This window comes from uncultured Modestobacter sp., from assembly GCF_947486615.1.
GTDB lineage: Bacteria > Actinomycetota > Actinomycetes > Mycobacteriales > Geodermatophilaceae > Modestobacter.
This window is the reverse complement of record NZ_CANKUD010000001.1, coordinates 619,740-676,677: the sequence shown is the minus strand read 5'-3', so window position 1 is coordinate 676,677 and position 56,938 is coordinate 619,740. Positions and strand designations below refer to the sequence as shown.

51 protein-coding genes and 1 pseudogene (1 of these 52 running past the window's edge) are annotated in these 56,938 nt (G+C 72.3%); 36 read left to right on the top strand and 16 right to left on the bottom strand.

What is annotated here, in order from left to right:
- Positions 1-185, bottom strand: partial view of a heme A synthase gene (locus tag Q1A09_RS03255; RefSeq protein WP_299952003.1) — the beginning only. Its footprint begins 751 nt before the window's first position; 185 of the gene's 936 nt are visible here — the first part of the coding sequence; it begins with the start codon at positions 183-185; its stop codon lies off the left edge, out of view.
- Positions 186-366: 181 nt separating this feature from the next.
- Here Q1A09_RS03255 and Q1A09_RS03250 point away from each other — a divergent pair, with 181 nt between their 5' ends.
- The 10 genes from Q1A09_RS03250 (at position 367) to Q1A09_RS03205 (ending at position 10,695) form a co-directional block, all read left to right on the top strand.
- Positions 367-2,919 (top strand): ATP-dependent Clp protease ATP-binding subunit, encoded by a 2,553-nt coding sequence (locus Q1A09_RS03250; protein WP_299952001.1) that lies wholly within the window; start codon positions 367-369, stop codon positions 2,917-2,919.
- Positions 2,920-3,002: 83 nt separating this feature from the next.
- Positions 3,003-3,863 carry a metalloregulator ArsR/SmtB family transcription factor gene (locus tag Q1A09_RS03245; RefSeq protein WP_299951999.1) on the top strand — a complete coding sequence of 287 codons (861 nt, stop codon included), beginning with the start codon at positions 3,003-3,005 and terminating at the stop codon, positions 3,861-3,863.
- The gene (gene sufB, locus Q1A09_RS03240) at positions 3,860-5,299 is read left to right on the top strand and encodes a Fe-S cluster assembly protein SufB (protein WP_299951997.1); all 1,440 of its coding nucleotides are present in this window, start codon (positions 3,860-3,862) and stop codon (positions 5,297-5,299) included. Before Q1A09_RS03245 ends, sufB begins: the two co-directional genes overlap by 4 nt.
- Positions 5,299-6,627, top strand: a complete 1,329-nt coding sequence (gene sufD / locus Q1A09_RS03235) for a Fe-S cluster assembly protein SufD (RefSeq protein ID WP_299951995.1) — start codon at positions 5,299-5,301, stop codon at positions 6,625-6,627. Before sufB ends, sufD begins: the two co-directional genes overlap by 1 nt.
- A complete protein-coding gene (locus tag Q1A09_RS03230; protein WP_299951993.1) occupies positions 6,627-6,971 on the top strand; it encodes a non-heme iron oxygenase ferredoxin subunit in 345 nt (114 codons plus the stop codon). Before sufD ends, Q1A09_RS03230 begins: the two co-directional genes overlap by 1 nt.
- 11 nt (positions 6,972-6,982) lie before the next feature.
- On the top strand, positions 6,983-7,816 hold the full coding sequence (gene sufC, locus Q1A09_RS03225) for a Fe-S cluster assembly ATPase SufC (RefSeq protein WP_299951991.1): 834 nt from the start codon (positions 6,983-6,985) through the stop codon (positions 7,814-7,816).
- Positions 7,813-9,144 carry a cysteine desulfurase gene (locus Q1A09_RS03220; protein WP_299951989.1) on the top strand — a complete coding sequence of 444 codons (1,332 nt, stop codon included), beginning with the start codon at positions 7,813-7,815 and terminating at the stop codon, positions 9,142-9,144. Before sufC ends, Q1A09_RS03220 begins: the two co-directional genes overlap by 4 nt.
- The gene (gene sufU / locus Q1A09_RS03215; protein WP_299951987.1) at positions 9,144-9,626 is read left to right on the top strand and encodes a Fe-S cluster assembly sulfur transfer protein SufU; all 483 of its coding nucleotides are present in this window, start codon (positions 9,144-9,146) and stop codon (positions 9,624-9,626) included. Before Q1A09_RS03220 ends, sufU begins: the two co-directional genes overlap by 1 nt.
- Entirely contained in the window at positions 9,623-10,006 is a 384-nt protein-coding gene (locus Q1A09_RS03210) for a metal-sulfur cluster assembly factor (RefSeq protein ID WP_299951985.1), read from the top strand. Before sufU ends, Q1A09_RS03210 begins: the two co-directional genes overlap by 4 nt.
- Positions 10,007-10,125: 119 nt before the next feature.
- Entirely contained in the window at positions 10,126-10,695 is a 570-nt protein-coding gene (locus Q1A09_RS03205; protein ID WP_299951983.1) for a hypothetical protein, read from the top strand.
- 7 nt (positions 10,696-10,702) lie between these two features.
- On the opposite strand, the gene Q1A09_RS03200 is transcribed toward Q1A09_RS03205, so the two are convergent.
- Positions 10,703-11,416 carry a FadR/GntR family transcriptional regulator gene (locus Q1A09_RS03200; RefSeq protein WP_299951981.1) on the bottom strand — a complete coding sequence of 238 codons (714 nt, stop codon included), beginning with the start codon at positions 11,414-11,416 and terminating at the stop codon, positions 10,703-10,705.
- 99 nt (positions 11,417-11,515) lie between these two features.
- Here Q1A09_RS03200 and Q1A09_RS03195 point away from each other — a divergent pair, with 99 nt between their 5' ends.
- From Q1A09_RS03195 to Q1A09_RS03170, 6 genes are all read left to right on the top strand, one after another.
- Complete coding sequence (locus Q1A09_RS03195) at positions 11,516-12,298, top strand: (Fe-S)-binding protein (RefSeq protein WP_299951979.1); 783 nt, start codon at positions 11,516-11,518, stop codon at positions 12,296-12,298.
- Positions 12,295-13,767, top strand: coding sequence for a lactate utilization protein B (locus Q1A09_RS03190; protein ID WP_299951977.1), 1,473 nt, complete (start codon positions 12,295-12,297; stop codon positions 13,765-13,767). The genes Q1A09_RS03195 and Q1A09_RS03190 overlap by 4 nt, the downstream gene beginning before the upstream one ends.
- Positions 13,764-14,384 (top strand): LUD domain-containing protein, encoded by a 621-nt coding sequence (locus tag Q1A09_RS03185; RefSeq protein WP_299951976.1) that lies wholly within the window; start codon positions 13,764-13,766, stop codon positions 14,382-14,384. Before Q1A09_RS03190 ends, Q1A09_RS03185 begins: the two co-directional genes overlap by 4 nt.
- A gap of 140 nt (positions 14,385-14,524) precedes the next feature.
- The gene (locus Q1A09_RS03180; RefSeq protein ID WP_299951974.1) at positions 14,525-15,976 is read left to right on the top strand and encodes a GntP family permease; all 1,452 of its coding nucleotides are present in this window, start codon (positions 14,525-14,527) and stop codon (positions 15,974-15,976) included.
- Positions 15,977-16,097: 121 nt separating this feature from the next.
- Entirely contained in the window at positions 16,098-17,273 is a 1,176-nt protein-coding gene (locus tag Q1A09_RS03175) for a CaiB/BaiF CoA-transferase family protein (RefSeq protein ID WP_299951972.1), read from the top strand.
- On the top strand, positions 17,270-18,037 hold the full coding sequence (locus Q1A09_RS03170) for an enoyl-CoA hydratase (protein WP_299951970.1): 768 nt from the start codon (positions 17,270-17,272) through the stop codon (positions 18,035-18,037). The genes Q1A09_RS03175 and Q1A09_RS03170 overlap by 4 nt, the downstream gene beginning before the upstream one ends.
- A 64-nt stretch (positions 18,038-18,101) precedes the next feature.
- On the opposite strand, the gene Q1A09_RS03165 is transcribed toward Q1A09_RS03170, so the two are convergent.
- Positions 18,102-19,931, bottom strand: coding sequence for an SCO7613 C-terminal domain-containing membrane protein (locus tag Q1A09_RS03165; protein WP_299951968.1), 1,830 nt, complete (start codon positions 19,929-19,931; stop codon positions 18,102-18,104).
- A 160-nt stretch (positions 19,932-20,091) separates the two neighbouring features.
- Between Q1A09_RS03165 and Q1A09_RS03160 the strand changes: the two genes are divergently transcribed.
- From Q1A09_RS03160 to Q1A09_RS03135, 6 genes are all read left to right on the top strand, one after another.
- On the top strand, positions 20,092-21,693 hold the full coding sequence (locus tag Q1A09_RS03160; RefSeq protein ID WP_299951966.1) for an ABC-F family ATP-binding cassette domain-containing protein: 1,602 nt from the start codon (positions 20,092-20,094) through the stop codon (positions 21,691-21,693).
- A 160-nt stretch (positions 21,694-21,853) separates the two neighbouring features.
- Positions 21,854-22,084: a helix-turn-helix domain-containing protein gene (locus tag Q1A09_RS03155; protein WP_299951964.1), complete on the top strand. Its 231-nt coding sequence runs from the start codon at positions 21,854-21,856 to the stop codon at positions 22,082-22,084.
- Complete coding sequence (locus Q1A09_RS03150; RefSeq protein ID WP_299951963.1) at positions 22,081-22,851, top strand: enoyl-CoA hydratase/isomerase family protein; 771 nt, start codon at positions 22,081-22,083, stop codon at positions 22,849-22,851. Before Q1A09_RS03155 ends, Q1A09_RS03150 begins: the two co-directional genes overlap by 4 nt.
- A gap of 69 nt (positions 22,852-22,920) precedes the next feature.
- On the top strand, positions 22,921-24,816 hold the full coding sequence (locus Q1A09_RS03145) for an ABC transporter ATP-binding protein (RefSeq protein WP_299951961.1): 1,896 nt from the start codon (positions 22,921-22,923) through the stop codon (positions 24,814-24,816).
- 85 nt (positions 24,817-24,901) lie between these two features.
- Complete coding sequence (locus Q1A09_RS03140; protein WP_299951959.1) at positions 24,902-25,354, top strand: SgcJ/EcaC family oxidoreductase; 453 nt, start codon at positions 24,902-24,904, stop codon at positions 25,352-25,354.
- On the top strand, positions 25,351-26,157 hold the full coding sequence (locus Q1A09_RS03135) for a sulfurtransferase (RefSeq protein WP_299951957.1): 807 nt from the start codon (positions 25,351-25,353) through the stop codon (positions 26,155-26,157). The genes Q1A09_RS03140 and Q1A09_RS03135 overlap by 4 nt, the downstream gene beginning before the upstream one ends.
- Before the next feature lie 67 nt (positions 26,158-26,224).
- Here Q1A09_RS03135 and Q1A09_RS03130 read toward each other — a convergent pair whose 3' ends face one another.
- The 5 genes from Q1A09_RS03130 to Q1A09_RS03110 form a co-directional block, all read right to left on the bottom strand.
- The gene (locus Q1A09_RS03130) at positions 26,225-26,731 is read right to left on the bottom strand and encodes an FBP domain-containing protein (protein ID WP_299951955.1); all 507 of its coding nucleotides are present in this window, start codon (positions 26,729-26,731) and stop codon (positions 26,225-26,227) included.
- 402 nt (positions 26,732-27,133) lie between these two features.
- Positions 27,134-27,298, bottom strand: a complete 165-nt coding sequence (locus Q1A09_RS03125) for a hypothetical protein (RefSeq protein WP_299951953.1) — start codon at positions 27,296-27,298, stop codon at positions 27,134-27,136.
- Between the two features lie 11 nt (positions 27,299-27,309).
- Positions 27,310-28,035, bottom strand: coding sequence for a sirohydrochlorin chelatase (locus Q1A09_RS03120; protein ID WP_299951952.1), 726 nt, complete (start codon positions 28,033-28,035; stop codon positions 27,310-27,312).
- Positions 28,036-28,087: 52 nt separating this feature from the next.
- The gene (locus tag Q1A09_RS03115; RefSeq protein WP_299951950.1) at positions 28,088-28,849 is read right to left on the bottom strand and encodes an SDR family oxidoreductase; all 762 of its coding nucleotides are present in this window, start codon (positions 28,847-28,849) and stop codon (positions 28,088-28,090) included.
- A complete protein-coding gene (locus tag Q1A09_RS03110; RefSeq protein WP_299951948.1) occupies positions 28,849-31,707 on the bottom strand; it encodes an aconitate hydratase in 2,859 nt (952 codons plus the stop codon). The genes Q1A09_RS03115 and Q1A09_RS03110 overlap by 1 nt, the downstream gene beginning before the upstream one ends.
- Before the next feature lie 253 nt (positions 31,708-31,960).
- On the opposite strand from Q1A09_RS03110, the gene Q1A09_RS03105 reads away from it, so the two are divergent.
- The 6 genes and pseudogenes from Q1A09_RS03105 to Q1A09_RS03080 all read left to right on the top strand — a co-directional run bounded on the left by Q1A09_RS03105 (position 31,961) and on the right by Q1A09_RS03080 (position 39,566).
- Positions 31,961-32,971 (top strand): phosphatase PAP2 family protein, encoded by a 1,011-nt coding sequence (locus Q1A09_RS03105; RefSeq protein ID WP_299951946.1) that lies wholly within the window; start codon positions 31,961-31,963, stop codon positions 32,969-32,971.
- Positions 32,972-33,034: 63 nt separating this feature from the next.
- Positions 33,035-34,573 carry an AMP-binding protein gene (locus tag Q1A09_RS03100; protein WP_299951944.1) on the top strand — a complete coding sequence of 513 codons (1,539 nt, stop codon included), beginning with the start codon at positions 33,035-33,037 and terminating at the stop codon, positions 34,571-34,573.
- Between the two features lie 293 nt (positions 34,574-34,866).
- Complete coding sequence (locus Q1A09_RS03095) at positions 34,867-36,216, top strand: C40 family peptidase (protein WP_299951942.1); 1,350 nt, start codon at positions 34,867-34,869, stop codon at positions 36,214-36,216.
- Between the two features lie 313 nt (positions 36,217-36,529).
- Positions 36,530-37,456, top strand: a pseudogene (locus Q1A09_RS03090) (MoxR family ATPase); the annotation flags it as partial.
- Positions 37,457-37,653: 197 nt separating this feature from the next.
- On the top strand, positions 37,654-38,613 hold the full coding sequence (locus tag Q1A09_RS03085) for a DUF58 domain-containing protein (protein WP_299951938.1): 960 nt from the start codon (positions 37,654-37,656) through the stop codon (positions 38,611-38,613).
- Complete coding sequence (locus tag Q1A09_RS03080; protein WP_299951936.1) at positions 38,610-39,566, top strand: VWA domain-containing protein; 957 nt, start codon at positions 38,610-38,612, stop codon at positions 39,564-39,566. Before Q1A09_RS03085 ends, Q1A09_RS03080 begins: the two co-directional genes overlap by 4 nt.
- Before the next feature lie 33 nt (positions 39,567-39,599).
- Here the strand turns inward: Q1A09_RS03080 and Q1A09_RS03075 are convergent, their stop codons facing one another.
- Entirely contained in the window at positions 39,600-40,571 is a 972-nt protein-coding gene (locus Q1A09_RS03075; protein ID WP_299951934.1) for an NADPH:quinone oxidoreductase family protein, read from the bottom strand.
- A 146-nt stretch (positions 40,572-40,717) separates the two neighbouring features.
- Here Q1A09_RS03075 and Q1A09_RS03070 point away from each other — a divergent pair, with 146 nt between their 5' ends.
- Positions 40,718-41,920, top strand: coding sequence for a hypothetical protein (locus Q1A09_RS03070; RefSeq protein WP_299951932.1), 1,203 nt, complete (start codon positions 40,718-40,720; stop codon positions 41,918-41,920).
- Positions 41,921-42,281: 361 nt separating this feature from the next.
- On the opposite strand, the gene Q1A09_RS03065 is transcribed toward Q1A09_RS03070, so the two are convergent.
- Together Q1A09_RS03065 and Q1A09_RS03060 are read right to left on the bottom strand one after the other, a co-directional pair.
- Positions 42,282-42,560 (bottom strand): hypothetical protein, encoded by a 279-nt coding sequence (locus Q1A09_RS03065; protein WP_299951931.1) that lies wholly within the window; start codon positions 42,558-42,560, stop codon positions 42,282-42,284.
- A gap of 230 nt (positions 42,561-42,790) precedes the next feature.
- The gene (locus tag Q1A09_RS03060) at positions 42,791-42,946 is read right to left on the bottom strand and encodes a Zn-dependent oxidoreductase (RefSeq protein ID WP_299951929.1); all 156 of its coding nucleotides are present in this window, start codon (positions 42,944-42,946) and stop codon (positions 42,791-42,793) included.
- A gap of 254 nt (positions 42,947-43,200) precedes the next feature.
- Here Q1A09_RS03060 and Q1A09_RS03055 point away from each other — a divergent pair, with 254 nt between their 5' ends.
- Both Q1A09_RS03055 and Q1A09_RS03050 read left to right on the top strand, forming a co-directional pair.
- Positions 43,201-44,130 (top strand): toll/interleukin-1 receptor domain-containing protein, encoded by a 930-nt coding sequence (locus Q1A09_RS03055; protein WP_299951927.1) that lies wholly within the window; start codon positions 43,201-43,203, stop codon positions 44,128-44,130.
- Positions 44,127-45,767 carry an LA2681 family HEPN domain-containing protein gene (locus Q1A09_RS03050; protein ID WP_299951925.1) on the top strand — a complete coding sequence of 547 codons (1,641 nt, stop codon included), beginning with the start codon at positions 44,127-44,129 and terminating at the stop codon, positions 45,765-45,767. Before Q1A09_RS03055 ends, Q1A09_RS03050 begins: the two co-directional genes overlap by 4 nt.
- Positions 45,768-46,264: 497 nt before the next feature.
- Here Q1A09_RS03050 and Q1A09_RS03045 read toward each other — a convergent pair whose 3' ends face one another.
- Entirely contained in the window at positions 46,265-47,083 is an 819-nt protein-coding gene (locus Q1A09_RS03045) for a hypothetical protein (RefSeq protein WP_299951923.1), read from the bottom strand.
- Positions 47,084-48,342: 1,259 nt separating this feature from the next.
- On the opposite strand from Q1A09_RS03045, the gene Q1A09_RS03040 reads away from it, so the two are divergent.
- Positions 48,343-48,858, top strand: coding sequence for a hypothetical protein (locus tag Q1A09_RS03040; protein ID WP_299951921.1), 516 nt, complete (start codon positions 48,343-48,345; stop codon positions 48,856-48,858).
- Positions 48,859-49,260: 402 nt separating this feature from the next.
- On the opposite strand, the gene Q1A09_RS03035 is transcribed toward Q1A09_RS03040, so the two are convergent.
- Positions 49,261-49,416 (bottom strand): Zn-dependent oxidoreductase, encoded by a 156-nt coding sequence (locus Q1A09_RS03035; protein WP_299951919.1) that lies wholly within the window; start codon positions 49,414-49,416, stop codon positions 49,261-49,263.
- Positions 49,417-49,712: 296 nt separating this feature from the next.
- Between Q1A09_RS03035 and Q1A09_RS03030 the strand changes: the two genes are divergently transcribed.
- Together Q1A09_RS03030 and Q1A09_RS03025 are read left to right on the top strand one after the other, a co-directional pair.
- Complete coding sequence (locus Q1A09_RS03030) at positions 49,713-50,420, top strand: helix-turn-helix domain-containing protein (RefSeq protein WP_299951917.1); 708 nt, start codon at positions 49,713-49,715, stop codon at positions 50,418-50,420.
- Positions 50,417-51,181: a hypothetical protein gene (locus tag Q1A09_RS03025; RefSeq protein WP_299951916.1), complete on the top strand. Its 765-nt coding sequence runs from the start codon at positions 50,417-50,419 to the stop codon at positions 51,179-51,181. Before Q1A09_RS03030 ends, Q1A09_RS03025 begins: the two co-directional genes overlap by 4 nt.
- Positions 51,182-51,267: 86 nt before the next feature.
- Here the strand turns inward: Q1A09_RS03025 and Q1A09_RS03020 are convergent, their stop codons facing one another.
- The 3 genes from Q1A09_RS03020 to Q1A09_RS03010 all read right to left on the bottom strand — a co-directional run bounded on the left by Q1A09_RS03020 (position 51,268) and on the right by Q1A09_RS03010 (position 55,268).
- Positions 51,268-53,823 (bottom strand): FtsX-like permease family protein, encoded by a 2,556-nt coding sequence (locus Q1A09_RS03020; protein WP_299951914.1) that lies wholly within the window; start codon positions 53,821-53,823, stop codon positions 51,268-51,270.
- A gap of 245 nt (positions 53,824-54,068) precedes the next feature.
- The gene (locus Q1A09_RS03015; protein WP_299951912.1) at positions 54,069-54,224 is read right to left on the bottom strand and encodes a Zn-dependent oxidoreductase; all 156 of its coding nucleotides are present in this window, start codon (positions 54,222-54,224) and stop codon (positions 54,069-54,071) included.
- Between the two features lie 138 nt (positions 54,225-54,362).
- Positions 54,363-55,268: a LysR family transcriptional regulator gene (locus Q1A09_RS03010; protein ID WP_299951910.1), complete on the bottom strand. Its 906-nt coding sequence runs from the start codon at positions 55,266-55,268 to the stop codon at positions 54,363-54,365.
- Between the two features lie 108 nt (positions 55,269-55,376).
- Between Q1A09_RS03010 and Q1A09_RS03005 the strand changes: the two genes are divergently transcribed.
- Both Q1A09_RS03005 and Q1A09_RS03000 read left to right on the top strand, forming a co-directional pair.
- Complete coding sequence (locus tag Q1A09_RS03005) at positions 55,377-56,192, top strand: inositol monophosphatase family protein (protein ID WP_299951908.1); 816 nt, start codon at positions 55,377-55,379, stop codon at positions 56,190-56,192.
- 35 nt (positions 56,193-56,227) lie between these two features.
- Entirely contained in the window at positions 56,228-56,842 is a 615-nt protein-coding gene (locus Q1A09_RS03000; RefSeq protein ID WP_299951906.1) for an NAD(P)-dependent oxidoreductase, read from the top strand.
- Positions 56,843-56,938 lie beyond the last annotated feature (96 nt).

The window sequence follows — 56,938 nt, the reverse complement described above, 5'->3', positions numbered from 1 at the left end:
GCCGTCGGGCGGATGCTGCCGTCGGTGCACTCCGGCCAGGTCGGGCAGCCCAGCCCCGAGCCGGTGAGCCGGACCGCGCCGCCGGTCACCACGATCACGCCGTTGGCGATGACGTTGGCCAGGGCGATCCGGGAGACCACGGACGGGTTCATCCGAGAGCGGAACGACGCGGGAAGAACCGACACCCCTCGGATGCTACTTACCGCGGCGCCCCCGCCCCCCGGTTCGAGCAGAGAGCCCGCTCACCCGGCCGGCGGCACCGCCCGACACGCGCAGCGCGACGGATCGACGACCCGTTCCGCGATGCATGGCGTCCGCGGTGGGTAGGTCAGCGCCGACCCGTTCCGACGAGAGGTCTTTGCAGACATGACCAGCGGATTCCCGGGCGCACCCTTCGGTGGCGGCCCGTTCGACGACTTCTTCCAGGCCTTCCTGGGCGGCCCCGGTGCCCGCCGGGGCATGCAGCGGGTGGACATCACCCAGCTGCTGAGCTCCCACTCCCGTGAGGTGGTGTCCGCGGCGGCGCGGCAGGCCGCCGAGTGGGGCAGCCCCGACCTGGACACCGAGCACCTGCTGTGGGCGCTGGCCGGGCACGAGCCCACCCGCACGCTGCTCACCCGCAGCGGCGTGGACGCCGAGCAGCTGCAGGCCGCACTGGCCAGCCAGCTCGGCCGCGGTGAGCCCACCGGCCAGGCGCCGGCCCTGACCCCGGCCGCGAAGCGGGCCCTGCTCGACGCCCACCAGGTCAGCCGGGCGAGCGGCTCGACCTACATCGGCCCCGAGCACCTGCTGTTCGCCCTGGCGCTGAACGGCGACTCCGGCGCCGGCCGGGTGCTGGGCGGGGCCCGGGTGACCCCCGAGGCGCTGCAGCAGGCCGCGGCCGGCGGACCGGTGACCGCCGGGGGCGGGGGCGGCGGCGAGCAGCCGCCGTCCAGCACCCCGACGCTGGACGAGTTCGGCCGTGACCTGACCGCGATGGCCCGGGACGGGAAGATCGACCCGGTCATCGGCCGCGCCCAGGAGATCGAGCAGACCATCGAGGTGCTGTCCCGGCGCAACAAGAACAACCCGGTGCTCATCGGCGAGGCCGGCGTCGGCAAGACGGCGATCGTGGAGGGCATCGCCCTGCAGATCGTGGACGGCGACGTCCCCGAGTCGCTGCGCGGCCGCCGGCTGGTGGAGCTGGACCTCACCGGCCTGGTCGCCGGCACCCGGTACCGCGGTGACTTCGAGGAGCGGCTCAAGAAGGTGATGGACGAGATCCGCGAGCACAGCGACGAGGTGATCGTCTTCATCGACGAGCTGCACACCGTCGTCACCGCGGGGGGCTCGGAGGGCTCGGCCGGGGCGGGCAACATGCTCAAGCCGGCACTGGCCCGCGGCGAACTGCACATCATCGGCGCCACCACGCTGGACGAGTACCGCCGCAACATCGAGAAGGACGCCGCCCTGGAGCGGCGGTTCCAGCCGGTCCTGGTGCCCGAGCCCAGCACGCTGGACACCATCGAGATCCTGCGCGGGCTGCGCGACCGCTACGAGGCGCACCACCAGGTTCGGTTCACCGACGAGGCGCTGGTCGCCGCCGCCGAGCTGTCGGAGCGGTACATCACCGACCGGCACCTGCCGGACAAGGCCATCGACCTGATCGACCAGGCCGGCGCGCGCACCCGGCTGCGGGTCAAGCGGCCGACCACCGACCTGCGGGCGCTGGAGCAGCGGGTGCAGGAGCTGCAGCGGGAGAAGGACCAGGCGGTCGCCGCCGAGCAGTACGAGCGCGCCTCCACGCTGCGCGACGAGTGCCAGGCGGCACAGGCCGAGCTGGACCGGGCGCGCTCCGGTGGCGAGCCCGGCATCCCGGAGGTCGGGGTGGCCGAGATCGCCGAGGTGGTCTCCCGGGCGACCGGTGTGCCGGTGGCCCAGCTGACCGAGGAGGAGCGCGACCGGCTGCTGCGGCTGGAGGACGTGCTGCACGAGCGGGTCGTCGGCCAGGACGAGGCCGTCGAGGTGGTCGCCGAGGCGATCCGCCGCTCGCGGGCGGGCCTGGGCGACCCGGACCGGCCGATCGGCAGCTTCCTGTTCCTCGGCCCGACCGGCGTCGGCAAGACCGAGCTGGCCCGGGCACTGGCCGAGGCGCTGTTCGGTGACTCCGACCGGATGGTCCGGCTGGACATGAGCGAGTTCCAGGAGCGGCACACGGTCAGCCGGCTGGTCGGCTCCCCTCCCGGCTACGTCGGCTACGAGGACGCCGGTCAGCTGACCGAGGCGGTGCGTCGCCGTCCGTACTCGGTGGTGCTGCTCGACGAGGTCGAGAAGGCTCACCCGGACGTGTTCAACACGCTGCTGCAGCTGCTGGACGACGGCCGGCTGACCGACTCCCAGGGCCGCACGGTCGACTTCACCAACACCGTGGTGATCATGACCAGCAACCTGGGCTCGGAGGCGATCGTCAACGCCGGCCGCGGGCCGCTGGGCTTCACCGCCAACGGCGACGCCGGCGATGACCTGCGCGACCAGGTGATGCGGCGACTGCGGGAGGCCTTCCGGCCGGAGTTCCTCAACCGGATCGACGAGATCGTGGTCTTCCGGCAGCTGGAGCCCGAGCAGCTGGCCCGGATCACCGACCTGCTGCTGGACGAGACCCGCCGCCGGCTGGCCGCGCAGGACATCGTGCTGGAGTTCAGCCCGGCTGCCGTCTCCTGGCTGGCCGAGCGGGGCTTCGAGCGGCAGTTCGGTGCCCGACCGCTGCGCCGGGCGATCCAGCGGGAGGTGGACAACCGGCTGTCCCGGCTGGTGCTCGGCGGCGACCTGCACGCCGGTCAGCGGGTGCGGGTCGACGTCGTGGACGGCGCCCTGGACCTCCAGGTGTCCGAGGTGGAGCCGAACACCGTCGCGGAGGCCGAGACGCCCGCCGCGGTGTGACGTCGCTCTCGGGAGTGCTCGGGGAGCCCGCAAGTAAGGTCCGCCTTGCTTGCGGGCTCCTCGATTAAGCACACAATCGTGTTGTGGAAACCGCCGCGGCCCGGGCCGCCGTCCCCGCCGGTGTGCCGGCCGAGGACGGTCGCACCCGGGTCCGGGTGAGCGCGCTGCTGCTGGAGCACGGCCCGCAGTCCGCCGCCGAGTTGGCGGCCCGGCTGGGCGTCTCGCCCGCTGCGGTGCGTCGCCACCTCGACGGACTGGTGGCCGCCGGGCGGGTCACCGAGCGCGAGGCCCCCGGTGGGCAGCGGGGGAGGGGCCGGCCCGCGCGCCGGTTCGCCCTCACCGACGCCGGCCGGTCGGCCTTTCCGCACGCCTACGACGACCTGGCGCTCACCGCGCTCCGCTTCGTGGCCGAGCACGGGGGCCCCGACGCCGTCCGGGCCGTGGCCGAGCGGCAGCTGTCCGGGCTGGAGGAGCGGTGCTCCAGCGCCGTGGCGCAGGCGCAGGCCGCGTCGCCGGAGCCCGTCGACCGCGCTCAGGTGGTCGCCGCCGCGCTGACCACCGAGGGCTACGCCGCGATGGCGATGTCGCTGGCCGGCCCGGGGAGCGGCAGCGGCGGTCAGCTCTGCCAGCACCACTGCCCGGTGGCCCACGTCGCCGCCGAGTTCCCGCAGCTGTGCGAGGCTGAGACGGCGGTGATCAGCCGGCTGGTCGGCACCCACGTGCAGCGACTGGCCACCATCGCCCACGGCGACGGGATCTGCACCACCCACATACCGGCCCAGCTCGTCCCGGCGCAGCGCGCACCGGGTCGGGTCTCGGCCCACGGCGGCGGGAACAAAGCCGACCTGCCACACCCTGTACCTGCTGATCGCGTCCCGGCTCCGGCCACCGACGCCAGCACTCGCAGCACCCCCTCGATCGACCGGGAGAGGACCCCCGCATGACCACCACGCAGCCGGTGCCCAGCGCGCCGATGACGCAGGACGAGACGATCGATGCGCTCGGCCGCTACAAGTACGGCTGGGCCGACGCCGACGTCGCCGGTGCCTCCGCCACCCGTGGCATCAACGAGGACGTCGTCCGAGACATCTCGCGCCGCAAGAACGAGCCCGAGTGGATGCTCGAGCGCCGGCTCAAGGCGCTGAAGATCTTCGGCAAGAAGCCGATGCCCGACTGGGGCTCGGACCTCTCCGGGATCGACTTCCAGAACATCAAGTACTTCGTCCGGTCCACCGAGGCCCAGGCCACCACCTGGGACGAGCTGCCCGACGACATCAAGAACACCTACGACAAGCTGGGCATCCCGGAGGCGGAGAAGCAGCGGCTGGTCTCCGGTGTCGCGGCCCAGTACGAGTCCGAGGTCGTCTACCACAAGATCCGTGAGGACCTCGAGGAGCAGGGCGTCCTGTTCCTGGACACCGACACGGCGCTGCGCGAGCACCCGGACCTGTTCCGCGAGTACTTCGGTTCGGTCATCCCCTCCGGTGACAACAAGTTCGCCGCGCTGAACACGGCCGTGTGGTCGGGTGGCTCGTTCATCTACGTGCCCAAGAACGTCCAGGTCGAGATCCCGCTGCAGGCCTACTTCCGGATCAACACCGAGAACATGGGCCAGTTCGAGCGGACCCTCATGATCATCGACGAGGGCGCCTACGTGCACTACGTCGAGGGCTGCACCGCGCCGATCTACAAGACCGACTCGCTGCACTCCGCGGTCGTCGAGATCATCGTGAAGAAGAACGCGCGTTGCCGGTACACGACCATCCAGAACTGGTCGAACAACGTCTACAACCTGGTCACCAAGCGGGCCGTGGCCCACGAGGGCGCGACCATGGAGTGGGTCGACGGCAACATCGGCTCCAAGGTGACGATGAAGTACCCGGCCGTGTGGATGACCGGTGAGCACGCCAAGGGCGAGGTCATGTCCATCGCCTTCGCCGGCGAGGGCCAGCACCAGGACGCCGGCGCCAAGATGGTGCACGCCGCGCCGCACACCTCCTCGACCATCGTGTCGAAGTCGGTGGCCCGGGGCGGTGGCCGCACCTCCTACCGCGGGCTGGTGCAGGTCGACGAGGGCGCCTACGGCTCCAAGTCGACGGTGAAGTGCGACGCGCTGCTGGTCGACACGATCAGCCGGTCGGACACCTACCCCTACGTCGACGTCCGCGAGGACGACGTCGCGATGGGCCACGAGGCCACCGTCTCCCGGGTCAGCGACGACCAGCTGTTCTACCTGATGAGCCGTGGGCTCTCCGAGGACGAGGCGATGGCGATGGTCGTGCGCGGCTTCGTCGAGCCGATCGCCCGGGAGCTGCCGATGGAGTACGCCCTCGAGCTCAACCGCCTGATCGAGCTGCAGATGGAAGGTGCCGTCGGCTGATGTCGGCTCCACAGAACACCGGTACTGACGACCAGACCACCCTGACCACGGAGTCGGCCACCCTCGCCGGGGAGCTCTTTGCCCCCGGCGTGGGCGCCCAGGCCGGGCCGCCGACCACCCCGGCGGCCGGCACCGGCACCGCCGGCGACGTCCCCCCGGGGTCGCACTCGCACGGCGGGCCGGCCCCGACCGGATCGCCGGCCGAGCGGTTCACCTCGGTCGACCCCGACGCCTTCCCCCGGCCCACCGGCCGGGAGGAGGAGTGGCGCTTCACCCCGATGCGCCGCGTGCGCGCGCTGCTGGACGGCGCCCCGTCGGAGGCGTCCCTGCAGTGGGACACAGACCTGCCCGAGGGCGTCGAGCTGTCCTCCGTGCCGGCCGACGACCCGCTGCTCAAGGGTCTGCCCGAGCCGGTCGACCGGCTCGCCGCGCTCACCCGCCAGCACAGCGGGAACGCCACCGTCGTCCGGATCGCCAAGGACGCCGTGCTGGACCGCCCGGTGCGGCTGGGCCTGTCCGGCACCGGCGGCGAGGACGTCGTCTGGGGTCAGCTCGTCATCGAGGTCGGGCAGTTCGCCCAGGCCACGGTCGTGCTGGACCACAGCGGACTGGCCAAGTACTCCGGCGGGGTCGCCTTCCTGCTCGGCGACGGCGCGCAGCTGACCGTCGTCTCGGTGCAGGAGTGGGCCCCCGGTGCGGTGCACGGCGGGCAGTTCGACGCCGTCGTCGGCCGGGACGCCACCCTCAAGCAGGTCGTGGTCACCCTGGGCGGCGACCTCGTCCGGCTGGTCAGCAACGTGCAGTACGCCGGCCCCGGCGGCTCGGTCGACCTGTACGGCCTGTACTTCGCCGACGAGACCCAGCACCAGGAGCACCGGCTCTGGGTCGACCACGGCACGCCCAACTGCCGCAGCAACGTCGTCTACAAGGGCGCGCTGCAGGGCGAGCAGGCACACAGCGTGTGGGTCGGCGACGTGCGGATCCGCCCGGCGGCCACCGGCACCGACACCTACGAGCTCAACCGCAACCTGGTCCTCACCGACGGGGCGCGGGCGGACTCGGTGCCCAACCTGGAGATCGAGACCGGCGAGATCGTCGGTGCCGGGCATGCCAGCGCCACCGGCCGGTTCGACGACGAGCAGCTGTTCTACCTCTGCTCGCGTGGCATCGACGCCGAGACCGCGCGGCGCCTGGTCGTCCGCGGGTTCTTCGCCGACGTCGTCCAGCACATCGGGATCCCCGAGCTGCAGGACCGGCTGATGACCTCGATCGAGCGTCGGCTGGGTGCGCTGCCGGAGCTCGACGAGCAGCCGGTCGAGGTCGGCTGATGGCCTTCGAGCGCGTCTGCGCCCGCTCGGAGGTGCCCGAGGACGGTGCGCTGCGGGTCGAGCTCGCGGACGTGGACGTCGCGGTCGTGGACTTCGACGGCGAGCTCTACGCCCTCCAGGACGTCTGCTCGCACGCGGACTTCCCGCTCACCGACGGCGACGTCGACGAGGTCGACGGCGCCCCGACGATCGAGTGCGCACTGCACGGGTCCTGCTTCGACCTGCGCACCGGCGCCCCCACCAACCTCCCGGCCAACAAGCCGGTCCCCGTCTACCCGGTCCGGGTCGAGGGTGACGACGTCCTGGTCGACGTCGACGCCCCTCTCGCGGCCAGCACGAACTGAGGAGCGACATCGTGACCAGCCCCACCGCGACCCCGACCGCCACCGGCCTGCAGGCCGGCAGCGTGCTGGAGATCCGCGACCTGCACGTGACCGTCGGCGAGGGTGCCGAGGCCAAGGAGATCCTCCGCGGCGTCGACCTGACCGTCCGCGGCGGCGAGACCCACGCGATCATGGGCCCCAACGGGTCGGGCAAGTCGACCCTGGCCTACTCGATCGCCGGGCACCCGAAGTACACGATCACCGGCGGCACGGTGACCCTCGACGGCGAGGACGTCCTCGCGATGACCGTCGACGAGCGCGCCCGCGCCGGCATGTTCCTGGCCATGCAGTACCCGGTCGAGGTGCCCGGTGTGTCGGTGTCGAACTTCCTGCGCACCGCGGCCACCGCGGTGACCGGCGAGGCGCCGAAGCTGCGCACCTGGGTCAAGGACGTGCGCACCGAGATGACGGCCCTGGAGATGGACGCCGCCTTCGCCGAGCGCAACGTCAACGAGGGCTTCTCCGGCGGTGAGAAGAAGCGCCACGAGATCCTGCAGATGCGCCTGCTCAAGCCCAAGGTCGCGATCCTCGACGAGACCGACTCCGGCCTGGACGTCGACGCGCTGCGGATCGTCTCCGAGGGCGTCAACCGGGCCAAGGCCGAGAGCCCGGTCGGCGTCCTGCTGATCACGCACTACACGCGGATCCTCAAGTACATCAAGCCGGACTTCGTGCACGTCTTCGTCGCCGGCCGGGTCGTCGACGAGGGTGGCCCGGAGCTCGCGCAGAAGCTCGAGGACGAGGGCTACGCCGCCTACGTCAAGGACTCCAACGAGCAGGCCGCAGCGGAGGCGCAGCAGGCATGACCGCGACCGTCTCGCGTCCTGCCGGGGCGCCTGTCCTGCCGCTGGACGTCGAGGCGATCCGGGCGGACTTCCCGATCCTGTCCCGCACCGTGCGGGACGGGCGTCGGCTGGTCTACCTCGACTCCGGTGCCACCTCGCAGAAGCCGACCAGCGTCCTGGACGCCGAGCGGTACTTCTACGAGAACTACAACGCCGCCCCGCACCGCGGTGCCCACCAGCTCGCCGAGGAGGCCACCGCCGCCTACGAGTCGGCCCGGGCCACCATCGGCGCGTTCATCGGGGCGCCGGAGAACGAGGTCGTCTTCACCCGCAACAGCACCGAGGCGATCAACCTGGTCGCCTACGCGCTGAGCAACGCGGCGACGGCCAAGGAGCCGGAGTTCCGCCGGTACGCCGTCGGTCAGGGCGACGAGATCGTCGTGACCGAGATGGAGCACCACGCCAACCTGCTGCCCTGGCAGCAGCTGTGCGAGCGGACGGGTGCGACCCTGCGCTGGCTCGGGCTCACCGACGACGGCCGGCTGGACCTGTCCGACCTGGCGACCGTGGTCAACGAGCGCACCAAGCTCGTCGCGGTGACCCAGCAGTCGAACATCCTGGGCACGATCAACCCGCTGGGCGAGATCACCGCCCGGGCCCGGGAGGTCGGCGCCCTGGTGCTGGTCGACGGCGCGCAGTCGGTGCCGCACCAGCCGGTCGACGTCACCACGCTGGGCGCGGACTTCCTGGTGTTCTCCGGGCACAAGATGCTCGGGCCCACCGGGGTCGGCGTGCTGTGGGGCCGGTACGAGGTGCTCGACGCGCTGCCGCCGTTCCTCACCGGCGGCTCGATGATCGAGGTCGTGCGGATGGAGCGCAGCACCTTCATGCCCCCGCCGCAGCGCTTCGAGGCCGGCGTCCCGATGACCGCGCAGGTGATCGGGCTCGGCGCGGCCGTGGAGTACCTGCAGCGGCTGGGCATGGACAACGTGCTGGCCCACGAGGAGGCGCTCACCGCCTACGCCCTCGAGCAGCTGCAGGCGATCCCCGGCGTGACCGTGATCGGCCCGCCGGACACGGTGGCGCGCGGCGGGGCGATCAGCTTCACCGTCGAGGGCATCCACCCGCACGACGTCGGTCAGGTGCTCGACGACCTGGGCATCGCCGTCCGGGTCGGGCACCACTGCGCCTGGCCGGTGGTGCGCCGCTACGGCGTCCCGGCCACCACGCGGGCCACGTTCTACGTGCACACCGGCTACGACGACGTCGACGCGCTCGTCGACGGCGTGCGGGAAGCCCAGCGCTTCTTCGGCGTTGCACCCTCTGACAGCGAGGGAGCGACGAACTGATGCAGCTGCAGTCGATGTACCAGGACATCATCCTGGACCACTACCGGAACCCCCACGGTCGCGGACTCCGCGACCCGTTCGAGGCCGAGGTGCACCACGTCAACCCGACGTGCGGTGACGAGGTGACCCTGCGGGTGCACCTCGAGACCGACGCGGCCGGCGAGTCGATCTTGTCTGATGTCTCCTACGAGGGGATGGGCTGCTCGATCAGCCAGGCCTCGGTGTCGGCGATGTACGACCTGGTGCTCGGCAGGAGCGTCACCGACGCGCTGCAGACCGGCGAGCAGTTCATGACGCTGATGCAGAGCAAGGGCGACGCGGCCGTGGCCGAGCAGCTCGAGGACGAGCTGGAGGACGCCGTGGCGTTCGCCGGCGTCTCCAAGTACCCGGCACGGGTCAAGTGCGCACTGATGAGCTGGATGGCGTTGAAGGACGCGAGCGCCCGCGCGCTGTCCGCCACCCCGACGGGAGAGACCGCATGAGCGAGAGCACCCCTGAGACGACGACCCCGGACGCCGGCATCTTCGGCGGCAAGTCGGCCCTGCTCGAGGACGTCGAGGAGGCGATGCGCGACGTCGTCGACCCCGAGCTCGGCGTCAACGTCGTCGACCTCGGCCTGGTCTACGGCCTGGACGTCGACACCGAGGCCAACGTGGCGATCATCGACATGACGCTGACCTCGGCGGCCTGCCCGCTGACCGACGTGATCGAGGACCAGGCCCGCCAGGCCCTCACCGGCGGCCCCGGCCCCGGCCTGGTCGACGACATCCGGATCAACTGGGTCTGGATGCCGCCGTGGGGCCCGGACAAGATCACCGACGACGGCCGCGAGCAGCTGCGGGCCCTCGGCTTCCGGGTGTAGTGGCCTCGTCGCAGGGGCCCGCGCCGAGCTTGCGAGGCGTGGGGGGCGACGAGGTCCTTCAACTCCTGAGCCGGTTGGCCGTGGGGGAGACCCCGCCGGCCGACGCCAGCGTGACCACGGTGCCCGCACCTGCCCTCCTCGACGGACGGCGGGTGCGGGCACTCGTCGTGGGTGGGACCGGCTGGCACGTGGTCGCCGCCGACGTCGACCCGGCCTGGGTGGCCGCGCAGGTGGCGCACCAGCCGATCGAGGCGCCTCTCGGAGCGCGCTTCCTGTCCACGCTCGCCGACCGGGTCGGCGGCGAGCCCGGCGTGCTCGACGCCCTGCTGGTCGCCCCGCCCGCGCCGGCCGCCCCGGGACTGGAGCTGGTCGGGACCGGGCCGGGAGAGCACCCGCGGGTGCGGCGGGCGCTGGCCCACCGCACCGACGTCCGGGTCTGGACGACGCCCGACGGGACCGCCCTGCTGGTCCTCGGGCGGGGTGTCTGCGGCCGCTGGGAGGCCGGCGTGGAGGTCCAGCCGGCCGGCCGTGGCCGGGGTCTGGGCACCGCGCTGGCGGCGGCCGCCCCGGCACTCGTGCCCGGCGGCGAGCCGCTGTGGGCGCAGGTCGCCCCGGCCAACACCGCGTCGCTGCGGTCGTTCCTGACAGCCGGCTGGCGCCCGGTGGGCGCCGAGGTCGTCGTCGGCTGACCGGGGCTCAGACCGCCCGGTCCGGTGGCGGGTCGTCCAGGTGCAGGCCGGAGACGACGTAGAAGTCCCGGATGTGCTGGGACACCCGGTCCGAGGCGAGCGCCGGGTCGCCGGCCGCGATGGCGGCCACCACGGCACGGTGCTCGGCACGCAGGGTGTCCAGCAGCGCCGGCCAGTCCGCCACGTGCGGGACCGACCCCTGCACGTAGGTCTCGATCGACGACCGCAGCGACGCCATGATGGCACCGACCAGGGCGTTGCCGGACAGCTCGGCCATCGCGACGTGCAGCTGGGCGTCCAGCCGGAGGAAGTCGCGGACGTCCAGCGAGGGGTCGTCCATCCGGTCGAGCAGCGCCACGAGCCCGTCGAGGGGGCGGCCGGCCCGAGCGGCTCCCGCGACGGCCCAGGACTCGAGCAGCACCCGGGTCTCGACGACCTCGCTCACCGGGAACGCCTGGGTGGCCACGTGCAGGCGCAGCGCGGAGCTCAGCGGGGCGAGCGGCTCGGCGATGAGCACCGCGCCGGAGTCCGCGCCCGACCCCACGGCCCGCCGCACCACGCCCATCGCGGCCAGCACCTGCAGGGCCTCGCGCACCGAGCCACGCGAGACACCCAGCTGCTCGGCCAGTGCCCGCTCTCCGGGCAGCCGCATGCCGACGGTGAGCGAGCGGTCCTGCAGCTGCGCCTCGATGTGCTGGAGCACGGTCTCGGTGGTGCGCATCCCCGCAGCTTACGAGCGCCCGCCACGACCCAGGCTCCGCTGTGGTCGGACCACAAGGAGGTACCGTGGTCGGACCACACCCGCTCGTTCGGAGGCCGGATGCGCATCGCCCTGTTCACCACCTGCCTGGCCGACGCCGTCGTCCCGCGCGTCGCCACCGCGACGGCCACCCTGCTGACCCGGCTGGGGCACGAGGTGGTGGTCCCGCCGGAGCAGACCTGCTGCGGCCAGATGCACCTCAACACCGGCTACTGGCGCCTCGGCGCCCAGGTGGTGCGACACCACGTCGACGCCTTCGAGCAGGTCCTCGAGGAGTGCGACGCGGTGGTCGCGCCGTCCGGGTCCTGCGTCGGGTCGGTCCGCCACCAGCACGCCGCCGCGGCGCGCCGGCAGGGCGACTCCGCCACGGCCGCCCGGGCGGAGCTGCTGGCCGCCCGCACGTTCGAGCTGTCCGAGCTGCTGGTCGACGTCCTCGGGGTCACCGACGTCGGCGCGTGGTTCCCGCACCGGGTCACCTACCACCCGACCTGCCACTCGCTGCGGATGCTGCGGGTGGGCGACAAGCCGCTGCAGCTGTTGCGGGCGGTGGCCGACATCGACCTGGTCGAGCTGCCGCAGGCCGACGTCTGCTGCGGCTTCGGTGGCACCTTCGCGCTCAAGAACGAGGGGACCTCGGCCGCGATGCTCGCCGACAAGGTGGCCGCGGTCACCAGCACCGGCGCGCAGGTGTGCGCCGCCGGCGACTCCTCCTGCCTGATGCACATCGGGGGCGGGCTGAGCCGGCTGCAGACCGGCATCGGCACCCGGCACCTGGCCGAGGTCCTGGCCGCGACCCGCGAGGCGCCCCTGGTCCTCGACGCGGTGGGGGCGGGTGCCCGATGAGCACGTTCCTCGGCATGCCGACCGCCACCGGCGCGGTCCGCGGCGACCGGCCCTTCCCGGCGGCGGCCGCCGCCGGTCTGGCCGACGACCAGCTGCGGCGCAACCTCGCGCACGCGACCGGCACCATCCGCACCAAGCGGCTGGCCGCCGTCGCCGAGCTCGACGACTGGGAGCAGCTCCGACTGGCCGGCTCAGCGCTCAAGGCCGACACGATGGCCCGCCTGCCCCAGCTGCTCGAGCAGCTGGAGGCCGCGGTCGCCGCGCGCGGTGGCGTCGTCCACTGGGCGCGGGACGGCGAGGAGGCCAACCGGATCGTGACCGACCTGGTGCGCGCCGCCGGCGCGACCGAGGTGGTGAAGGTCAAGTCGATGGCCACCCAGGAGATCGGCCTCAACGAGCACCTGGAGGCCGAGGGCATCGCGGCGCTGGAGACCGACCTGGCCGAGCTGATCGTGCAGCTGGCCGGTGACCGGCCCAGCCACATCCTGGTGCCGGCGATCCACAAGAACCGGGCGGAGATCCGGGACGTCTTCCGGGAGTCGATGCCCGGGGCCCCCGCCGACCTCGGGGACGACCCCCGGGAGCTGGCGATGGCCGCCCGCGCCTACCTGCGCCGGCGCTTCCTGGAGGCGGGGGTGGCGATCAGCGGCGCCAACTTCGCCTGCGCGGACACCGGCACGCTCGCCGTGGTGGAGTCCGAGGGCAACGGCCGGATGTGCCTGACCCTGCCGCGGACGCTGATCACGGTGATGGGCATCGAGAAGGTGGTGCCGACGTTCGGCGACCTCGAGGTGTTCATGCAGCTGCTGCCGCGCAGCTCCACCGCCGAGCGGATGAACCCCTACACCTCGCTGTGGACCGGGGTGACCCCGGGTGACGGCCCCCAGGAATTCCACCTGGTGCTGCTGGACAACGGCCGCAGCCGGGTGCTCGCCGACCCCGAGGGCAGGTCGGCGCTGCACTGCATCCGCTGCAGCGCGTGCCTCAACGTCTGCCCCGTGTACGAGCGGGTCGGCGGGCACGCCTACGGCTCGGTGTACCCCGGCCCCATCGGGGCGGTGCTCTCCCCGCAGCTCACCGGGATGACCGGGGGCAAGGACCCGAACTCGACCCTGCCGTTCGCCTCCACGCTGTGCGGCGCGTGCTTCGACGCCTGTCCGGTGCGGATCGACATCCCCACCATGCTGGTGAAGCTGCGGGCCGACGCGGTCGAGGCGGCCGAGGCGGACCGCACGGTGCCCAGCGGCCAGGACGTCGCCATGGCGGCGGCCGCGTGGGCGATGACCGACGCCCGGCGGTGGTCCCGGCTGATCAGCGGCGGCCGGCTGCTGGCCTGGCGCCGGCGGGGCTTCCGGCGGCTGCCCTGGCCGGGCTCGGTCTGGACCCGCAGCCGCGACCTGCCGGCGCTGCCCAGCCGCACGTTCCGGCAGCTGTGGCGGCGGCGGCCCGGCGCGGGGGAGGGGCGGTGAGCGCCCGCGAGGAGGTGCTGGCCGCGGTCCGCCGCGCGGTGGGCCCGGACCCGGCGCCGGTCGCCGTCCCCCGGGCCTACGAGCGCGCGCCGCTGACCGGACCGGCCGACGCCGACCGGTTCGTCGCCGCGGTGGAGGAGTACGCGGCGACCGTGCACCGGGTGCCGGCCGGCACGACCGAGGCCGAGCTGTCCGCGCTGGTGGACCGGCTGGTCGCCGGGCGGCCGGCGGTCGTGCCGCACGACCTGCCGGCGCACCTGCGCCCGTCCGGGGACGTCCGGGTGGACTCACCCGACGCGCCGCTGGCGGTCGCCGAGCTCGACCGGGTGCACACCGTGGTCACCCTCGGCCGGCTGGGCATCGCCGTGACCGGCTCGGTCGTGCTGGACGCCGGGCCGGGGCAGGGCCGCCGCGCGGTGACCCTGGTGCCCGACCACCACGTGTGCGTCCTGACCGTCGGCCAGCTGGTCGACACGGTGCCCCAGGCGTTCGCCGCGCTGGACCCGGTACGCCCGCTGACGGTCATCAGCGGGCCGAGCGCGACCAGCGACATCGAGCTGGACCGGGTGGAGGGCGTGCACGGCCCGCGCACGCTGGACGTCGTCCTCGTGGGGTGACGACCGACACGTGACGGCGGACACGGCCTGGTTGTCAGCTGGGTCACAGCGTCCGCTACGGTGTGGTCGGACCACTGAGGTCCGACCACACCGCGCGCACCATCGACGAGGCGACGCGCTCGACAGAATGGTCCCTGTTCATGAGCGACGGCATCCTGCTGCTGCACACCGCCATCACGATCGTGGGCGTCATCGTCCTGATCGTCGCGCTGAAGGTGCACCCGGTGTACGCCCTGCTGGGCGGCATCCTCTACCTCGGCATCGCCTCGGGCCTCGGGCTGGACGGCACGGTCACCACGCTGAGCACCGGCTTCGGCGAGATCCTCGCCGAGATCGGCCTGCTCATCGCCTTCGGCATCACGCTGGGGACGACGATGTCCGAGCTCGGGGTGATCGACCGGATCGTCCGCGGCCTGCTGCGCATGTTCGGCCCCCGGCGGTCGCCGTACGCACTCGGCGTCACCGTGGGCACCGCGCTGCAGGCGATCTTCGCCGACGTCATGCTCGTGGTGACCGCGCCGATCGCCCGCGGCATGGCCCGGGAGATCGGCCCGAAGGGCATCCCGCGGATCGCGTCCGCGCTGGTCACCGGCATCCTCGTGGGGCTGACGATGATGATCCCCAGCGTCGGGTCGCTGGCGCTGGCCGGCGTCATCGACATCCCGCTGTGGCGCTACCTGCTCTTCGGCACGGTGGCCGGTGTGGTCACCATCGTGGTGACCATCGCGATCGTGCACCTGCTGGTCGACCGCACCCGCTTCTGGGACGCGGCCACCGACGAGGACCGGGAGACCTTCGACCGGCTGGACGGCATCGGCGCCGCAGGGGACGACGCGGACACTGCCGGTACCGGCGTCACGCCAGCCGGCGGGGCGGCGCAGGGCGGGACGGCGCATGGCCGCGCCGCCGTGGCCACCGCGCCGGCCGACACGGAGACCGGGCAGCGCCGCGCCCCGATCGCGCTGGCCGTGTCGCCGGTCGCCGTCTCGTTGGTGCTGATCGCCGCCGGGTCGCTCAGCGACGTGTTCGGCGTCGAGAACGCGCTGCTGGCCTTCCTCTCCGAGCCGACGATCGCGCTGCTCATCGGTTCCTTCGCCGCCGTCGCGCTCACCCAGGTCTACCGCGGCCAGTCCGGCGTCAAGCGGGCGCTGGACCGCTCGTTCAGCAACCTCGGTGAGGTGCTGCTGCTCACCGGGCTGGGCGGCTCGCTGGCCGGGCTCGTCCGGGCGACCGGGCTGGGCGACGTGCTCGGTGAGTTCTTCGAGAGCAGTGCCGGCCCGCCGATCCTGCTGGCGTGGCTGATCGCCGTCGTGCTGCACGTGGCGATCGGCTCGGTCAGCGTCGCGGCGATCACCGCCGCCGGCATCCTCGGCCCGGTGGCCGCGGGCGCCGGCATCGACCCGGTGCTCATCGCGCTGGCCGCGGCCTCCGGTTCGCTGTTCCTGATGACGGTGCACAGCAACTTCTTCTGGATGGCCAAGAACCTGCTCGGCCAGACGACCAAGGGGGCGGTGAAGGTGGTCGGTACCTCGACCACGGTGGCCTCGGTGGTGGGTCTCGGCGTCGTGCTCCTGCTGAGCCTGGTGCTCTGATCTCTGGTCTGCTGGACCTGACCTGCCGTACCTGATCCGTCCCACCCGACCCGGTGGGCCCGTGCGCCGGGGGCTGCCCGCGGCCCCCGCACGACCGACACGCACCACAGGAGGAGAGACGATGACCGAGCTCGCACCGGCTCCGTCCGAGCCCGCTGAGCCACCCCTGGCCGGAGTCACCGTGGTGGAGGTGGGCGCGTTCATCGCCGCTCCCTGGGCGACCATGCACCTGGCCGACCTCGGCGCGCGGGTGATCAAGGTGGAGACCCCCGGCACCGGTGACTTCGTCCGGGGGAACGCGCCGTTCGTGAACGGCGAGAGCTCGCCGTTCCTGCGGCTGAACCGGAACAAGGAGTCCGTCGAGCTGGACCTCAAGTCCGAGCAGGGCCGGGCGGCCTTCCTCGAGCTGATCGGGCAGGCCGACGTCCTGGTGGAGAACCTGCGCCCCGGGGCCATGCGCCGGCTGGGCCTGGGCTACGAGGACCTGGCCGCCGACCACCCGCGGCTGGTCTACGCGTCGGCGTCCGGGTGGGGGCAGGACGGCCCGCTGGCCCAGCAGCCCGGGCTGGACATCATGGCCCAGGCGAGGTCGGGGCTGATGAGCATCACCGGCTTCCCGGACTCCGGCCCGGCCAAGGTGGGCGTGCCGGTCTGCGACCTGGTCAGCGCGCTGTACGTCGCGCTCGGGGTGACCGCGGCGCTGCGCGAGCGGGACCGCTCCGGGCGCGGCCAGCACCTGGACGTCTCGCTGTTCGAGTCCGGTGTCTCACTGGCCGTCTGGGAGGCCGGCCGGTACTTCGGCGACGGGACGGTGCCCGAGCGGCAGGGTGCGGCGCACCAGTCGCAGGCGCCCTACCAGGCGGTGGTCACCGCCGACGGCTACGTCACGATCGGGGCCAACACCCCCAACCTGTGGCAGCGGTTCTGCACCGCGCTCGGGCTCGACGAGCTCGTCGAGGACCCGCGGTTCGCCGACAACAGCGCCCGCATGCAGCACCGGCCGGAGCTGATCGAGGCGATCGAGGCGGTCACCTCGACGCGCACCAGCGGCGAGGTGATCGCCGTCCTGCAGGAGGCGGGGGTGCCCTGCGCCCCCATCCAGACCTACGACGAGGTCTTCACCGACGAGGCGCTCACCGCCCGCGACTTCCTCTGGGATGCCGACCACCCGACCGTGGGGCCGGTGCGCCAGCTGGGGTCGCCTATGCGGTTCTCCCGGACGCCGACCCGGCGGGGGAACGCCGGGCCACCGCTGGGGTCGTCCCCGGCCCAGCCGGCGATCGGGGGCGCGCAGTGAGCGAGGACCTGCACATCGAGGTCGACGGCCCGGTGCTGTCGGTCACCTTCGACCGGCCGGCGCAGCGCAACGCGATGACCTTCGGGATGTACCAGGGGCTGGTCGAGGCCTGCGAGCGGGCCGATGCCGACGACGCCGTCCGGGTGGTGGTGCTGCGCGGCGCGGGCGGCAAGGCGTTCGTCGCGGGCACCGACATCGCCCAGTTCGCCGGCTTCGACGGGCCGCGGGGGGTCGCCTACGAGGCCGAGATCGACGCGACGATCGGCCGCCTGCTGGCCGTGACCGTGCCGGTGGTCGCGGCGATCGACGGGTTCTGCATCGGCGGGGGGCTGGCCATCGCCGCGGCCGCCGACATCCGGGTCGCCCACCCGACCGCGACGTTCGGCTACCCGATCGCCCGGACGCTGGGGAACACGCTGTCCGCGGCGAGCTTCGCGCTCACCGTGCGGCACTTCGGGCACGCCCGGACGGTGGACATGCTGATGTCCGCGCGGCTGCTGGACGTCGAGGAGGCGCGCGCCGCGGGCTTCGTGTCCCGGGTGACCGAGGACGTCACCGGCGCCACGGCCGAGCTCGTCGAGCGGCTGCTGGCGAACGCACCGCTGACCCAGTGGGCGGCGAAGGAGACCCTGCGCCGGCTGCACGCGTCGGCCGGCGCGGTCGACGCCGCCGACGTGCTGGACCGGGTCTACGGCTCCGCGGACTTCGCCGCGGGCGTGGCGTCGTTCACCTCCCGCCAGCGGGCGGCCTGGACCGGTCGCTGACCACCGGCCGGCGGGTTCCGACGAGGCGCCCGCCGGCCGGTACAGCGACTGCAACGACCGCGGATCAGCGCAGGTCGGCGACGCGGGCGAAGGCGGCCCGGGCTCGCTCGCGCCGCTCCTCGTAGACCGCGCCGACCAGCAGCAGGACGATCCCCGCGGTGGCCACCGCGAGCAGACCGGGCAGCGGGAGGTACACGGTGAGCCGGCCGACGGCGGCCGCGGCGAGGGCGACGGCCCCGACCACGAGCGGTGCCTGCACCTCCCAGCGGGCGCCGGCGGTGGCGACCGCCGTGGCGGCGACGAGCAGCAGCACCAGCCGGGTGAGCTCGGGCTCGGTGGCGGCGAGCCAGGTCGACGGGGCGAAGGCGACGACCAGCCCCGGACCCCAGGCCGGCCAGGAGGCGCCGGTGGCCAGCCGGCGTCCTGAGTACAGCCACAGCACGACCGCGGTCGGCAGGGTGTAGGCCTCCGGCACCTCGGCCCCGGCGGACCCGGCGGCCAGCCAGGCCGCCAGCACCAGGGCCACGCACCCGCCGGCGCGGGACGGCGCCCGGCCGGTGACGGTGCCGTGGCCGAGGAACGCCGCGCCCACCACGGCCAGGCCCGCGGCGAGCCCGGAGGCATCGCCGGTCTGCGCGAGGTGCGCGAGCCCGGGTCCGGCAACGGCCGCCGCGGTCCACACCAGGGGCACCTCGGTGCGGTGCCGGCGCAACGCGGTGGCCCCGGCCACGGCGAGCACGCAGAGCAGGACGAGCAGCGGACCGGCCCACCCGGGGAAGAGCGCGCCGTCGGCCTCGGCGAACAGCACCGCCGCGGCGAGGCAGACCACCGCGACCGGCAGCGCGCCGGGCCGGTCGGCCGGCTGCCGGGCGGCCACCACCACCGCCGGGACGGCCGCCGCCGCGAGCAGCGCCGCCAGCGCCGACCAGTGCCCCGTGCCGAAGAGCTGGACGACGGCGAGGCCGGTGAGCACCGCTGCGGTGGTCAGCCCGGCCGGGCGGAGGAGAGCGGTGGGCGCGGGGGAGGCCACCGTGCCGACCACCGTGGCCAGCGCCAGCCCCAGGTAGCCGCTGGTCATCACGCCCACCGGCCCCGCGGTCTGCAGCACCCCGGACACCGCCGCGCCGGCCACCGCGCCGGCCAGCACCGGGACCACGGCCCGGTGACCGAGCAGCGGCCGCAGCTGCCGGCGCAGTCGCAGGGCCAGCAGCCCGCCCGCGGCGAGCAGCATCAGCGAACCGTCGAGCAGGGCGGCGCCCGTCGACTCCGTCGTCCAGACCAGGGCGGCGCCCTCCACGACGCCGGTCGTCCACCAGGCGGCGGTGGTCACCAGGGCCACCGGGGCCGCGGCCCGGCGGACGGCGAGGGTGACCGCCAAGCCCACGACGGCGGTGCCGAGCACGACGGCAGCGTGCGGGGACAGCGACAGGCCCGAGCCGGTCAGGCCGCTGAGCACCGCGCACTGCAGGGCGCCCCAGGCGGCGACCGGCCAGGTCAGGGTGGTGCGCGCGATCAGCGCGAGCACGGTGAACACCGGGGCCAGCAGGGCGAGCAGCACCGCGGACGCACCGCCGTCGCCGGCCGACCAGGCGCCCACTGCGGCCAGCACCACGGCGGCCGAGGCGAGCGCCTCCTCACTGCTGCGCAGGCCACGGCGGGCGGCGCGGAGCGACGCGGCGGTGGCGGCGGTGGTCAGCAGGGTCACCACCAGCAGGCCCGCCGTGGAGCCCGCGTCGGTCAGCGACGCGGCACCGGCAGCGACCACCGCGACCACGCCGGCACCGAGCAGCACCTGCTGGGGCGCCACGTCCGGGACACCGGTCTCCGCCGGTGCCGGGGGTGGCTGCACCGGGCGGCCCAGCGGCGGCGGGTAGTCGACCTCGGGTGTCGGCACGGTGGTCCTCCTCCCGGCTGGCGGTTGCTCCCCGTCACGCTACGGGCGGGGGCGGACGCCCGCGGGATGGGCGGCGATGACCGGGGCGGCGGGGGGATGACGTGGAGGTCACCCGGGAAAGGGGTCGGAGGATCGCCGTCGAGCGCCTATCCTGGGACCAGTGATCACGACGACCGGCCTCGAACTGCGCGCCGGCTCCCGGATCCTCATCAGCGACGCCGATCTGCGGGTCCAGCCCGGTGACCGCATCGGGCTGGTCGGGCGCAACGGTGCCGGCAAGACCACCACCCTCACCACCCTGGCCGGCGAGCGCGTGCCGCACGCCGGCAAGGTCGAGGTGAGCGGCGAGCTCGGCTACCTGCCGCAGGACCCGCGCAGCGGCGACCTCGACATCACCGCCAGCGACCGGGTGCTGTCCGGCCGCGGGCTCGACGTCCTCAAGGCGCAGCTCACCAAGGCCCAGGTCGCGATGGCCGAGCCGGCCGACGACGCCGCGATGGACCGCGCCGTGCGGCAGTACGGCCGGCTGGAGGACCAGTTCGCCGCGCTCGGTGGGTACGCCGCGGAGAGCGACGCCGCCCGGATCTGCACCAACCTCGGTCTGCCCGACCGGGTGCTGCAGCAGCCGCTGCGCACCCTCTCCGGTGGCCAGCGCCGCCGCGTCGAGCTCGCCCGGATCCTCTTCTCCGACGCCGACACCCTGCTGCTCGACGAGCCCACCAACCACCTGGACGCCGACTCGATCACGTGGCTGCGGGGCTTCCTCTCCAGCCACCGCGCCGGGCTGATCGTGATCAGCCACGACGTCGAGCTGCTGGAGGCCGTGGTCAACAAGGTGTGGCACCTGGACGCCAACCGGGCCACCGTCGACGTCTACAACCTCGGCTGGAAGCGGTACCTGGACGCCCGGGAGACCGACGAGCGCCGCCGTCGCTCCGAGCGGGCCAACGCCGAGAAGAAGATCGACGCCCTCACCGCGCAGGCCGACAAGATGCGCGCCAAGGCCACCAAGGCCAAGGCCGCGCAGAGCATGGACAAGCGGGCGCAGCGGCTGGCCGCGGGCCTGGCCGACGTCCGGGTGCAGGACAAGGTCGCCAAGCTCCGCTTCCCGACCCCGGCGCCGTGCGGCCGCACCCCGCTCACCGCGGAGGGGCTGTCCAAGAGCTACGGGTCGCTGGAGATCTTCACCGGCGTCGACCTGGCCATCGACAAGGGCACCCGGGTCGTCGTCCTGGGGTTCAACGGCGCGGGCAAGACGACGCTGCTGCGGATGCTCGCCGGCACCGAGACCCCGGACACCGGTGAGGTGAAGGCCGGGCACGGGCTGCGGGTGGGCTACTACGCCCAGGAGCACGAGACGCTGGACATGGACCGCTCGCTGCTGGAGAACATGCGCTCGGCGGCCCCGGACAGCACCGACACCGAGCTGCGCCGGATCCTGGGCGCGTTCCTCTTCTCCGGGGAGACCGTCGACCAGCGCACCGGCACCCTCTCCGGCGGTGAGCGCACCCGGCTGGCGATGGCCACGCTGGTCATCTCCGGGGCGAACGTGCTGCTGCTCGACGAGCCGACCAACAACCTCGACCCGGCCAGCCGGGAACAGGTGCTCGAGGCGCTGCGCACCTACCAGGGCGCGATCGTGCTGGTCACCCACGACGAGGGGGCGGTCACCGCCCTCGACCCGGACAAGGTGATCATCCTGCCCGACGGCACCGAGGACACCTGGAGCGCCGACTTCGCCGACCTCGTCTCGCTCGCCTGATCCCCCGATCGGCCGCGCACGTCCGAGTTGCGGTGGCCGCGCCCCGGAACCTGGGTGATCATGGCCAGCAGGACGCCGAGGTCACCGGGACAGCGGCGCCGGGGGATCAGCGGGCAACCGTCGGCGACAGTCGGTGGGACCCCTGACACGGAGGGGAGTCATGGCCGACTCGAGCACTGCGGACCTGAGCAAGGGCAAGCGGATCACCGGTGACGACCGGTCGTCGTTGGCAGGCGAACTGCGGGAGCGGTACGACAACGGCGAGAGCATCCGCTCGCTGGCCACCTCGACCAACCGCTCCTACGGGTTCGTCCACCGTCTGCTGTCGGAGTCGGGTGCCACGCTGCGCGGGCGGGGTGGAGCGAACCGGAACGCCAAGAAGTCTGCGTGACCGACCAGTACGACGGGTGGGTGAGGACGGCGCGGGACGGCGCCGTCCTCACCGTCACCCTCGATCGGGCCGACCAGCTCAACGCGCAGACGCCGGCGACCTGGGCGGCGCTCCGCGCGGTCGGTGAGTCGCTGGACGCCGGCGTACGGGTCGTCGTGGTGCGGGGGGAGGGCCGGGCGTTCTCCGCCGGCCTGGACCGCACGCTGTTCAGCACCGAACCCGGGGTCGACGGCGGGCTCGGGCAGCTCGGTGCGCTGCCCCCCGAGCTCGCCCAGGAGCGCATCCGCGGCTACCAGGCCGGGTTCCGCTGGCTCCGGTCGCCGGGGATCGTCTCGGTCGCCGCCGTCCAGGGCCACGCGATCGGCGCCGGCGCGCAGCTGGCCCTCGCCTGCGACCTGCGGGTGTTCACCGAGGACGCGCAGCTACGGCTGCCGGAGACGACGCTGGGCCTGGTGCCCGACCTGACCGGCACCAGCACCCTGGTCCAGCTGGTCGGCTACAGCCGGGCGGTGGAGATCTGCCTGACCGGCCGGGCGGTGGGTGCGGCCGAGGCGGTGTCGACCGGGCTGGCCAACGTCGCCGTCCCGGCCGACCAGCTGGACGCCACGGTCGCTGACCTGACCGCGGCACTGCTCGGCCCGGACGCCGACGCCAGCAGGGAGACCCTGGCGCTGCTCCGCTCGGCCGTGCGCAACGGCCCCGACGTGCAGGACGCCGCCGAGCGGGCGGCCCAGGTGCGCCGGCTGGCCGCGCTCGCCGACCGCTGAGGAACAACCCCCGCCGCCCCCGGGTTCTGCACGCCGTGACGGCGCGGACTGCGGGAAGGTGGTGAGCCGGTGGACGGCTCGATGACCTCCATGGCCGCGATGCGGTCGTTCAGCCGCGACTCCTCGGTCACCGCCCGGGAGATCCCCAAGGGCACGGTGCGCCGGATCCTCGGCATCGCCGGGCCCTACCGGCGTGAGCTCACCGGCTTCCTGTCGCTGGTGGTCTTCTCCTCGGTGATCGGGGTGGTCACGCCGCTGCTGGCCGGGGACATCGTCAACCGGATCGCCGGGCTGGAGGGCACCGCCGGCGGCATCGTCCGGATCGCGCTGTTCATCGCCGGCCTGGCCGTGCTCGACGCCGCCAGCTCACTAGCCCAGCGCTGGTACTCGGCGAAGATCGGCGAGGGCGTCATCTACGACCTGCGGGCCCGGGTGTTCGGCCACGTGCAGCAGATGCCGGTGGCCTTCTTCACCCGCACCCAGACCGGCGCGCTGGTCAGCCGGCTGAACAACGACGTGATCGGCGCGCAGCGGGCGTTCACCTCGACGCTGTCCGGTGTCGTCTCCAACGTGATCGCCCTGGTGCTCACCGCCGGGGTGATGCTCACGCTGTCCTGGCAGATCACCCTGCTCTCGGTCGCCATGGTGCCGCTGTTCGTGGTGCCGGCCCAGCGGGTCGGGAAGCGCCTGCAGTCGATCACCCGGGAGTCCTACGGGCTGAACGCGTCGATGAACGCCACGATGACCGAGCGGTTCAACGTGGCGGGTGCGCTGCTGGTGAAGCTGTTCGGCCGGCCCGAGGCCGAGGCGGAGTCCTTCCGCGGCCGGGCCGCCCGGGTGCGCGACATCGGCGTGCTGTCGGCCATGTACGGCCGCGCCTTCTTCACCGCCCTCACCCTCGTCGCGGCCCTGGCCACCGCACTGGTCTACGGCCTCGGCGGGTGGCTGGCCTTCACCGGGTCGCTGTCGGCCGGCGACGTGGTCGCCCTCGCGCTGCTGCTGACCCGGCTCTACGGGCCGCTGACCGCGCTGGCCAACGTGCGGGTCGACGTGATGAGCGCCCTGGTCAGCTTCGACCGGGTCTTCGAGGTGCTCGACCTGCAGCCGATGATCGCCGAGGCGCCCGACGCCGTCCCGGTGCCGGCCGAGGACCGGTCGATCGAGTTCGACGCGGTCTCCTTCCGCTACCCGGCCGCCGCGGACGTGTCGCTGGCCTCGCTGGAGGACGTCGCCGTCCCCGAGCACGGCGCGCCGGCCGAGGTGCTGCACGAGGTCTCCTTCCGCGCCGAGCCCGGCCAGCTGGTCGCGCTGGTGGGCACCTCGGGGGCGGGGAAGTCGACGATCGCGGCGCTGGTGTCCCGGCTCTACGACGTCACCGGCGGCGCGGTGCGGGTCGGCGGGGTCGACGTCCGGCAGGCCACCAGTGCGTCGCTGCGGGACGCCATCGGCGTCGTCAGCCAGGACTCGCACCTCTTCCACGACACGATCGGGGCGAACCTGCGGTACGCCAAGCCCGACGCGACCGAGGAGGAGGTGTGGTCGGCGCTCACCGGGGCGCGGATCGCCGCGCTGGTGCACTCGCTGCCCGACGGGCTGGACACCGTCGTCGGCGACCGCGGGTACCGGATGTCGGGCGGGGAGAAGCAGCGGCTGGCGATCGCCCGGGTGCTGCTCAAGGCGCCGGGCATCGTGATCCTGGACGAGGCGACCGCGCACCTGGACAGCGAGTCGGAGGTGGCGGTGCAGCACGCGCTGGACGCCGCCCTGGCCGGCCGGACGTCGCTGGTCATCGCCCACCGGCTGTCCACCATCCGCGGGGCCGACCAGATCCTGGTGGTCGACGACGGCCGGATCGTCGAGCGCGGCACCCACGAGGAGCTGCTGGCGGCCGGTGGTCACTACGCCGACCTCTACCGCACCCAGTTCGCCCCGGCGCCCGACGAACGCACGGTCCAGGTCGGCTGAGCGACGGCGCGGGGTCGGCGGGCTCGCGGTGGCGCGCACTACCGTCACTCCTGACCCACTCGCACCACGCCGCAGGAGCAGTCCCTTGAGCGCAGGCCATCCGCAGGACACCCAGATCCGGGCCCTCTACGCCCGCTTCCTCGCCGGGTGGAACCAGCGCAGCGGTGTCTCGGTGTCCTCGGTGTTCGCCGACGACGGCGAGATCATCGACTTCGACGGCACGCTGCGCAGCGGCCGGCTGAGCATCGCCGCCGACATGCGCCGGATGTTCAGCGAGCACCAGACGCCGGCCTTCGTCGGCGTCGTCCGCTCGGTGCGCAAGCTCACCGACAACGTCGCGGTGCTGCACGCGGTGGCCGGGATGGTGCCGCCGGGTGCCGACGCGGTCGACCCGGCGCTGCACACCGTGCACGTGCTCACCGCCGTCGAGGACGGCGGCCGGTGGCGGGTCGCCGTGCTGCAGAGCACCCCGGCCCGTTACGGCGGCCGGGCGGACGCGCTCGCCGCCCTGACCGCCGAGCTGGAGGCCGCCCGGTGACGGTGCTGACCCCGGCCGACCAGCTGCCGCCGGACGCCGTCCTGCTCGACGTCCGCTGGCAGCTGGGGCGCAGCGACGGTCGCGAGCAGTACCTGGCCGGGCACCTGCCGGGCGCGGTGTTCGTCGACCTGCCCACCGAGCTGTCGGCGGGTCCCTCCACGGCCGAGGGGCGGCACCCGCTGCCATCGTTACAGGCGCTGCAGTCGGCCGCCCGGCGCTGGGGCATCTCGGCCGGGTCGCCGGTCGTCGTCTACGACGCCTCCGGTGGCCTGGCCGCCGCCCGGGCCTGGTGGCTGCTGCGCTGGGGCGGCCTCGCCGACGTCTCGATCCTGGACGGCGGGCTCGCCGCCTGGACCGACCGGCTGGAGATCGGCGACGTCGTGCCCGACCCCGGCGACATCACGCTGACCGGTGGCGGGATGCCGGTGCTCACCGCGGACGAGGCGGCCGCTCTGCCGGGCGCCGGCGGCGTCCTGCTCGACGCCCGGGCAGGCGAGCGGTTCCGCGGCGAGGTGGAGCCGGTCGACCCGCGCGCCGGCCACGTGCCCGGTGCGGTGATTGCGCCGACCACCGACAACCTGAGCAGCGACGGCCGGTTCGCTACAGCCGCTGTACTCACCGACCGGTTCGCCCGGCTGGGTGTCGAGCCCGGTCGGCCGGTCGCGGTCTACTGCGGGTCGGGCGTCACCGCCGCCCACGAGATCGCCGCGCTCGCCGAGGCGGGCATCGAGGCGGCACTGTGGCCGGGCTCCTGGTCCCAGTGGTCCGCCGACCCCGACCGTCCGGTCGCCACCGGCCCCTGATCGCACCCCGTGCGGCCATGTTCGCCAACATGGCCGCACGGGCGCCGGTCAACATGGCCGGGGCGGGTCAGGCTGTTGCGGCGACGTCCCGGAGGAACTGGGCGGATCGCTCGCGGAGCTCGGCGATCCGCTCGGCCACGACCTGGTCGGCGATCGCCTCGATGCCGTCGCCGGACTCGGCGCTGGTCGGCGGCCGGCGGACGTTGCGCGAGCAGGAGAAGTCCTCGCAGATGAGCGTGCCGATCGTGTTGCCGCCGCGCCCGGACGCGCCGCCGCGTCGGGCGACGTACAGGGTGGCCCCGACCGAGGCGAGGTCGCGGCACCAGCTGCACATCGCCGAGCGCCGCCGTCCGCTGGCCGGGGCGGGGCTGGCGCGCAGCAGGACGCCGGCGGGCTCGCCGTCCAGCTCGAGGACGACGTAGGCGGACAGCGGGGCCTTGCGGTCTCGCCAGCCCAGGTAGTCCAGGCGGTCCCACCGCGGCTCGTCGAGGTCGGGGAGGACGGCCTGGGTCACCTCGCGGCGGGTGGCGTTGACGAAGGACGCGCGGATCTGCTTCTCGGTCAGGGGGTTCACGATGTCTCGGCTTCCGGTGGGTCGGGAGCCGCCGGCCGGGCGCGTGCGTGGACGCGCGACGGCACCCGGGTCGACCGGGTCACCAGCACGGCGGGCGGCGGGGGTGGGGGCGAGTGCGTCCACCCGTCACCGGCCGCACGCCGGTACGGACGTCGCCGCCGGAGGCGGGACGTGGTGCGGGACGAGCGGTCAGCGGCGCCGGACGCGGGTCCGGCTCGCAGTCGTGCAGGCCGCGACGGCCACCTCACGACCCGCGGTTCGACTGCGCACCCGCTCGCTCCTCGCTCCCGATGACCGGCCTCGTGGCCGACGAACCCACGATAGGCCCGTGGGTCAACCGGTTTCCGGTCGCGCCGCCGGCGGGGTCAGCATGAGTGGTGCGAAGGCCCGCTCGCTCTCCGCTCAGTCCTGAGGGGGCGTCCCCGGCCCAGCCGTCCCCGACCCAGCCGTCTCCTGGTGGTGGGTGCGCAGGGCGTTGAGCACGGCCCGGTTGACCACGGAGTAGAGCAGGAAGAAGAAGACGGCGACGAGCACCAGCCACAAGGCGATGCCGGAGAACTGTGCCATGGCCCGCGACTCTAGCTGGCCGGTGCCGCCCTCGACTCCGACGGCGCGAGCGCCGCGTCGTAGCGGTCGAGGAGGACGGCGGCGATCCGCTCGTCGGGCAGCAAGGGGGCCGTGACCTGATCGGCGCCCGCGCCCTGCAGCTTGTCGTGGAAGTGACCCGGCGCCAGCAGGTAGGCAGCGACCACCACCCTCCCGGCGCCGGCCTTCCGGGCCGCGGTCACCGCGTCGGGCACGGTGGGCTGGGCGGCCGAGCCGTAGCCGGTGGTCACCGGGCCGGCCCAGTCGCGCTGCAGCAGGTCCGCGGTGCTCTCCACGTCGGCCACCGAGCGGGCGTCGCTGGACCCGGCGGCCGCCAGCACGATCGCGGTCAGCGGGTCGCCCGGGTCGGTGCCGGCCTCCCGCAGCCGGTCGGTGAGCACGGCGGCCAGCCGCGGGTCGGGGCCCAGCGGCCGGGCGGCGACGGCGCCCGGGTGGGCACCGACCGCGCCGGCGATGTCGACGTGCACGTGGTACCCGCCGGACAGCAGCAGCGGGACGACGACCGCCGGGGTCTGCGACGACGCCAGCCCGGCCACCACGTCCACCACGGTCGGCGGCTGCACGTCGACGAACGCGGCGGTGGTGCGGATGCCGGGCCGCTGGGCGCGCGCGGCCAGGGCGAGCTCGGCGATCAGCCGCCGTCCGGTGGGGTTGCGGGTGCCGTGCGCGCAGGCGACGAGCACTGGTTGGTCGGTCATGGCTGCCTCCCGGCGGTGGAAGGGGCGCTGGGTGACCAACGGCGGGGGCGCATCACAGGGCGCGGGTGATGCCGCCGTCGACGGCCAGCATGGTGCCGGTGACGTAGGAGGCGGCGGGGGAGAGGGCGAAGGCGGCGACCCGGCCGAACTCCTCCGGGCGGCCGACGCGGCGCAGCGGGATGGCGGCCTCGGTGCTGGCGCGCATCGCGGCGGCGTCGCCGGAGGCGGCCTCGATCTCGGCGATCCGGTCGGTGGCGATGGTGCCGGGCAGCAGCCCGAACACCCGGATGCCGCGGGGCCCGAGTTCGTCGGCCAGTGCCTTGGTGGTCATCGCCAACCCGGGGCGGAGACCGTTGGAGATGGCCAGGTGCCCGATCGGCTGGCGCACCGAGGTCGACAGCACCAACCCGATCGCGGCGTCGGCGGACAGGTGCGGCACCAGCGCCCGGATCAGCCGCAGCGGCCCGAGCAGCACGCTCTCCACCCCGGCCCGCCAGGCGTCCTCGGGCACCTCGAGCACGCTGCCCGGCGCCGGCCCGCCGACCGAGATCAGCGCGCCGTCGATGCGGCCGAGCCGGTCGACGGCCGCGCCGACCAGCTCACCGGCGGCTGAGGGATCGGCCAGGTCGGCGGCCAGGCCGGACGCCGCCGGTGCCCCGCCGAGCGAGGCGACGGCGGCGTCCACGGACTCCGGCGACCGGGAGCTGAGCAGCACCCGGGCCCCGTCCGCGACGAGGGCCTGGGCGGTCGCGAACCCCAGCCCCCGGCTCGCGCCGGTGAGCAGGAGCCCGCGACCACCCAGGCCCAGGTCCATCAGGCGGAGGCGGAACCGCGCAGCGAGCGGAGCACGTACTGCATGATCCCGCCGTTGCGGTAGTAGTTCGCCTCACCGGGGGTGTCGATCCGGACGCGGGCGTCGAACTCGACGTCCCCGGCCTTGACCTTCACGGTGCGCGGGATCGAGCCGTCGTTCAGCCCGGTGATCCCGGTGATGGTGAACTCCTCGTCGCCGGTCAGGCCGAGGGACTCCCGGTTCTGGCCCTCGGGGAACTGGAGCGGCAGGACGCCCATGCCGATCAGGTTCGACCGGTGGATGCGCTCGTAGCTCTCGGCGATGACCGCCTTGACGCCCAGCAGCGCCGTCCCCTTGGCCGCCCAGTCACGGGAGGAACCGGAGCCGTACTCCTTGCCGGCCAGCACGACCAGCGGGACGCCGGCGTCGATGTAGGCGCGCGAGGCGTCGTAGATCGACGTGGTCTCACCGGTCAGGTGGTTCTTGGTGACGCCACCCTCGGTGCCGGGCACCAGCTGGTTGCGCAGCCGGATGTTGGCGAAGGTGCCGCGGATCATCACCTCGTGGTTGCCGCGGCGGGACCCGTAGGAGTTGAAGTCACGGCGCTCGATGCCGTGCTCCTGCAGGTACCGGCCCGCCGGGGAGTCGGCCTTGATCGAGCCGGCCGGCGAGATGTGGTCGGTGGTCACCGAGTCGCCCAGGACGGCGAGGGTGCGGGCACCGGCGATGTCCTGCACCGGGGCCGGCTCGGCCGGCATGCCGTCGAAGTACGGGGGCTTCCGGACGTAGGTGCTCTCCGCGTCCCAGGAGAAGGTGTCCCCGGTCGGCGTGGGCAGGTTCTGCCACTGCGCGGTGCCGGCGAACACGTCCTGGTAGCTGTCACCGAACTGCTCGGCCGACACCGCCTCGTCGATGACCCGCTGCACCTCGTGCGGGGAGGGCCAGATGTCGCGCAGGTAGACGTCCTGCCCGTCGGTGCCCTTGCCCAGCGGCTCGGTGGTCAGGTCCAGGTCCATCGTGCCGGCGAGCGCGTAGGCGATCACCAGCGGCGGGGAGGCCAGGTAGTTCATCTTGACGTCGGGGTTGATCCGGCCCTCGAAGTTGCGGTTGCCCGAGAGCACCGAGACGACGGCGAGGTCGGCCTCGTTGACCGCCTTGCTGACCGGCTCCGGCAGCGGGCCGGAGTTGCCGATGCAGGTGGTGCAGCCGTAACCGACCAGGTAGAAGCCGAGCTTCTCCAGGTAGGGGGTGAGCTGCGACTTCTCGTAGTAGTCGGTGACGACCTTGGACCCGGGGGCCAGCGTCGTCTTTACCCACGGCTTGGTGGTCAGGCCGAGCTCGACGGCCTTCTTCGCCAGCAGCGCGGCGCCGATCATGACCGAGGGGTTCGAGGTGTTGGTGCAGGAGGTGATCGCGGCGATCACCACGTGCCCGTGGTCGACGGAGGTCTCGGTGCCGTCCTCCATCACCACCCGGGTCGGCTTGGACGCCCGCCCGCTGTTCGCGCCGGTGACGGCGGCGTGCGGCTTGCCGGCCTCGCCGTTGCCGTGCGCGAACGGGCTGACCGGGTCCGAGGCCGGGAAGGACTCGGCGGAGGCCTCGTCGGCGGCGGACTCGACGCCGTAGGGCTGCTCGTTGGACGGGACGCCGGGCTTGCGGTCCTCGCCGCCGACCTCGTCGTCGGCCACGTAGGCCGGCAGCGCCTCGCGCCAGGCCTCCTTGGCGTCGGTCATCGCGACCCGGTCCTGCGGGCGCTTCGGGCCGGCGATGCTCGGCACGACCGTCGCCAGGTCCAGCTCGAGGTACTCGGAGAAGGCCGGCTCGCGGTCGTCGTCGTGCCACAGGCCCTGGGTCTTGGCGTAGGCCTCGACCAGGGCGATCTGCTCGGGGGAACGGCCGGTGAGCTCGAGGTAGGTGATCGTCTCACCGTCGATCGGGAAGATCGCCGCGGTCGAGCCGAACTCCGGGCTCATGTTGCCGATGGTGGCGCGGTTGGCCAGCGGGACGGCGGAGACGCCGGCGCCGTAGAACTCGACGAACTTCCCGACCACGCCGTGCTTGCGGAGCATCTCGGTGATGGTGAGCACCAGGTCGGTGGCGGTGGCGCCGTCGGGCAGCTGACCGGTGAGCTTGAAGCCGACCACGCGGGGGATGAGCATCGAGACGGGCTGGCCGAGCATCGCGGCCTCGGCCTCGATGCCGCCGACGCCCCAGCCCAGCACGCCCAGGCCGTTGACCATGGTGGTGTGCGAGTCGGTGCCGACGCAGGTGTCGGGGTAGGCGACCACCCGGTCGCCCTCGGGACGCGGGAAGACCACGCGGGCCAGGTGCTCGATGTTGACCTGGTGCACGATGCCGGTGCCCGGGGGGACGACCTTGAAGTCGTCGAAGGCGCCCTGGCCCCAGCGGAGGAACTGGTAGCGCTCGCCGTTGCGCTCGTACTCGATCTCGACGTTGCGCCCGAAGGACTCCGGGGTGCCGAAGACGTCGGCGATCACGGAGTGGTCGATGACCAGCTCGGCCGGGGCGAGCGGGTTGATCTTCTGCGGGTCGCCGCCGAGGTCGGCCATCGCCTCGCGCATGGTGGCGAGGTCGACGATGCACGGGACGCCGGTGAAGTCCTGCATGACCACGCGGGCCGGGGTGAACTGGATCTCCTGGTCGGGCTCCGCGTTCGGGTCCCAGTTGGCCAGCGCACGGATGTGGTCGGCGGTGATGTTCGCGCCGTCCTCGGTGCGGAGGAGGTTCTCCAGCAGGACCTTCAGGCTGAAGGGCAGCTTGTCTGCGCCTTCGACCGCGTCGAGCCGGAAGATGTCGTACTCGGTCCCGTCGACGTCGAGCGTCTGCCGGGCTCCGAAGCTGTCCTTGCTGGCTGCCACTGCTTGCGCCTCACCCTCGCTGGTCCTGCGCGCGTCCTGCGCCTCGATGTGCCACCCCCGATCATCTCAGCTCCGGTCGGGTCCTGCGGAGCAAGGCCACCCTTTCCTCACCCTCAGTGAGCAGCCTCACCGGCGTCGGCGGGATCCGGGCATCGCGCCCACCTGGCCACCACAGCCCCAGGCGGCCCGGGCCGCGGTGAGCCGCGCTCGGGAAGCCCCCGGTCAGCCCGGGGTTCGCCTAGCCTGCCGCGCCATGACGAGCACGGCGACGATGCCCTCCTCGTCGGTCCAGGACACCCTGCCGGCCGACGCCCCCGACACGCTCCGCAGCGCCCGGTACCGGTGGTTGCGGTGGTCGCTGAGCGCGGTGCTGCTGGCCGGGTTCGTCGCCACCTGCGCGGTGCGCGGGCTGCCGACCGACCGCCTCGTCCTGCTGGGCTGGGTGCTCGCGGTGCTGGCCGTGCACGCCCTGGGGCGCGGCGGGGCCGCTCTGCTGCGGCTGCTGGCCGACTGGCTCCCGCTGGCCGCGCTGCTGCTGCTCTACGACCTCAGCCGCGGCCTGGCCGACGGGCTGGGGGCGACGGTGCACGTGACCGAACCGGCGGACGCCGACCGCTGGCTGGCCGGCGGGGTGCTGCCCACCGTCTGGCTGCAGGAGCACTGGGGCGCCGAGTGGTGGGCGGTCGTGGCCAGCCTGGTCTACAGCAGCCACTTCGTGGTGACCCCGGCCGTGCTCGCCGTCCTGTGGCTGCGCGACCGGGACCGGTGGGTCGGCTACGCCCGGCTGGTGCTCGCGCTGTCCGCCGCCGGGCTGGTCACCTACGTGCTGTACCCGGCGGCCCCGCCGTGGCTGGCCGCCCGGGACGGCGTGATCGAGCAGGTCGACCGGATCAGCAGCTCGGGCTGGGCGGTGCTCGGGCTGCACAAGGCCGGGGCGCTGCTGGACTCCGGGCAGGCGCAGGTCAACCAGGTCGCCGCGGTGCCCTCGCTGCACACCGCCTTCGCGGTGCTGACCGCGCTGGTGCTGCTGCCGCTGGCGGCCCGGCTCTGGCAGCGGCTGGCGCTGGTCGGCTACGCGGTGACCATGCCGGTGGTGCTGGTCTGGTCCGGGGAGCACTACGTCGTCGACACGTTGCTGGGTGCGGTCTACGCCGGGGTGGTCTGGGCGGTGGTGCCGCGGCTGGTCGCCGTCCTGGCCCAGGCGTTCCGCCGGCCCGCCGAGCAGCCCGGTGGAGTGCGGTCCGCCGTGGCGGCGAGCGACTGACCGACGGGCGGTCGCCCGGGTTAGCGTGACGGCCACCACATCAGGCGGACCCGGGAGCCCGGCATGCGCGTGCCCTTGACCACCCGTGACTTCCTCGACCGGGCGGAGCTGGTCTACGGCGACCGGGTCGGCATGGTCGACGAGCCGAGCCAGCCCGCGCCGTCGCTGGGGGAGGTGAGCTACCGCGAGCTGGCCCGCCGGGCCCGGGCGGTGCAGGCCGGCTTGGACGCCCTGGGGATCGGCGAGGGCGAGCGGGTCGCGGTGGTCAGCCACAACTCCGCCCGGCTGCTGGAGCTGCTCTACGCCGTCCCGTCGTCGGGGCGGGTGCTGGTGCCGGTGAACTTCCGGCTGCAGCCGGGCGAGGTCGATTACATCGTCGAGCACTCCGGTGCCCGGGTGCTGCTGGTCGACCCGGAGCTCGAGCCGGCGCTGGCCGGGGTGACCGCCGAGCACCGGTTCACCCTCGGCGAGGAGTACGAGACCGGGCTGCTGCGCCCCGGCGCCGAGCCGCGGCCGTGGGCCGAACCGGACGAGGACGCCACCGCCACGATCAACTACACCAGCGGGACGACGGCGCGGCCCAAGGGCGTGCAGCTCACCCACCGCAACGTGTGGCTGAACGCGGTCACCTTCGGGATGCACATGCAGGTCAGCGACCGGGACGTCTACCTGCACACGCTGCCGATGTTCCACTGCAACGGCTGGGGGCTGCTCTACACGGCGGCCGGGGTCGGGGCCACGCAGGTCGCGCTGCGCAAGGTCGACGGTGCGGAGATCCTCCGCCGGGTCGACCGGCACGGGGTGACGCTGATGGCCGGCGCACCGGCGGTGTGGAACGCGGTGCTCGAGGCCGCCGCCGACTGGGACGGCCCGGTGCCCGGCCGCGACCGGGTGCGGATCGTCGTCGCCGGGGCGCCGCCGCCCTCGCGCACCATCGCCCGGGTGGAGGAGGAGCTGGGCTGGGAGTTCAACCAGATCTACGGCCTCACCGAGACCTCGCCGCTGCTGACGGTCAACCGGCCGCGCGCCGAGTACGATGGGCTGGACCCGCAGGCGCGGGCGAAGGCGCTGTCCCGGGCCGGGGTGCCGGCGCTGGGCACCCGCATCTCGACCAGTGAGTCCGGGGAGGTGCTGGCGCAGGGCAACACCGTGCTGGCCGGCTACTGGGACAACCCGCAGGCCTCGGCCGACGCGCTGGACGGCGGGTGGTTCCACACCGGGGACGGCGGCACCGTCGACGAGGAGGGCTTCCTGACCATCTCCGACCGGAAGAAGGACGTGATCATCACCGGCGGGGAGAACGTCTCCTCGATCGAGGTGGAGGACGCCGTCTTCAGCCACCCCGCCGTCGCCGAGGTCGCGGTGATCGGCGTCCCGGACGAGAAGTGGGGCGAGCTGGTCACCGCCCTGGTCGTGCTGGCCGAGGGCGCCTCGGCCACCGAGGCGGAGATCATCGCCCACTGCCGGACGACGCTGGCGGGCTACAAGGCGCCCAAGCGGGTCGAGTTCCGCGAGGGCATCCCGCGCACCGCCACCGGAAAGATCCAGAAGTTCAAGCTGCGGGAGTCCTCCTGGGCGGACTCCGAGCGCCGGGTCAACTGAGGCCCCCGCTCTCCTGACGCAGGTCCGGGGCTGCTCACCGTCGGTGTCCCCGGGCCTCACCCGGTGGGGGGAGGTGACTGCGCGTGCGCTCAGCCGTTCACCCGATCCGGTCGACGTCCCTCGTGAGAGCACACCCCGACGGGTGTGCCGGGACTGGTCGAGACCGGCGCCGCTGAACACCCTGGCGCCGGGCAACGGAGGAGCAGGCAGTGCGCGCACAGGTCGGTACGAGGCAGCACGGCACGGGACGACCGGATCGCCGACGTCGGGCGGTCCGCCGCTGGACGGTCCGGGTGGTCGGCGTCGCCACGGCAGCCACGATCGGTCTGGGCGTCGCGCCGGGCGCCGCCTCGGCCGCGCCGGTCAACCCCAGCGACGGCCAGCTCACCGCCGCCCAGCAGGCCCAGCAGGCCGCCGCCGCGCAGGTCGGGCAGGTCAACGCCGCCCTGGCCCAGGCGCGGGTCGCCGCCGAGCAGGCCGCGGCGAACGCGAACACCGCGCTGCAGGACTACGAGGACAAGCAGAACGCGCACGACCAGGCCCGGGTGGCCGCCGACGCCGCGGCCGCCGCCGCGGCGCAGGCCGAGGTGGAGCTGCAGGCCGGGCGGGACGAGGTCGTCGCCTTCGCCCGGGACAGCTACATGCAGGGCAGCACGTCGGCCGGGGCACGGGCGTTCATGACCGCCGGCGGCCCGGCGCAGCTGCTGGAGCGGGCGGCGCTGCTGGAGACGGTGGGGGAGCACCGGGTCGACGTGGTCGCCCAGCTCACCGTGCTCGAGGAGCAGGCCACCGCCGCCGACCGGACGGCGAAGCAGGCCGTGGCGCAGGCGGAGACCCTGCGGTCCGAGGCCGAGGTCCTGCTGGTCTCCGCTCAGCAGCAGGAGAGCGCGGCGCGGAGCCAGGCGGAGACGCTGGCCGTGCAGCAGGAGCAGTACACCGCCGGGCTCGCCTCGGCCGAGCAGACCCTCACGGCGCTGCAGGGGCAGCGGGCCGCGGCGGAGACCCTCGCCGCGCAGCAGGCGGCGACGCAGCGTGCGGCCACCACCGAGCGGGCGACGTCCCGCCCGGGGAGCTCGTCGTCGGGTTCGGGGTCGTCGTCCGGCTCGGGGTCGGGCGGTGGGGCGCCCGCACCGGCGCCGGCCCCGGCACCGGCCCCGGCGCCCGCGCCGGTCGTCGCCCCGGCGCCGCCGGTGACCACCGTCGGCGCCCCGTCGCGGTCGGCGGTGGAGACCGCGATCGCCGCGGCGATGAGCCAGCAGGGCGTGCCCTACTCGTGGGGCGGCGGCGGCAGCAACGGGCCCGGGTACGGCATCTCCCCGGACACCAGCGTGTGGGGCTTCGACTGCTCGGGGCTGACCCAGTACGCCTACGCCCAGGCCGGCATCTCGATCGGTGGCACCAGCCGCGACCAGTACTGGCTCAACCGCGGCAAGACCGTGGCGAAGGGCGACCTGCAGCGGGGCGACCTGCTCTTCTGGGACAACGGCAGCCGCAACCCGGACTACCTGGACATCGTGCACGTGGCGATCTACCTGGGCAACGGCCAGATGATCGAGGCGCCGACCAGCGGCTCCTACGTCAAGGTCTCCACCGCCCGGACGTCGAGCTCGACGTACTTCGGCGCCGTCCGGCCGGCGGGCTGAGCGCGCCCGCAACGGGCCGGATCCGGCCGGTGGCTGCGGGGAGTTGGGCGTCGGGCAGCCACGGGGGGAGCTGCCCGACGCGTCGCACAGGCTAGCAGTCAGCCACCCCGCCCGGCAGGTGCCGGCGGACCCCTGTGGAGGATGTCCCGGCGGGTCGCGCCACCCGGCGTGGCGACCACAGCACGGCGGCGTCGCGCCGCCCTCCGGCAGCGGTGGCCGGCACAGCCAGGTGTAGGACACTGGCGCCGTGACCGCTGCCGGCAGCTCGCCCGTATCCGCACAGCCCACCCCACCGTCGGTCGACGCAGCGCGGCTGGAGCGCGCGCTGTTCGAGGTCAAGCGCGTGATCGTCGGTCAGGACCGGCTGGTCGAGCGGATGATGGTGGGCCTGCTCGCTCGCGGCCACGTGCTGCTGGAGGGCGTGCCCGGCGTGGCCAAGACCCTCGCCGTCGAGACGCTGGCCACCGTGGTCGGCGGCCGCTTCTCCCGGCTGCAGTTCACCCCCGACCTGGTGCCCGCCGACATCCTCGGCACCCGCATCTACAAGGCGGGGCAGGACGCCTTCGACACCGAGCTCGGCCCGGTGTTCGCCAACTTCGTGCTCGCCGACGAGATCAACCGCGCCCCGGCCAAGGTGCAGTCGGCGCTGCTGGAGGTCATGGCCGAGCGGCAGGTGTCCATCGGCGGGGTGTCGCACAAGCTGCCCGACCCGTTTCTGGTGCTGGCCACCCAGAACCCGATCGAGAACGAGGGCGTCTACCCGCTGCCCGAGGCCCAGCGCGACCGCTTCCTGCTCAAGGTGCTCGTCGACTACCCGACGCCGGAGGAGGAGCGCGAGATCATCTACCGGATGGGCTCGACCCCGCCACGGGCGGAGACGGTCCTGGGCCCGGACGACGTCCGCGGTCTGCAGCGCACCGCCTCGGAGGTGTTCGTGCACCACGCGCTGGTCGACTACGTCGTCCGGCTGGTGGTGGCCACCCGCGCGCCCCGCGAGCACGGCATGGACGACGTCGCCAGCTGGGTCTCCTACGGCGCCAGCCCGCGCGCCTCGCTGGGGCTGATCGCCGCCAGCCGGGCGCTGGCGCTGATCCGGGGCCGCGACTACGTGCTGCCCCAGGACGTGCTGGACGTGACCGCCGACGTGCTGCGGCACCGGCTGGTGCTCTCCTACGACGCGCTCGCCGACGGGGTGCCGGCCGACCACATCGTCCGCCGGGTGCTGGAGAGCGTGCCGCTGCCGCAGGTCACGCCGCGGCAGCGGGCCGGGGGCTACGGCCCGGGCAACCCCGGCGGCCCGATGGTGCCCGGCTTCGGCGGCCCCGGCTACGGCCCGCCGCAGGGGATGCCGCAGCAGAACGGGATGCCGCACAACGGTGCGCCGCAGCAGCCGAACGGGGCGCCGCCGCAGAACGGCGCACCCGGGCCGCACGCGGGATGACCGAGGGCGCTTCGGCGGTGGACGCGGGGACGAACGGGGCGCCGCCGCACTTCGGTCCCGGGAGCAACGGGCCGGTGCTGCTGCGCCGTCTGGAGCTCACCGTTCGGCGCCGGCTGGACGGGCTGCTGCAGGGCGACCACCTGGGCCTGGTGCCCGGCTCGGGCAGCGAGGCCGGCGACTCGCGCAGCTACCACCCCGGCGACGACGTCCGGCGGATGGACTGGCCGGTGACCGCGCGCACCCAGGTGCCGCACGTCCGGGAGACGATCGCCGACCGGGAGCTGGAGACCTGGGTGGTGCTGGACCTGTCGGCCAGCCTGGACTTCGGCACCGCGAACTGCGAGAAGCGTGACCTGGCGATCGCCGGGCTGGCCGCGGTCAGCCACCTCACCGTGCGCGGCGGCAACCGGTTGGGCGCGATCGTGACCACCGGCGAACGGGTCGACCGCTACCCGGCGGCGCCGGGCCGGCTGGCCGCCGACCGGCTGCTGCGCCAGGTCGTGGCGACCCCGCGCGCCGGCAGCGGACGCCGCGGTGACCTGGCCGCGGCGCTGGACTCGCTGCGCCGTCCGCCGCGCCGCCGCGGCCTGGTCGTGGTCGTCTCGGACTTCCTCGGCGACGCCGACTGGGAACGCCCGCTGCGCGGGCTCTCGCCCCGGCACGAGCTGCTGGCCATCGAGGTGGTCGACCCGCGGGAGCTGGAGCTGGCCGACGTCGGCCTGCTCACCGTGGTCGACCCGGAGAGCGGCCAGACCCTGGAGGTGCCCACCGGCAACGCGGAGGTGCGCCGCCGGTTCGCCGAGGGCGCCGCGGCCCAGCGCCGGGAGGTCGCCGCGGCGCTGCGCCGGGCCGGTGCCGGGCACCTGAGACTGCAGACCGACCGCGACTGGCTGACCGACGTCGTCGGCTACGTCGCGCACCGCCGGCGCGCCGGCAACGGAGGGGCTTCCCGATGACGTTCCAGTCGCCCTGGTGGCTGTTCGCGCTGCTGGCGGTGGTCGCCCTGGTCGCGCTGTACGTGGTGCTGCAGCTGCGCCGGGCCCGGTACGCCGCCCGGTTCACCAACGTCGCGCTGCTCGGCACGCTGGTGCCCAAGCGGGCCGGGTGGCGGCGGCACGTCGCGTTCGGCCTGGTCACGCTGGGCCTGGGCGTGCTGGTGGTCTCGCTGGCCCAGCCGAGCACCGAGGTGCGGGTGCCGCGGGAGCGGGCGACGGTGATCATGGCCGTCGACGTCTCGCTGTCGATGCGCGCCACCGACGTGGAGCCCGACCGGTTCGAGGCGATGCAGCAGGCCGCCCAGGAGTTCGTCGAGGTGCTGCCCGAGCGGATCAACCTCGGGCTGGTCTCCTTCGCCGGGACGGCGACCACGCTGGTCACCCCGACCACCGAACGCGAGGAGGTGGCCACCGCGATCCGGAACCTCGAGCTCGCGGAGGCGACCGCCATCGGCGACGCGGTGTTCACCTCGCTGACCGCGATCACCAACTTCCAGGCCAGCCTGGAGGCACAGGGCGAGGAGCTGCCGCCGGCCCGGATCGTGCTGCTCTCCGACGGCTACAGCACGGTGGGCCGGGACGAGACCCAGGCGATCGACGCGGCCAACGCCGCCCAGGTGCCGGTGTCGACGATCGCCTTCGGCACCGACTACGGGACGCTGGACCTCAACGGCGAGCGGGTGCCGGTGCCGGTCGACCGGGCGACGCTGGAGCAGATCGCCGACGAGACCGGCGGCAGCTACAGCGAGGCGGCCACCGTCGCCGAGCTGGAGGAGGTCTACGAGGACCTGGGCAGCCAGATCGGCTACACCAGCGAGCCGCAGGACATCAGCCCGTGGTTCGTCCGCGGCGGCCTGCTGTTCGCCTTCCTCGGCATCGTCGCCTCACTGCTCTGGACCAACCGGCTGCTCTGACGCCCCTCCCGCGGCGGGGGAGGGGCGCCGGCCTCAGCGGGTCGGGTCGAGGGTGAGCTTGCCGGTGGTGCGGCGGGCGCGGAGGTCCTGGTGCGCCTCGCGGACGGCGGTCAGCGGGTACCGGCCACCGTCGACCGGGCGCAGGTCACCCGCGGCGGTCAGCGCGAGCAGGTCGGTCATCGCCTCGTCCATCATCTGCGGGCGGGTCATGCAGTGCGCCAGCCAGAAGCCGATGACCGCCCGGCTGGCGCCCATCAGCGCGGGGACGGCGACCGAGGCAGGCGCCTCGCGGCCGGCCATGCCGTAGGCGGCCAGCCGGCCGAACGGGGCCAGCGCCGACAGCGAGCCGGCGAAGACGTTGCCGCCGGTCATCTCCAGCACGATGTCCACCTTCTTGCCGCCGTTGGCCTCGCGGAGGGCGGCGGTGAAGGCCTTCGCATCGTCCTCGGCCAGCGCCGGGTCGACCGTGGCGTCCGCGCCGAGGGACTCGGCCAGCTGGCGCTTCTCCGGGCTGGAGGCGGTGGCGATGACCCGGCCGGCGCCCCAGTGCTTGGCCAGCTGGATCGCCAGCGTGCCCACCCCGCCGGCGCCGGCGATGACGACGACGGACTCGCCGGGGGAGAGGTGGGTGGAGGTGCGCAGCAGATGCCAGGCGGTGGCGCCCTGCAGGACGACGGCCAGCGCCTGCTCGTCGGTGACGCCGTCGGGCACCGGCCAGGTCAGCCGCGGGTGGGCGGCGACCTTCTCCGCATACCCGCCGCCGGGCAGCAGGCCGACCACCCGCTGGCCGCCACCGGCCGGGGTGCCGACGAACTCCGCGCCCGGGATCAGCGGCAGCTCCTGCTTGGCCAGGTAGCTGTCCTCGGTCTGGTGGGTGTCCGCAAAATTGACGCCCGAGCTGGAGATGTCGAACAGCTGCTCGCCGTCCCCGGGGACCGGGTCGGGCAGGTCAACGACGTCCATGACCTCGGGGCCGCCGAAGCGGGTGATCTGAACAGCACGCATGCCGGCAAGGCTAGGAGTCGGCGACGGCCCGTCGCCGCCGGGTTCGACGCCTGCGAATCACAGGTCCCGCGTGAGACGCAAGGGGCCATCGTGGCGCATGGGCCACGCTACGAAATTCTGTCGGTACCCAGTGCGACCCTGAAGGGGTGACCTCACCTGTCCCGCTGACGCAGTCTCGGTTGGTGTTGGAGTTCCGACAGGTGAGCCCGCGGATCCGCCAGGACCTGCGCATCCCGGACCCGCTGCTGACGATCTGGGATGCCTTCGTGACGACCTCCGTGGTCATGACGGACGACAACGACCAGCGGCCGTGGATGGAGCGGTTGGTTGAGACCCTCGAAAGCATCCTCGGCAACCCGGAGTCGGTCGATGACATCGACCCGGAGTTCGTCGAGGCGCTGAACTACTTCGTGGAGAACCAAGACGAGCTGCTCGCGTACTGGACCAAGCACCTGAAGCAGACGACGGCGCAAGACTTTCTGCGACGTCTCTTCGGAGCGGCTCTCTTCATGCGGCTCAAGCGAGCCCTGCAGGCGGACCTGCAGGTCCTCGCCGTTGCGATGCGCCGCCTCAACCATGCCCTCCTGCCGTACGCCGTCGCGATCGAGGACGCGGCCAAGGTGTTGACGTCGGACCAGTTGTCCGCCCTCGCCGCCGAGAACTTCGGTGCTGGCCAGGCGCTCAGCATGTTGGTGTCGCTCGACGACTGGTTGCAAAAGGCGTTCCAGTTCGATCTCCCCGAAGAGCTGCTGACCGTTCCGGAGGACGAGGGGCCACTCACTCTTAAGGTCATCGAGGAGTCCCTCGATGTCATCCGTCAGATTGTCGCGGGCAAGTCACGTCGAGTTTTGGCTGAACTGGGCGACGTTTGCGTCCGCAAAATGTCCGGTGCTCAGACCGTACTCGAAGTGTCGGAGGACGGCGCGTCGCAGGCTGCCAACTCGCTGATCGAGTTGATCGACCGCCTGATGCGGATGGCCTTCACGAAAGACGAGGTGCTCGCGTGGGTTAGGGCCAACTTCGCGGACATGCCGGACCTGACCTACGTCAAGGACGGAGTGGAGCTGCCGACCAAGCGCGGTGAGGCGATGTGTTTCGTCCACGCCGGGCGTCCCGTGGAGCAGCGGACTCCCTTCACGCTGCTGACCGGCACAGCCATCTCCGCGATCCGTAAGCAGTTGCAGCAGATCAAGCACGCCGACACCGGCACGCCCGAGGAACTGCTGGCCACGCGGACACTCATGAGCGCGCTGGAGGGCTGCTTCACGTTGGCCTTCAGTCTGGGATGGGCGGGCGTGGAAGCCGCGGAAGTCATCAAGCTAAAGACGCAGATCGAGCGAGCTTTCTAGGAGTTTCTCCCCCCGCTGCTCTGAAAGAGCGCGATCTGCGCGATGTACTGGACGACCGCAAGTCGCAGTATGGCGGACGCGGAACGCAGAAGTGGTGGGATGCGACGATCAATGAAGTCGTGAACTTCATGGCAAACCTACCTACTCAGCACCTGACCTGTCCGATCTCCATTCGGCTATTCAAGCCGACATCAACACTGAGGTCGACGAGCCCGACAGTGCAACCAACCAGTTTCGCGCCCTGCTTGACGCGGATTCGTGCGGCGCTCCTCATGTTGGCGTCCTGGGTGGTGAATGGTCTTGGGCTGCCGAGTGCAGCGGCCCTGGACCACGAGGTCCAGGGCCGCTGCTGTTCGTTGGCTCAGGTGGCCAGCGGGATACCCACTACCCCGGCACCGGTCGCCCAGATCGTTTCGAGCGCGTACTGCATTACTGACCTGTGCTCACCGCTTGTACTGCTGTTCTCCACATCGTTCATTGTGAATTCCTTCCTCTTCAGCCGACGCCTGACCCGCTTCACGATCCCGAAGGACCGCTCACTGAACATGCGCGCGGTGACGAGAACGGCGAACAACCCGCACAACCACCCGAAGCCGAGACCCGGGGTGTCGAACCCCAGAGCCTCGCTGGCAAGCCTCAACCAACGAACGTCCTCAGTGTTCCGTGCGGCTTGTGATAGCGCAACAGCCTCTTCAACTAAATGCATCGTCCAGATGGCGACGTATGACTCTTCTTACCCAGAGCGAGCAGGAGGCCCGGGTCTGCAGAGGAGTAATCAGCGGCGCGCCGACTTGGCGCCATCCTTGAACACGGATCTGCGCCGCGCGCACGTTGGCTGCTGCTGAAGCCCGCTCTGACGCGACCCTCAGGTCAGTTGCACGACAGGCGGTGGTGAGTATCAGCAAAATTGACTCCGGCCGAGCTGATGTCGAAGAGCTGCTCGCCGTCCCCGGGGACGGGGTCGGGCAGGTCGACGACGTCCATGACCTCGGGGCCGCCGAAACGGGTGATCTGCACAGCACGCATGTGGCTAAGGCTAGGACGTCGCTTTCGAACACGGGCAGCGCAGATTACCCTGAGCCAGCGCCCCGAACCAGTCGCAGGTCCGGGGCAGTAGTGCTGCACTCGAGATCAGCTGGCCGGCGGGCGGTGCTCTCGCTGTCCGTGCACAAGGCTCGCAGGATCTGAGGACCTACAGGCATCTGGCACTTCGCAAGTGCCGCCGCGTGCTGAAATACTCGTCGACACCCTCGCGGTCGAGTCGGCGGTAGGATAGGCCTGTGATCGATAAACCATACGACCTAGCGGTCTCATTCGCTGGCGAGCAGCGTGACTACGTCTCTGCCACGGTGCAGGCCTGCAAGGCGTTGGGTATGAAAGTATTTTACGATAAAGACAAGAACAACGACTGGTGGGGCGGCAACTTTGTTCGCGAACAGCGGTCAGTTTACAGCTCGCAAACGCGCTTCTTTGTGCCTTTCATTTCGGCAGAGTACCTAGCGAAGCCGGTGCCGATGGACGAGTTCTCGGCAGCGATGATGACTGCAGTCAAGCAAGGTGATGGATACGTCCTGCCCGTGCTCATGAGCAACGTCCAGGTGCCGGCCGACCTGTTGCATCCGCACATCCACTATCTCCGTGCCGACGAATACACCCCGCGACAACTGGCCGAGGAGTTGGCCGCCAAGGTCCGCAAGACTCGTGGGGAGGGAACGCCGCCTGTCGCGCTCGGTCCGACGGTCGAAAATGTTCTTAAGCTCCGCCTTCCCCGAGTGGCCCACTCGGATTGGAGCAAGTATGAAGAGCTCGACCGAGTCTTCGACTACCTCGTAGATCAATTCACTGTCGGTGCGCCGCAGCTACGCGTAAAGGGTTTCATCTGCACGGTGAAGCGCCAGGGTGACCGGCTCATGGTAAGGGTTGAGCGCCTGGGTGAGACGGTCTACTCGCTAGATATCACCAAGGGTGGGCCGATGGGCGATGATCACATCACGTGGGGCATCAATCAAAGGAGTTACTCGACCAGCAGTTTCAACGGCTGGGCAGTGCCGCAATGGGATAGGTCGCGGGATGCTTCTGTAGTCACGGTAAATGACCTAACGGGCTACATGCAGGGGGAGGTAGACCTAGGGTCAGGATTGACCAATTCCGAGTTCTTCCTCTACTTCTGGGGCAATATGATTGACCGGATCGAGCGAGCGGCGCCGTGACGGGCTCGGACGAGACCACGGGGAATGACGAAATCGATAAGCGGCTTCAGGAGTACGAGCAACTTACTCTAATCATCGCCCGTCACGCTGACGAAGACTTGCGGGCCGCGCTGGACACGATCAGTTCGCTAATCCTTGAGTTCCGTCAAGCATCGATCGAGTCGCCGAGCTCGGCACCGATCCTTGTCAACATGACGAGTGTCCTGATCAATATAGCCAATGATTTACATGACGAGCCTGCCCTTGCCTATGCATTGGAGGTCCTTGATGAGCTCATGAGCGGGACTCCTGCCGGTAAGTGGATAACGCATGCCGCATACAACCGCGCCAACACTCGCGATGACCTCGTGCAGCTCAAGGCGATGCGCGCCTACGAGGCGGCGGACGAAGCCGAGGCAATGTCGGCGTACCTTAAAGCTCGGCTGCAGGTGAGGGCTACGTTGCGACTCGCTCGGCGGGACTTTTTGGCATCCGCGGAGGACCCTCAGTCCGGCCACCAGACTCAGGCCCGAACCAACCTCGGCAATATGCTGTCAACCTCCGGCCGCTGGCTGGAGGCATTTGAGGAGTATGCCGAGGCCGTTCATTTGGATTCCACCAACGGCAATGCGGCCGGCAACGCCGCTCTGAGCCTGTATCGCGCTATTCAAGCGGGCCTTGGGCCGACTGGGCACTTGGCTGCCGTCTACGCCGAGTACCGCGCCATCGCTCAGGCCAACCGGTCCCGAACCGTCGAGCTGGCTGGCGAGGCAGCCGCTCTCCGCTGGGACGAGTTGCCGGAAATTCCCACGCGCGGACACCTGGCGCACGCTAACTCCGACAAGCCCTACGCCCAGTGGGTGGCTCAGGAACGCCTCGCCCTGACGGCCGTCATGCACGGTCTGGGCAGTGACAACGCACGGTTCGATGACGCCTCGATCGAGTCGGTGATCAGTTACCGTGACAAGGAAGGCATGCCGGAGGTCTTCGCGGCGGCCAACGTCTTGAAGGGCGACTACCTAGCGGCGCGGCGCACGGTCTATCAGGGACTTCAGATGTTGGAGGAAGGGGACCAAGGCCGGCGACTCCACCCATCTGATACTGGCACGTACGCCGACACCCTGGACTATGCCGTCTATGGTGAATCAGTTTCACTGGTCACGCTCGGTGCCCGTGCCGCCCTTGACGTTCTGGACAAGATTGCGGTTGCGACCAATCAGTACCTGGACACAGGCGACGATGCGGGTGCCGTGACCTATCGGAAGTATTGGTTCGAGAAGGGCTCCAAGGTGGCGCCCTGGCGTGGTCTGCATGCAAAATTCCTGGGCGAGCCCGATCAGGTCATCGGGCGCCTCGTCGCCCTAGCCGAACTGGCCGACGACCTTGAGGAAGGCGGCCTGTACGAGGATGGCCAAGCCGTGCGTAACCGGAGCACGCATCGGCTGGTGCGGGCGAAACTCTTCGACGCCGAAGGCATCACCAACACGGCCCTGACCACGTTGGATGTGGATGTCCTTGGAGCGGCCAGCATTCAGTCTTTACGCGTTGCGCGAGCCGCCATCTTGTATTTCCACGCCCTTGTGGGAACCCGGGAACGCGCCAAGGCGCGCAAGGGCGAAGGCGTCGTTCTGCCCCTCGTTGTTCCGGACTTCGAATAGGCAGAGTGCATGTTCACAAGTGGGGCACGTCGGCGCCATCGCGTACGCAAGGTGTCTGTGAGCACCGAGCGCACAATCGTCCCCAAGATGTCGAGCTGCTCGATCGTTAGCGGGGGAATGGCTGCAGCAACCCGTCTGGCCGGCGCTAACACGTCCTCATGTCACCTCGCCCCGTATCCGCCGCAGCCTTCGTTATGGGTCACCGCTTGCGCTGCCTAGCCCCTAGGCCATTACACGCTCCGACACAGTTGCTCTCCGTTTGACGGACCACGTCAGCAGTCGTTAGGCCAACCCTCTCTTTGGAGCGTCGCGCGGATCCACCCGTGCAGACGTCGCAGCCTCAAGGGGCCCCACCCGACGACCGAGAGCGCCGCCGCCGGCCCGGGGTGAGTGACTGCAAGTTCGACTCGTGAGGAGCAGACCCCGAGGAGCTGCACACAGTCCCCGGGGACTCGCCTCGCCCTGCCGACCACGCCCCGGCCGGGGAAGGTCCGCCTTCACTGGCTGGAACTAGGCCGACGTCGCTGGGCCTCGTAGCTGTCAAGCCAAGCGAGCCGCTCGGCCTCCTTGGTCAGCTCCAGCGTCGACCCGGCCATGCCGCTCTCTCGTGCCATCTGCTGGTAGAAGTGCCGTGACGGGCTGTCGTTGGTGACGTAGTCCAACGCTCGACCAGCCCAGATGAGCGACCAGACGACGATCCAAGGCCAGGTGGCATCACCATGGGACCCTGGTTGCCGCAACAGTTTGACATCGAGCAGCCCTTCTCCCAGGCGAGTCACGTAGTCGTCGACCACAGTGACGCTGGGGTGCGCCAGTCCCGAGGCGAAGCGGTACAGCAGGTAGAGAGTCTCGTGACCGACGAAGTCATCGGTCATCCGCTGGAAGTGCCGCGCGTGATCGTCCAAATCGCCTCTCGGAAGCCGCTCGTCCTTAAGTCTCTCCAAGAGGTCATCGCTGCCCCAGCCGACGGCGCGTGTGGACATGCCTAGGTTCAACCTCTGGCGAGCTCCTTCATTTAGGAAGCTCGGCAGCGCCTTCGGGCCTCGGAGAACAAGCCACTGGGCGGTGACTGCGAACTCGTACTGGCTCCGGACAAGTGGCGCTATCTCGAGGCTATACGTGGGCAACAGTGGGCGAAGAACTTCCGCTTGTCGATGCACGTGCGCAGTGAGCCCCCAGATGGTCAGGAGCCTCGCTGGGGTGACGCCGGGGCGACTAGTCAGTCCCCCGGGGGTGGTGGCCTTAGCTCGCCACTGAGCTAGCAGTCTGTCGATGCGGTCAAGGGAGGCCTCAGTGCTCTCGTCGATCTCGGGCACACGTGCACTGTGTCACCGCTGACTGACATTCTCGGCGGTGCCGGCTGCGCTGCACCGCACGCCGTGCGGCGCAGCCGGAGGCCCAGGCAACGTCGGCTTTCGTGTGGCCCGCGGCGGCGGCCTCGCGGATGGTGCGACTAGTGGGTTGAGGCATCCGCATGCGCGTCTTGCGCCGGCAGAGGGCACGCAACGGCGACGCCTTGCCTGGCGCACCAGACGCAGCAGCCAGGCAGATGGCACTCGGGCGCAGTCCACCCCTCGATCGCCAGCCCTCGAGCCGAACAGGGCAGCGGCATGGTCAGCGCTGCCGCGGCCTGCTCCCAGAGGAAGGCCCGGCGGAGCGCATCGAGGTGGAGCATCCTCGGCCGCTGTCCCCGTCGGCATGCCTACCGCGGGAAGGGGAAGATCTCTGGCATGGCGACGACGTACGTGACGGCATGGGAGTACCGGACGGCGCGGGGGCTCGCGATGGACGAGCTGGGAGTCCAGGAGGGCGAAGCGCTCGGGGTCCCACTGGAGGGAGCACCCGTGCACGCCGCTCCAGCTAGCGACCTGAGTGCTGGCCTTACCTCGCTCTGCGGTCAGCCGGTCATGTCCGACACTCCCGCCGCGCCCTGGCCCCCGCAGGGTGACGACGAGCTCTGCCCTGTCTGTAGCGAGAAGGTTAAGTCGTGAGCGATCACTGGATTGGGCGTAGCGGAAGCTCCAGCGAGGACCACGCGGTGGCTGCCGGCAAGCCGATCGGCTCCAAGCAGCGAGCTTTGTGCGGCCAGACGGTGTCCGTGGTGATGGGCTCGTTCCGGCCGGGAAGCGGAGAGTGCGACGAGTGCTCCCGGGCGGCTCGTCAAGGCTGACCCGACCTACCGTCGTTCTCGTGTGTGGACCCCGCCGATCTCTGAATAGCCCGAGACGGCGTTTGACAGTCGCCCTGTCCCGACCTGGCGCCTCACGAGTACTCCCACCCGAGCGAGTCGCGCACACCACCGAGGAGAAGGCGACCGGCTGGATGTTCGGCCAGCTCCGGTTCGATGACGGCAGGTGGCTGGGGCTGACCACCATCCACCTCGGCACGTTCTTCGAGGGTGCGGAGCTCGGTTGGCACCCGGCTGCAGCCCTGCGCATCATCGGATGAACGACACACTGCCCATGGTGGACAGCTACGACATGACCTGCGAACGCTCCGGCAAGCACTGGGCGCCCACCATCCCTGGCATCGACGGGGCCATCACCCAGCCGCCAACCTCGAGCAGGTGCCGTTCATGGCTGCCAGTGCCATCCAGAGCCTCAGCGGCCGCCGCGTCGCACAGCTGCGCCTCGCGGGGACGGACGTGGCCGATGCGTTCCGCGATCAACCCCCGGTCACGGGCGGGGCCGAGCTCAACACTGCGCTGCGCGTCGGCTTCACCAACCCGGACGCCGTCGACCTGGGTGAGGCCATCGCAACGCACGGGCTCTGGCACTGGGTGGCAGACGACGACGGACTCACCTGCACCCGGCGCCGATGGGGCCGCGGCCCTACGGTCGATGACATGGAGAAGTGGGAGCACATGGCCGTCCATGCCGTTTTCGATGCGGACACCGGCGCGACCAGCGCGATGGACGGGAGTGGCATCCCGGAGCTGTTAGACCATGACGGATCCCCGAGCAACGCCCTCACCTGGCTCAACCGCTACGGCGACAAGGGCTGGCAGCTCGTAAGCGTCGAAACCAGCGTCGATCTGAAGTCGGGCGCCGAGACGCGCATGTTCTGGCTTAAGCGTGCCGCCCAGAGCTAGAACAGCGCTCGGCCGACGCTCACTGACCCACGGATTGCAGATTCGACTTTGGTCCGGAACTTAGAGTTGGTGGCGGTTTCACCGTATGGAACCCTCCTTGCGCTCAACTGACAGCTCGAGAGCGCGGCGGCGGTCATGATTTCACCCGACGTCGCCGGGATGTTCGGACATGGTCCTTCTCATCAGCGCGGCGCTTCAAGTCCGTCTATCGCCTCAGCGCAGGAGGCGCTGAATAACGCGAGACCGATATGCACGCTGGGCTCAGCCGGGTGAGCGCCTCGCGAGTCGACCCCTGACCTTGCCAGGGGCGGGACGGCCAGCCTCGACGAGCCGTCGCCGACCTGGGGTCGCCTCAACGGGGTGTTGAGCCGGTCAGCGGGGGGGGGGGGGGGGGCACTCAGGTCAGTTGGACGACAGCCGGTGGTGTGTATCCGCGAAAATGACCCCGGCGGAGCTGATGTCGAAGAGCTGCTCGCCGTCCCCGGGTACCGGGTCGGGCAGGTCGACGACGTCGAGGACCTCAGGGCCGCCGAAGCGGGTGATCTGCACTGATCGCATGCGATCGACCCTAGGGCGCGTCCTCCGAGTCGTTCAGGTCCGGTGTCTGCTCCTGGACCGTGGGGCACCGCTGTCGAGCTGTCCCGTGGATGGTGGTCGAGCCGTGGTGTGGCGACAGCTCGCGGTGAGGCGGTGGGTGGGAGCCTGGCGTCGCTTTCCGCTCGTCGGGACGCGACTTCGGGTGCCTCCCCTGATCGAGTGAGGGGTGATCGGTGCAGAGTCCAGCAGACGTAGGAACCATCTCGCTGCCGATATAGTTCTGGTGATAATCAGGTTCCCGCCGGGAGGAGGCAGTCATGGAGCAGGCCGTGGCCGACGTGGCTGCCCAACTGGGCGTCCACGAGTCCCGCATCCGGATGATGCTGCGGTCGGGCCGCCTGTCCGGTCGCAAGGTCGGGCCCGTCTGGCTCGTCGACAGCGCGGAGGTGCAGCGCGCCGTCCGGGAGAAGGCGCCGTCGGGCCGCCCGCTGAACCCGGCTCAGGCATGGGGTGTGCTCGACCTCCTGGACGGCGGTCACGCGTCATGGCTCGACGTTGCCGGGCGCAGCCGTGCCCGTGGGCACGCCCGGGGTCTCGCCGGAGCGGATGCCAGCCGGTGGCGAGCCGCTCTACGTCGTCGTCACCAGCGAGTTCCTTGCCGCGTGCATGCCGCGGCCCTGAGCCGGCTGCTCGACGCACCTGGTGTCATCCCGGCCGGCGCCGACCGGGCCGCTGCAGCGGGGGCGGATCTGCTCGTGATCAGCTCTGTGCCCGAGGCCTACGTCAGTGCAGTGGAGTGGCCCGATCTGGCTCGTCGACTGGCCATCCGACAGGACGTCGCGGAGCCGAACCTCATCGTGCGCGTTCCGGCCGATGTCTGGCCCTTCGCTGCCGACGAGCCGCAGCCGAGCCTGGTGATGCTCGCTGCTGACCTCCTCGACTCATCCGAGCCGCGCGCGATCAGCGCCGGTGTCGGAGCGCTCAATGCCGCAGCTGCTCGGATCCCGCCGAGCAGGCGCCGATGACCGTCACCGGTGAGCCTCCGCGTGCTCAGGTGCACCTGCCCGCGCTGGCGGCGCCGGTGGACCGGTTGTGGCATGTGCTGCTCGACCTCGCCGGAGCGCTGCCCAGAGCCTGGACGTTGATCGGCGGCCAGATGGTGCTCCTCCACGCCGTCGAGCACGGTCAGGTGCCCCCGCAGATCAGCCAGGACGGCGACGTGGTCGCTGACGTCCGAGCCGCGAGTGGCGCGCTCACGAGCGTGGTGACCGCGCTGACGGGTGCGGGGTTCGCCGTCCAGCCGAACGCGGACGGCATCGCCCACCGGTTCGTCCGGGCCGACTCGCCGCAGGACGTCGTGGTCGACGTCCTGGCGCCGGAGGGCCTGGGGCCGAAGACCCGGCTGATCACCGTCCGGCCGGGCCGCACCATCGAGACCCCAGGTGGCACGCAGGCACTCCACCGGACGGAACTGGTCGACGTCCACCACGAAGGACGGACCGTCGCCGTGCCCCGCCCTTCCCTGCTCGGGGCCATCGTCGTGAAGGCGGCCGCCTGCGGGCTCGGCGGTGACATCAGCCGGCACCTGCGTGACCTCGCTCTGCTGTCGGCGCTCGTCCCGGACCCGTTCTCGATGAACGAGGAACTGACGGGCAAGGACCGCCAGCGGCTGCACAAGGCCCGCGTACTCCGCGACCCCGCCCATCCGGCCTGGACGTTGGTGCCGCCCGGCATGCGAAGTGACGGTCAGGCGACGTACGAGGTGCTCACCGCCACCTCGGAGTGAGTCGGTTGCCTGTCGGGGCATCGAGCCTCTGAGGTGGTCCTGTCCAGCTGACGAGGTAGCCCTCGGGTGCGCTCGCGGAGCTCTGCTCATCGGCGGAGCACCTCTGCCGGGTCGGCGCGACGTGCTCGCCACGCCACTCCGCAGGAAGCCGCCACCCCCACCGTCGCCAGGACGACGGCACCTGCACCCAGGGTCGGGACCGGCAGGTCGAACACGGTCGGGGGCTGGAACCCCGGGTTGACGTCCGTCGTCCGGGTGGCGACGAGCAGGGCCACGCAGCCCGCGCCGGCGCCTGCTGCCCAAGCCCACGCCACCATCCCGCCGAGTTCGAACACGAGTGACTGCACGAACGCCCGCTGGCTGAGCCCCATCCGCCGGGCCATCACGTAGGACGTCTCCTGCCGCTCCTGACGCGCCGACAGGAACAGCAGCAAGCCGGCCACGCTCAGCACGGCCACCAGCGCGGCGACCAGCCGGAGGAAGTCCAGGCTCCAGCCCACCGCCCGGAGATTGGTCGCGTCGAGGAACTGCTGCGGTTCCGCCACCTCGTCGGTCAGGACGTCGGCGTCGGACAGCTGCTGGAGGACGGCGCTGGTGTGCGCCTGGTCGGTCCACAACTCGTTCTGCCACCCGCCGAGCCGGTCGAGCTCCTGGACCGCCTGCAGGTCCACGACCAGCATCGGCCGGTGCGCGTGCCTGAGCCCGGGGAAGGTGCTGAACCGGTGCACCACGTCGACGCTCAGGTCGGTGGACCGGAGCGCGACCTCTGCCGGCGGCGGGCGGTCGCCGGCGGCGACGAGCAGGGCGGGCACCGGGCCATCGGGCGCGGGGGTGGCCAGGTCGCGGAGGGCCTCGGGCACCTCGCCGGAGTCGGAGGCCACACCGGTGAAGGCGTAGCGGGCGAAGGTAGCCGGGTCGCCGGCGAGCACCTGCAGCGTCTCGTCGTCCCACCCCCTGCCCGTGGCGCGGCCGTTCGCCACCGAGACCGGTGTCGCGCCGTCCACCCCCGGGGTCTGGCCCAGCTGCACCCGCAGCGTCAGGGTGACGGGCGCGCCGGTGTACGTCTGCGCCTTCTGTTCGATGGTGGTCTCGGTGGAGGCCACGAAGCCGGCGCTGTAGACCGCCAGGGCGAGCGGCAGCGCCAGGCCGCACAGTGCCGCGAGCAGAGGGCCCCGGCTGGCCAGTGCCCGGTGCAGGGCGAGGAACGGCGGGACGGTCCAGCGGCCGGCGACCTCCCGGCAGGCAGTCAGGGCCACGGCCAGCAGGGCCGCCGCCGTCCACACCAGCGCCAGCGACCCGACGACCGGCCCCAGCAACAGGGCAGGCTCGACGCGGTACGCCCCCTCGGTCACCAGCTGCGCATCCCCGGCCCGGGCGGTCAGCCAGCCGGCGACCAGCAGCGGCACGACGGCACCGAGCACGCCTGCGACGATCGACGTCCTGGGCCGTTGCCGGGTGGCGGGGCGGTCGGACAGCAGCACCGTGGCGACCAGCAAGACGGCGAGCAGGCACGCGATCCAGGCCGCGGCGGCCACCAGCAACCCTCGCGCCCAGGCGCCGGCGTCCAGCATCTCGCTCGGCCCGACCAGCGGGACGAGGACCAGAGCCAGCGCCCAACCGGTCGAGCAGCCGAGGGCGGCCGGCGCGGCCAGCTCCCCGATCGCCTTCACCGCGAGCCAGACCGGGCCGACGCCGCGGGAGCGCAGCAGCTGCAGCTCGATGTGCCGTCGCTGCGCCCAGAAGGAGACGGCCCCGCCGACGAGCGTCAACCCGAGCAGCGCGCCGGCCAGCGCGATCCAGGACATCGAGCCGGTGACCGCGGCCTTGATCTCCTCGGTCTGAGCCAGGTCGAAGTCCAGCTGCGTCCTGATGCCGTGACCGGCCAGCACCGATCCTGCCGCCTCCTGGGCGAGCGACCCGTCGGGGAACAGCGACCGGCCGATGGCGGCGACCTCGTGCGCCTCCGCGAGGGTGAGCTCCTCGATGGCGATCGGGGAGGTCCACTCCGCCTCGATGTCGGTTCCCCGGGAGGCGACGGTGGCCGCGTCGGCGAGAACGAACGGCGGTGGCCGGCTGGAAACCGAGCTGACGATCAGGTTCCGCCAATGGCACCAGTACTCGGGCAGGACGGTGCGGTAGCTGGCGGTGTCGAGGTCCTGGTAGACCCCGGCCACCCGGACCTCCCCGGTGGCCAGCGGCAGCGTGTCGCCCGGAGCGAGGCCGAACCGTTGCGCCGCCCGGTCGCTGAGGTAGACCCCGGGCCCTGCCACCCGGTCCACGACCGTCACCTGGGACAGGGCACCGGGGGAGTGGAAGAGCCCGACCGAGTCAGGCTCCGACCCGCTGGTCCGTCCGGTGTCGACCACGGTGTAGGTCGTCAGCAGCGGGTCGGGGAGTCCGCCCTCGGCGAAGGCGCGGCGGACCGCCGGGTCGGCGGCGGCCACCTGCTCTGCCGGCTGGTCGGCGGCCGGTGTCGGCAGGTAGACGTTCAACGCCGGGTTGATGAGGGAGATCTGGTCGTCCTGTGCGCACCGTTCCGAGGTGGCCTGGTGGAGTGCGCCGGTCCCGACCGAGGCGACGAACAGCGGTGCGGCCGCCGTCACCAGCGCCAGCACGCACGCCGCAGCGGCGATGCCGGCCACGGCCGCCGGCTGGCGGAGCCCCAGTAGGGGCGCGCGGAGCCATGGCGCCGTGCGGATCACCGATCGGGCAGCTGGCGGCAACGACGTGTCCTCTCCCGGGAACCCGGTGAGCATCCAATCGCATGCGGCGGGCTCCTGGATGACGACAGGTGAGCCGGTCCACAGCTGCGAGTGGCCTTCGCTCCCGGACAGACCGGCGCAGGTCGAGCCCGGCGCCTCTCGAATGCCGGTGCCGGGCTGTCATGTCAGTTGCCCGACCCCCGGTGGTGGGTGTCGGCGTGGTCGACCCCGCTGGAGCTGGTGTCGAACAGCTGCTCGCCGTCCCCGGGGACCGGGTCGGGCAGGTCGACGACGTCGAGGACCTCGGGCCCGCCGAAGCGGGTGATCTGCACTGATCGCATGACACGCAGGCTAGGGCCAGGCGATCGGTGCCCTCACTGCTAGCGTTTCGCCAGCGGGTCCTGCGCCCGGCGGATGAGGCAACGCGCGGCGGGGGAGCTGCCGCACGGGCGCGCCCCCCCCCGGTCAGCTGCAGCACATCAGGAGCCGACGAGCTCGCTCAGCGCGCGGCGCACGTGGGCGCGCAGCCATGCGTGGGCCGGGTCGGCCTCGTACCGCTGGTGCCACGAGCACGTCACCGGCACCGCCGGCATCGCCAGCGGCAGTGGCCGGAGCTGCAGCCCGAGGGTCTCGGCCGTCGTCCGGCAGGTGCGACCCGGCGCGGTGACCAGCAGGTCGCCGGCCGCCGCGACCTGCAGCGCGGTCGCGGTGGTGGGTGCGGCCGCGACGACCTGACGGGTCAGCCCGCGGGCGGCCAGGGCGTCGTCCACCGGGTCCTGCAGCCGGCCGCGGCGGGAGACGGTGAGGTGCCGCGCGGCGGCGTACGCGGCGAGGTCAGGCCCGGCCGCCAGCGCCGGGTGGCCGGGCCGGCCGATCACGACCAACCGGTCGGTGCCGACGGTCTCGGCGCGGAACTCCGGCGAGGGCGGGGAGCCGGCCCCGATCGCCAGGTCGACGCGACCCTGCCGCGCATCGTCGGCGGCGTCGTTGGCGGTCTCGGCCAGCAGGCGCAGCCGGACACCCGGGGCCTCGGCGGCCACGGCCGCGAGCAGGCCGGGTGCCAGGGCGGTGGCGAGGGCGTCGTGGACCCGCAGGCTGAACGTTCGCTCCAGGGTCGCGGGGTCGACGTCCCGCGGTGGGGTGAGCACGGCGTTGGCCCGGGCGAGGAGCGACTGCACCTCCTCCCGGACGGCGACGGCGTAGGGCGTCGGGGTCATCGTCCGGCCGGTGCGCACCAGGATCGGGTCACCGGTGGCCCGCCGGATCCGGCCGAGCGTGCGGCTCATCGCCGGCACCGACAGGTGCAGCCGGTCGGCGGCGGCGGTGACGCTGCCCTGCTCCAGCAGCGCGTCGAGCGCGGTGAGCAGGTTGAGATCCAGTTGCACGAGACGCAAGTCTAGGTTCAAGAAGATGCACTGTACACAACGCATCGCTGAGGTGAGGCTCGTTCCAGCGACCGGACGTCCGGTCGCACCGGACCCGAGGAGCCCACCATGACCACGTCCACCACCACCGACGCTGACCTGCTGGCCGCGGTGGTCGCGGCGACGCACGCCGCCGGCGCCCAGCTGGTCGAGCGCTTCGGCGCCCGCCCGCGGCTGGAGACCCCCGCGCAGGTGCGGGCGGCCATCGACGCCAACGACGAGGCGTCCCTGGCCGTCCTCCGCCCGCTGCTGGCCGCCGCCCGGCCCGGGGCCCGCGAGGCCGAGGACGAGGAGGCCGGCGGCGCGCTGCCGGCCGGCGAGTGGTGGGTGATCGACCCGGTCGAGGGCAACATCAACCACCTGCACGGCACCGACGAGTGGGCGGTCACCGTCACCCTGGTCCGGGACGACGTGCCGGTGCTGACCGTCGTGCACCTGCCGCTCGCCGGCCCGTCGGGTACCACCTACACGGCGCTGGCCGGTGCGGGCGCGTTCCGCGACGGCCAGCGGCTGCACGTCTCGACCAAGCCCGCGCTGGCGACCGCACTGGTGGGCACCGGGCAGGCCAAGCCGGGGGAGGACGCCGCGACCTTCCGGCGGATCGGCGCATCGATGACCGCGATGCTGCCCGCGGCCCTGGTGGTGCGCGCCTGGGTGCCGGCGACCCTGCCGCTGGTGCAGGTCGCCGCCGGTGAACTGGACGCCTTCTGGCAGTACAGCGACGTCCGGGCCGGGTTGCTGGGCGGCGCGCTGCTGGTCACCGAGGCCGGCGGAACGGTCACCGACACCGCCGGCCGGCCCTGGACCACCAGCAGCACCGACTTCCTCGCCGCCGCCCCCGGGCTGCACACCGCCGCGGTCGACGTCCTGTCGACCGTCGCCTGACCCCGGACCCGCTACGCATTCCAAGGAGATCTGCCATGCGCATCGCCGTGCTCGGCTCGACCGGCGGCACCGGCCGCCAGCTGCTCACCCAGGCCCTCGACCGCGGGCACACCGTGGTCGCGCTCGTCCGGGACCCGTCCCGGCTGGCGAGCCCCCCGTCCTCGTCCCTGGAGGTGGTGACCGGTGACGTGCACGACCCGTCCCGCGTCGCCCGCGCGCTCAGCGACGTGGACGTCGTCGTCTCCGGCCTGGGCGCGGTGCGGAAGGGGCGGCCGGGCACGCTGACCGCCGGCGCGACCGCGCTGGTCGGCGGCCCGCGGGTCGTGTGGCTGACCGCCCTCGGATCCGGCTCGTCGGCCGCCGCGGCGGGGCCGCTGACCCGGCTGCTGCTCCCGGTGGTGCTCGGCCGCGCCGAGCTCGCCGACAAGGCCCGGGCCGAGGAGCTGCTGCTGCCCACCGGGGCCGCCGTGTTCGCCGCCGGCCCGCTGACCGACGGCGTGCTCAGCGGGGATCGCCGCACCGTTGCCCTGGCAGCGGCGCCCAGGCGGCTGTTCCCGGCGTCGGTCTCCCGGGCCACCGTCGCCGCGGCCATGCTCGACGAGGCCGAGCAGCCCCTCTTCACCGGGCAGGTCGCGGTCCCGCTCGGCTGACTGTCCATCCCGCCGGCGTCCGCGGCCTGGGGCCTGCCGACGTCGCGCGAGCCCCGTGGGCGGTCAGCTCCCGGCGTCGAAGGCGTTCAGCCGCTG

What these genes read in the sequence shown, in the direction of transcription:
- Q1A09_RS03250 (WP_299952001.1), top strand. Translation starts at nt 367, where the DNA reads ATGACCAGCGGATTCCCGGGCGCACCCTTCGGTGGCGGCCCGTTCGAC.
- sufB (WP_299951997.1), top strand. Translation starts at nt 3,860, where the DNA reads ATGACCACCACGCAGCCGGTGCCCAGCGCGCCGATGACGCAGGACGAG.
- sufD (WP_299951995.1), top strand. Translation starts at nt 5,299, where the DNA reads ATGTCGGCTCCACAGAACACCGGTACTGACGACCAGACCACCCTGACC.
- Q1A09_RS03230 (WP_299951993.1), top strand. Translation starts at nt 6,627, where the DNA reads ATGGCCTTCGAGCGCGTCTGCGCCCGCTCGGAGGTGCCCGAGGACGGT.
- Q1A09_RS03220 (WP_299951989.1), top strand. Translation starts at nt 7,813, where the DNA reads ATGACCGCGACCGTCTCGCGTCCTGCCGGGGCGCCTGTCCTGCCGCTG.
- sufU (WP_299951987.1), top strand. Translation starts at nt 9,144, where the DNA reads ATGCAGCTGCAGTCGATGTACCAGGACATCATCCTGGACCACTACCGG.
- Q1A09_RS03210 (WP_299951985.1), top strand. Translation starts at nt 9,623, where the DNA reads ATGAGCGAGAGCACCCCTGAGACGACGACCCCGGACGCCGGCATCTTC.
- Q1A09_RS03200 (WP_299951981.1), bottom strand. Translation starts at nt 11,416, where the DNA reads ATGCGCACCACCGAGACCGTGCTCCAGCACATCGAGGCGCAGCTGCAG.
- Q1A09_RS03195 (WP_299951979.1), top strand. Translation starts at nt 11,516, where the DNA reads ATGCGCATCGCCCTGTTCACCACCTGCCTGGCCGACGCCGTCGTCCCG.
- Q1A09_RS03190 (WP_299951977.1), top strand. Translation starts at nt 12,295, where the DNA reads ATGAGCACGTTCCTCGGCATGCCGACCGCCACCGGCGCGGTCCGCGGC.
- Q1A09_RS03180 (WP_299951974.1), top strand. Translation starts at nt 14,525, where the DNA reads ATGAGCGACGGCATCCTGCTGCTGCACACCGCCATCACGATCGTGGGC.
- Q1A09_RS03175 (WP_299951972.1), top strand. Translation starts at nt 16,098, where the DNA reads ATGACCGAGCTCGCACCGGCTCCGTCCGAGCCCGCTGAGCCACCCCTG.
- Q1A09_RS03155 (WP_299951964.1), top strand. Translation starts at nt 21,854, where the DNA reads ATGGCCGACTCGAGCACTGCGGACCTGAGCAAGGGCAAGCGGATCACC.
- Q1A09_RS03125 (WP_299951953.1), bottom strand. Translation starts at nt 27,298, where the DNA reads ATGGCACAGTTCTCCGGCATCGCCTTGTGGCTGGTGCTCGTCGCCGTC.
- Q1A09_RS03120 (WP_299951952.1), bottom strand. Translation starts at nt 28,035, where the DNA reads ATGACCGACCAACCAGTGCTCGTCGCCTGCGCGCACGGCACCCGCAAC.
- Q1A09_RS03115 (WP_299951950.1), bottom strand. Translation starts at nt 28,849, where the DNA reads ATGGACCTGGGCCTGGGTGGTCGCGGGCTCCTGCTCACCGGCGCGAGC.
- Q1A09_RS03105 (WP_299951946.1), top strand. Translation starts at nt 31,961, where the DNA reads ATGACGAGCACGGCGACGATGCCCTCCTCGTCGGTCCAGGACACCCTG.
- Q1A09_RS03100 (WP_299951944.1), top strand. Translation starts at nt 33,035, where the DNA reads ATGCGCGTGCCCTTGACCACCCGTGACTTCCTCGACCGGGCGGAGCTG.
- Q1A09_RS03085 (WP_299951938.1), top strand. Translation starts at nt 37,654, where the DNA reads ATGACCGAGGGCGCTTCGGCGGTGGACGCGGGGACGAACGGGGCGCCG.
- Q1A09_RS03080 (WP_299951936.1), top strand. Translation starts at nt 38,610, where the DNA reads ATGACGTTCCAGTCGCCCTGGTGGCTGTTCGCGCTGCTGGCGGTGGTC.
- Q1A09_RS03075 (WP_299951934.1), bottom strand. Translation starts at nt 40,571, where the DNA reads ATGCGTGCTGTTCAGATCACCCGCTTCGGCGGCCCCGAGGTCATGGAC.
- Q1A09_RS03060 (WP_299951929.1), bottom strand. Translation starts at nt 42,946, where the DNA reads ATGCGTGCTGTGCAGATCACCCGTTTCGGCGGCCCCGAGGTCATGGAC.
- Q1A09_RS03040 (WP_299951921.1), top strand. Translation starts at nt 48,343, where the DNA reads ATGGCTGCCAGTGCCATCCAGAGCCTCAGCGGCCGCCGCGTCGCACAG.
- Q1A09_RS03035 (WP_299951919.1), bottom strand. Translation starts at nt 49,416, where the DNA reads ATGCGATCAGTGCAGATCACCCGCTTCGGCGGCCCTGAGGTCCTCGAC.
- Q1A09_RS03030 (WP_299951917.1), top strand. Translation starts at nt 49,713, where the DNA reads ATGGAGCAGGCCGTGGCCGACGTGGCTGCCCAACTGGGCGTCCACGAG.
- Q1A09_RS03025 (WP_299951916.1), top strand. Translation starts at nt 50,417, where the DNA reads ATGACCGTCACCGGTGAGCCTCCGCGTGCTCAGGTGCACCTGCCCGCG.
- Q1A09_RS03015 (WP_299951912.1), bottom strand. Translation starts at nt 54,224, where the DNA reads ATGCGATCAGTGCAGATCACCCGCTTCGGCGGGCCCGAGGTCCTCGAC.
- Q1A09_RS03005 (WP_299951908.1), top strand. Translation starts at nt 55,377, where the DNA reads ATGACCACGTCCACCACCACCGACGCTGACCTGCTGGCCGCGGTGGTC.
- Q1A09_RS03000 (WP_299951906.1), top strand. Translation starts at nt 56,228, where the DNA reads ATGCGCATCGCCGTGCTCGGCTCGACCGGCGGCACCGGCCGCCAGCTG.